The sequence below is a fragment of the Sphingobium sp. SA2 genome (assembly GCF_032227065.1).
Lineage (GTDB): Bacteria > Pseudomonadota > Alphaproteobacteria > Sphingomonadales > Sphingomonadaceae > Sphingobium.
On sequence record NZ_JAPMXX010000006.1, the window covers coordinates 279921 to 336101 of the forward strand.

The following is a 56181-nucleotide window of genomic DNA, read 5'->3' on the forward strand; positions in this document are numbered from 1 at the left end:
GAGCGCTTCGCCCACGCCAACCATCAGGATGCCGCGTTCTTCGAGCGGACCCAGCGCATAGGCATTGGCTTCGCCCGACCCGTTGGAGATGAGGACGCCATTCTTGCGGCCTTCGATCGTGCCCTTGTGAGGGCCATATTTCTCGAACAGGCGGTTCATGATGCCGGTGCCGCGCGTGTCGGACAGGAATTCGCCATGATAGCCGATCAGGCCGCGCGAAGGCGCGGAGAAGGTGATGCGGGTCTTGCCACCGCCCGACGGACGCATGTCGGTCATCTCGGCCTTGCGCAGGTTCATCTTCTCGACGACCGTGCCGGAAAATTCATCATCGACGTCGATCATGACGGTTTCATACGGCTCGGTCTTGTTGCCGTCCTCGTCCGTGCCGAACAGCACGCGCGGGCGGCTGATCGAGAGTTCGAAGCCTTCGCGGCGCATCGTTTCGATGAGCACGCCAAGCTGCAATTCGCCGCGGCCGGCGACTTCGAAACTGTCCTTGTCGGCGCTCTCCGTGACCTTGACCGCGACATTCGATTCGGCTTCGCGGGCGAGGCGATCGCGGATCATGCGGCTGGTGACCTTGGTGCCTTCGCGGCCGGCCATCGGCGAATCGTTCACGGCAAAACGCATCGAGAGCGTTGGCGGATCGATCGGCTGGGCCTGGATCGGCTCAGTGACCGAGATGTCGCAGATGGTGTTGGCGACGGTCGCGACGGAGAGGCCCGCCAGCGAGATGATGTCGCCTGCCTTGGCTTCGTCAACGGGGACGCGATCAAGGCCATGGAAAGCCATGATCTTCGACGCACGACCGGTTTCGATGACCGTGCCATCCATGTCGAGCGCGTGGATTGCCTGGTTCACCTTGACCGAACCGCTGGTCACGCGGCCGGTGAGGATACGGCCAAGGAAATTGTCGCGGTCGAGCAATGTCACCAGGAAGGTGAAGGGCACGCCATCGACTTCCACGGCGGGCGCGGGGACGTGATCGACGATCTTCTGGAACATCGGGGTCAGCGTGCCCTCACGACGGGTCGGATCTTCGCTGGCATAGCCGTTGCGGCCCGACGCGTAGAGTACGGGGAAGTCGAGCTGTTCGTCGGTCGCTTCGAGCGACACGAACAGATCGAACACTTCGTCCAGCACTTCCTGGATACGCTCGTCGGGGCGATCGACCTTGTTGACGACGACGATGGGCTTCAAACCCAGCGCCAGCGCCTTGCCGGTCACGAACTTCGTCTGCGGCATCGCGCCTTCGGACGAATCGACCAGCAGGATGACGCCATCGACCATCGAGAGGATGCGTTCGACTTCGCCGCCGAAATCGGCGTGGCCCGGTGTATCGACGATGTTGATGCGGGTGCCTTCCCACTCAACCGAGGTCGGCTTGGCGAGAATGGTGATGCCGCGCTCTTTTTCGAGATCGTTGCTGTCCATCGCACGCTCTTCGACGCGCTGATTGTCGCGGAAGGTGCCGGACTGGCGGAAAAGCTGGTCGACGAGGGTCGTTTTGCCGTGATCGACGTGCGCGATGATGGCGATATTACGCAGGGACATGTCTTGCCTTCGGGATATGTGTTGGCCCACGCCGACACAAGGTCACGCAGAGGCTTCGGCCGCGCCCCTACAGGAAATGACGCGTTGCGGCAAGAGCGGGGCGGCAGCCAAGCCGACGGGCCGGTGCCTTCGTGCTTCCCATCGCGCGACGTGGCTCCTATCATCATGGCGACGATTGCGCCTTGCAGCGCAGGTGTTCTATATCGATATGACACCCAAGGAGATAGCATGGCTACGACTGCGCCCACCGCGACCCAGACCGCAACTGCCGATATGTTGAACCTGACCGCGCCGGACCCGGTGCCGGTCGTCGCCGCCGACAAGGCGGCCGGGCTGGTGCCGATTGACGAAGCGAAAAAGTCCAAGCTGGACGAGAAGGTCGATGCCTTCATCGACGATCTGGTGGCGCAGGATGCCAACAGTCCCGAATTCGGCGTGCGGGTCGATCAGTTGACCAATATGGGGCGCAAGGAAATCGCCGAAGCGGCAGGACACAGCAACCGCTTCCTCGATCGCCCGGTGCGCGCGATGGACAGCGACACCAAGGTCGGCGCGGACCTCGCCGAACTGCGCCGCACGGTCGAGGATCTGGACCCTGGCAAGCGCGGCAACCTGCTCGCGCCCAAGAAGCTGTTCGGGATCATCCCGTTCGGCAACAAGATGCGCGACTATTTCGACGGCTATAAGAGTGCGCAGGGGCATATCAATGCGATCCTGGGATCGCTCGCCAGCGGTAAGGATACGCTGATCAAGGATAATGCCGCGATCGACGTCGAGCGGCAGAATATGTGGCAGACCATGGGTCGGCTGGAACAGATGATCCATATCAGCAAGACGATGGACGCCCGGCTGGAGGCCAAGGCGCTAGAACTGGATTCGAGCGATCCGGCCAAGGCCAAGGCGATCCGCGAAAGCGCGCTCTTCTATATCCGTCAGCGGACGCAGGATCTGCTGACGCAGATGGCGGTGACGGTGCAGGGCTATCTGGCGCTCGATCTGGTGAAGAAGAATAATATCGAACTGGTCAAGGGTGTGGACCGCGCCAGCACGACCACGGTCGCGGCGCTGCGGACGGCGGTGACGGTGGCGCAGGCGCTGGCCGGGCAGCGGCTGGTGCTGGAACAGATCAGCGCGCTCAACACCACGACCGCGAACATGATCGATCGCACCGGCGAATTGCTGAAAAGCCAGACGGCGCAGATCCACGAACAGGCCGCGTCCAGCACGATCCCGATCGAAACGCTGCAACGTGCGTTCCAGAATATCTATGACACGATGGATAACATCGACGCGTTCAAGATGAAGGCGCTGGAGAGCATGAAGACGACGGTGACCACGCTGTCGGGCGAGGTGGAAAAGTCCAAGGGCTATATCGCGCGGGCACAGGGCCAGGCCGAAGCGGCGCGCGACGTGCGCGTGGATAATTCGCTGTTGAGCGCGATCGAGGGGTGAGGATGATCCGCCCCCCTCTCGCTCCGTTCGCCCTGAGCGAAGTCGAAGGGTTCGACCGACCGATAGGGAGGTCACTTCGCTTCGCTCAGTGCAAGGCTTCGACTTCGCTCAGCCCGAACGGGGATTGGGTGCTATGAGCCGGTCCGAGCGAGTGCTGGCCGATGCCGAGGCCGTGCTGCGCCGTCATAGCGAGCGCGGGCAGAGCCTGAGCGCGCGGGCGCGGCAGCGGCGCAATGCCGGGCGGATGCGCAAGGTCAAATATGCCTTTTGGGCGGTGCTCGCGGTGCTGCTGGGCAGCGTAGTGGCCGGGTTCGTGCTGCCGCTCGGCACCACCGGCGTGATGATTGCGCTGGTTGTGATGATCGCCGCGCTATTGCTGATCGCGCTGTTGCCGACGGAGACGAAGGTTAAGTCCGAGGCGCTGGCGCAGACGCCGCTCACCGCCTTGCCACTGCAGACCGAAATCTGGCTGGAAAATCAGCGCAAGGCGCTGCCCGCGCCCGCGATCACGCTGGTCGACAGTATCGGTGTCAAGCTGGAGACGTTGGCACCGCAACTGGAACGGCTCGACCCGCAAGATCCCGCCGCGCAGGATGTGCGCCGCTTGCTGTCGGATCATTTGCCCGAACTGGTGACCGGCTATCAGTCCATCCCCCAGCCGATGCGGCGCGAAGAGCGGAACGGGCGCGTGCCCGAACAGCAGTTGATCGACGGGCTGGGCGTCATCGACGCGGAAATCGCGCGGATGAGCGAGCAATTGGCGAGCGGCGACCTGAACAAGCTAGCGACGCAGAACCGGTTTCTCGAACTGAAATATCAGGAGGCGAAGGAATTGGGGGCGTAAGGCTCCCGCCCTTCCCCCATGATCCACCTTACCCTGATCATCGTCGATTTTCTGACCGGGCTGCTGGCGGCGGGTGCCTGGGCGCTGGCGTCAGCGGGTGGCGCGATTGCAGCGCTGGTTGGCGGCGGGCTATTGGGGGTGTCGCTGTTTCGACGCTGGCGGCGCAGGCGCTAGTCGCCGCGCACCACGCGATCGACGGTCGGTTGCGGGAGCGGCAGGTCGAAATGGACGCCGAAGCGTTTGGCCCGGACCCACATGACCCGCCCCGCCACACTCAGCGCGCTCGCTTCGATCACGACATGGTCGCCGACCTGTGGTGGACTGTCGCTATGTGCCAGCGCGCCCGTCATCGACAGATCAAGCAGATGCGCGCGCACCGGCAATCCCTGCACGCGCAACAGGACCGGCTCGAACAATTTGAGCCGCGTCGCGCGACGGGCCGCGCCAAGCAAATGATGTTCCTGCAATCCTGTGCCTCCCGTTGGGAAGCATAACATGGGCGAGGACGATGCGTTCCCAACAAGAAAGTCAGGACGGCATTAACCCTCTTTATCGGTCATTGAGCGCGCAAGGAACAATGCTGGCCGGATCGGGACGTGCGGCGATGCGGCGGAACCGGGCGAAATAGCCGCCGGCGGTTGGCTTGGGGATCAATTCTTCCATGCGGAAGCCCATGGCCGCCAATTCGCAAGCGAGTAGGCGCGGCGGCGTGCCATGTTGGTCGGTCGGCCGATCGGCATCGACGACGATCAGTTCGCCATCCTTTTTCAGCGCCGGGGACAGATGCCACAGGAAGGCATAGGGTTCGGCGATCTCATGATACATGTGCACCATCATGATCCGGTCGAAGCTGTTTTCGGGAAGCCGGGGATCTTCGGGCGCGCCCAGCTTGACGCTGACATTATCCCATTTTTCGCGGGTGATGCGGCGCGAGAGCGCTTCGATCACTTCGGGCATGATGTCTTCGGCCAGCACGCGGCCCTGCGCGCCCACGCGCGCGGCGAGGCGGACAGTATAATAGCCCTCGCCTGCGCCGATATCGGCGACGGTCATGCCGGGGCGGATGCCCGCCCGGTCCATGATATCCTCCGCCTCATGCACGCGGTCGCGCGCTTCCTCACTGGACCAGCGGGTCGAGACGATCGGCGCGACCGGGCGATCGGCCTGGGGAAAAGGCTGGGCAGCGACGGCGCGCCTGGTCCCGTCGCCCGGCGACAGCATGTCGCAAGCGGCCAGCAGGACGGAGATGCCCACCAGCGCCAGGCGCATCATCAGTCGACATCCTCCACATCGACCTTTTCGCCCGTCACCTTTTGCGACAGCGCAGCGGCCATGAAGGGATCGAGCGCGCCGTCGAGAACATCGTCGGGCGCGGTCGATGTGACGCCGGTGCGCAAATCCTTCACCAGCTGATAGGGTTGCAGGACATAGGAGCGGATCTGATGGCCCCAGCCAATCTCGGTCTTGGCCGCATATTCGCCCGCCGTGACGGCTTCGCGCTTGGCCAGTTCAGCTTCGTACAGGCGGGCCTTGAGCATGTTCATCGCGGTCGCGCGGTTCTTGTGCTGCGACCGGTCATTTTGCGATGCGACGATGATGCCCGATGGGACGTGGGTGATGCGGACCGCCGAATCGGTGGTGTTGACGTGCTGACCACCTGCACCCGATGCGCGATAGGTGTCGATCTTGAGGTCGCTTTCCTTGACCTCTATATCGATATCGTCGTCGATCACCGGATAGACCCACACCGATGAGAAGCTGGTGTGGCGGCGTGCGGCGCTGTCATAGGGGCTGATGCGGACGAGGCGGTGGACGCCGCTTTCCGTCTTGGCATAGCCATAGGCATTTTCGCCCTTGATCAGGAAAGTCGCGGACTTGATGCCCGCCTGATCGCCTGCCTGATAATCGACCAGTTCGACTTTGTAGCCGCGCCGTTCCGCCCAGCGGCGATACATGCGGCTGAGGATTTCGGCCCAGTCCTGGCTTTCGGTGCCGCCAGCGCCCGCGTGAATTTCGAGATAAGTGTCGCTGGCATCGGCCTCGCCCGCCAGCAGCGCCTTGATCTTATCCTCATCGGCGCGGTCGGCCAGCGCCTTCAAGGCGGCGATGGCTTCGCTGACCATATCCTCGTCGCCCTCGGCCTCGGCCATTTCGATGAGTTCGGCATTGTCGGATTTCTCCGCAGCGATCGCGCGGGTCGCGCCGATCGCGCTGTCCAGCCGGGTGCGTTCGCGCATGACTTCCTGCGCCAGCTTCGCATTGTCCCACAGCGTCGGATCTTCGACGCGGGCGTTCAACTCGTCGAGGCGGCGCAGCGCGCGGTCCCAGTCGAGGAAGCGGCGCAAAAGGTCCAGCGCGGCGTCGATACGATCGATATATTGCTGCGCTTCGGCGCGCATAGTCTCATCTCCAAGTGACGGCGGCCCGGCCGACGCTGCACGCTCCTTAGCGCGTCGCGGCGGGCTTGTCGAAGCGCGCTTCCTTCCCGATGCCGGGCCGGTTCGTCAAGCGCTTAGCCCTGGGTCACGCTTTCCAGCACGGCGGCGCGCAGTTCGGCGATGCCCATGCCTTTTTCCGCAGACGTCGCGATGATGTCGGGATGGGCGGCGGGGCGCTTGCGGATCGCGGCGGCAGTGTCCACGAACACCTGTTCCAGTTCGCTCGCCTTGATCTTGTCCGCCTTGGTCAGGATGATGCGGTAACTGACCGCTGCACCATCGAGCATGTCGAGCATGTCGGTATCGACCTCCTTGATGCCGTGACGGCTGTCGATCAGCACCAGGGTACGCTTGAGCGCGGCGCGACCGCGCAGATAGTCGTTCACCAGGAACTTCCATTTGCGCACGACGTCCTTGGGTGCCTTGGCATAGCCATAGCCTGGCATGTCCACGAGGCGGAAGCGCAGCGGTTCGCCCACGTCGAAGAAGTTCAACTCCTGCGTGCGACCCGGCGTGTTCGACGTGCGCGCCAGCGTGTTGCGGTTGGTCAGCGCATTGAGCAGCGAGGATTTGCCGACATTGGAGCGGCCCGCAAAGGCGACTTCGTTCACCGCCATGTCGGGCAGGAATTCCAGCGCGGGCGCGGATTTGAGGAAGGCGATCGGGCCGGAAAAGACCTTGCGCGCTTCTTCGATGATGTCGGGGGAGTCCATATCGTTCACCTCAAAATCCTCCCCCGGCGGGGGAGGGGGACCGCGCCCGAAGGGCGTGGTGGAGGGGTGTCGCCCCATCGATAGGGTGACACCCCTCCGTCTGGCCTGCGGCCAGCCACCTCCCCTGCCAGGGGAGGACGGAAAGCCGCTTCGTTACTTCGTTGCCGTCGCCACGCTGAGCGCAGGATGGCGTTTGTAGAGCCACCATTGTTGCGCCATCGACAGGCAGTTGTTGGTGATCCAGTAGACCAGCAGGCCTGCCGCGAAGGGGGCCATGATGAACATCATCATCCAGGGCATGATCGAGAAGATCTGCTGCTGCATCGGGTCCATCTGGGCCGGGTTGAGTTTGAACTGCAACCACATCGAAATGCCGAGCAGCACCGCCAGCACGCCGATCGCGAGGAAGGAGGGCGGGGTGAAGGGCAACAGGCCGAACAGGTTGAGGATATGCAGCGGATCGGGCGCGGACAGATCCTTGATCCACAACACGAAGGGCTGGTGGCGCATTTCGATCGTCAGCATCAGCACCTTGTAGAGCGCGAAGAAGATCGGGATCTGAATGAAGATGGGCAGGCAGCCCGCGAGCGGGTTGACCTTCTCCGTCTTGTAGAGCGCCATCATCTCCTGCTGGAGCTTGGGCTTGTCGTCCTTATATTTCTCTTGCAGCAGCTTCATCTTGGGCTGCACCGCGCGCATCGCGGCCATGCTGGCGAACTGGCGCTGGGCGACGGGGAACATCAGCGCGCGGACCACGAAGGTCAGGCAGATGATGGCGACGCCGAAATTGCCGAGCGTTTCAAACAGCCAGTGGAGCAGCGCGAAGATCGGCTGTTCAAACCAATAGAACCAGCCCCAGTCGATCGCGCGGTCGAACAGCTTCACGCCATCGCGCTCATAAGCCTGGAGCGTTTTGACTTCCTTGGCGCCGACGAACAGGCGCTGCGTCTGCGTGACGGCCTTGCCGGGCGCGAGCATGGTCGAGCCGAGCGCGACATCGGCCTGATATTGGGTGCCCGCCCCTTTGCGGAACTGGCCCGCAAAGTCGGCATCCTTGCCCGGCACGAGCGCCGAGAGCCAATATTTGTCGGTGAAGCCGATCCAGCCACCCTTCGACTGGAACTCGCGGGTCGAGGGGCCTTCGTCGAGATCGCTATAGTTGACGTCGTAATTGGCCGCATTGTTGAACACGCCCATCGGCCCGATATGGATGGTCCAGGTGTCTGGGTCCTTGGGCACGCCGGTGCGGCTAATATAGCCATAGGGCTTCACGCCGACCGTGCCGGTGCCGCTGTTCGACACTTTCTGCGCGGCGGTGATCATGTAATTTTCATCGACCGACAGGCGAATTTCGAAAAGCTGGCCCGCGCCATTGTTCCACGTCAGCGTGACGGGGCTGGTCGGTGTGAGCGCGCTACCTTGCGCCGTCCAGACCGTGTCCTTGTTCGGGGTCTTGAGCCCCTCCCCCTGCCAGCCGAAGCCAGCAAAATAGGCATCCTGCGTCCCGGCCGGGCTGTAGAGGCGAACGTCCGCCGAATCCTTGGCGATCGTTTCCTTGTAGGTCGGCAACACGATGTCATCGATACGCGCGCCCTTGAGGTTGATCGAGCCAACGAGCTTGGGCGTGCGGATGGGGACGCGCGGCCCTTCCTTCAGCACGACCGCGCGGTCGCGAATCGCGGCGGGGCTATCGGCGGCCGGGTCCGCAGCGGGGTTGGCGACCGGCGTGGTCTTGCCCCCTTCGATCCGGGTGACCGGCGGATTGGCGGCCGGAAAGAAATAGCCCGATACATAGGGCCAGCCGAACAGGATCGCTGCGGTCAGCAAAACCGCGAGAATGATATTCTTCTTGTCGTCCACGCTATTCGGCTCCGCCGTCTCTTGTGTCTTTATCAGGGAACCGGATCATAGCCCGACCCGCCCCATGGGTGGCATCGCATTAGCCGCTTGCCCGCCAACCAGCTACCCTTGATCGCGCCATATTTGCGGATCGCGAGAATCGCATATTCCGAGCAGGAGGGCGCGAAGCGGCAGGATGGCGGCAGGATGCGCGAAGGGCCAAGCTGCCAGCCGCGCGCGATCAGGATGAGCAGGCGGCCGATCATGGGACTTTGCCCCGGTCCCCGCCCTTGCCCCGGCCATGTCCCGCCCGCGCGCCATGGCGCGGTGGGCTATCGCCTGCTTGCGGCGCGCGCGCAATCTTGCCTAGCGCCTTTTGCAATTCGGTGCGCAGCAGGGTGAAATCGCGCTCGATCCCGCCATCGCGGCCGATCAACACATGGTCTGCACCGGCAAAACCATGGAGCGGCAGCAATTCGCGCGCGAGAACGCGAAAGCGGCGCTTCATCCGGTTACGGATGACGGCGCCGCCCACTTTTTTCGTGACCGTGATGCCAAAGCGCATCGCCGGATCGCCATCGGCACGGTCGCGCACCAGCAGGACGAAGCCCGGCATGGGTGCGCGCTTGCCGCGATTGGCCGCCAGAAAATCGGCCCGCCTGCCCATGATGGCAGGCGCGGCCGAAGGCGGCCCTTCGATCAGGCGCTCAGGCTCTTGCGACCGCGCGCACGACGGGCGCGGATGATGTTGCGGCCGCCGGGGGTCGCCATGCGGGCGCGATAACCGTGACGGCGCTTCCGAACCAGATTGCTCGGCTGAAAAGTGCGCTTCATCGTTCATTCCTCAAAAAACAACTAGAGAATCGGGCGTGACAAAAAAGGGCCGCCAAAGCAGCGGCCGCAAGTCAGGGTGCGTCCGATAGGCAAAGGAGGGGTGGAAGTCAATGGTGGAGCGTGGAACCGGCTACCGTTCGGTTCGAGCCTGTCGAGAACCCTTGGCGCCAGAGTTCTCGACAGGCTCGAACCGAACGAAGACATGATTATTTCCCGCGCGCGGCTGCGACGCCGCTCTGGAGCGCCTCATAGCCGACCGCGCCGTTCAACACCTGGCCACCGATCACGAAGGTCGGCGTGCCGCTCGCCTGCAATTTCTGGGCGAGCGCGATGTTGGACTGGATTTCGGCGTCATATTTGCTCGATGCGATGGCGGCTTCGGCGTCGGCCTTGCTGATCCCCGCCTCGCCCGCTGCAGCGATGATGCTGTCGCGCGTTACCCGGCCCGCGCCATACATGGCCTTGTGATAGGCCATATATTGGCCGCGTTCGGCGGCGAGCAGCGAGACCTTGGCTGCGTCGCTGCTTTCTTCCGACAGGATGGGGAGTTCGCGATAGACGACCTTCACCTTGGCATCGGCGGCGACCAGCTTGGCGAGGTCAGGCAGCGAGGCGCGACAATAGCCGCAAGCATAGTCGAAAAATTCAACCACGGTGACGTCGGCATTGGCCGCACCTTCCCACGCCCCGGCATAGGGTTTTTCAAGCGCGGCGCGATTGTCGCTGATGGTGGTCGACATCCGGTTGGCCTGCAATTTCTCGATCGCCTGCGGGATGATCTCCGGGTGATCGAGAATATAGTCATGGACGATCTTCTCGATCGCCGCCTTATCGGTGGCGGCGACGCTGGTGGGTGCCTGCACGGCGAGCGCCGTACCAGCGGCAGCCGCGATAAAGGCGATAGCGCCAAGGGTCATCTGGATCGTCCTGTTGGAAAGGGCCGCGCGAAAGCTGGGCCGGGGCTGGTCTGTCATCTTTATCTTTTCTTCCGCTGCTGCTCGATCGCGGCGCGCGAGGTCATGGCGATATCCTGCGCCCGCAGATAGTCAACCGTGCCCTGCTGCAACCCCTGCATCGCGGCGTCGGCGCTGCGCAGCGCCATGGGATGCTGGCCCATCATCGCATAGCGTTCCGCCGTCGCGAGCGCGGCGCGGGGCGTGTCACCACGGCGGGCATAGACCACGCCCAGCTGATACCAGGCGAAGGGATTTTCCCGGTCGCGCGCTACCGCAATGCGGAGCACATCTTCAGCTTCGGCGAAATTGGCCTCATCCTCGGTCGCGATCAAGGCGTGGGCGAGCAGGACGGAAATCAGCGGCTGGTTGGTGCGCTTGACCGCTTCGCGCAAGGGCGCGACCGCATCCTTGGGGCGGCCGCTTTCGAGCAATATCTGGCCCTTGAGTTCCAGAAAATAGGGGTCGTTCGGCGCAGCCGCGAGCAGCGCGTCGGCCTCGTACAAGGCGCGCTGGGGATAGGCGCTTTTGTGCCAGGCATAGGCCCTGGCATAATGGGCCGGAATCGACTGGTCGCTTTCGGGATATTTGATCAATGTCTGCGTCGGTTCGGACACGAAGCCGACCAGCTTGGCCTTGATGCGCTCGAACCGGGCTTCAAGCTGCGGGTCGACCGGCTTTTCCCATGCCGGGTCGACGGTATAGACTTCGCGCAGCACATTGATGCGCTCGCCCGACAGCGGATGGGTGCGGCCGTAGCTATTGTCCTGTGGGATCGCGAGGCGATATTCCTGATTTTGCAGCTTCTTGAAGAATTCGAGGCTGCCCTTGCCGCTGACCCCGGCGGCGCTCAGATAGCGCGCACCCGCCAGATCCGCCGAGCTTTCCTGGCCGCGGGAAAAGGCGAGGAACCGGCTCATCGCGGCCTGCTGGCCCAGGCCCATGATGCCCAGGCCCGCTTCCGCGCCGCCCGCGGCGATCGCCGCCGCGCCCAGCACGAGGCTAAGCAGGGTGACGCCGGTCGCCTCACGCATGCCCTCGCCGAAACGGACGATATGCCCGCCCTCAATATGGCCAAGCTCATGCGCGACCACGCCCTGCACCTGGTTCACATTGTCCGCCTGCGCGATCAGCCCGCTATGCACCCAGACATATTGGCCGCCCGCAACGAAGGCGTTAATTTCAGGGTCGTTGATGACCATGATCTCGACATTGCGCGGCTGCATGCCGGCCGCTTTGACCAGCGGGGCGGACATATCCGCCATGAAGGCTTCGGTTTCAGCATCGCGCAAGATGCTTTGCGCCAGCGCGGGGCGCGCGACGCTGGTCAGCGCCAGGGCCGCGAGCGCGACGAGTTTCAACCGGCCCCGCATCAGCGGTGACCGTGGCATATAGGAGAGCAGAGCATCACCGCCGCGCGGTGCCATGGTCGCCCTGAACCGCGCGTGAAGCGGGGCGGAATGAAAAGCGCCGCTGCGCTCCGGTCGGGACCGGCAGGGCAGCGGCGCTTGTTCATGGCGGTGGCGTCTCGTCCGGCTTATTGGCCGAAGGTGCGCTGCCACCAGCCGCGACGGGGCGTGCCGTCTTCATTCTGCCCGTCGTCACTCTGGGCTTCTGGCGCATCGCCATCAGCGACGACCGATTCGGCCACCGGTGCCGGTGTCGGTTCGACCGGAGCAGTTGCCTCGATCGCGGCGTCCGGTGCGGCATCCTGGGCCACGGCGTCCGCCTTCTTGCGACGGGTGCGCTTGGGCTTGGCTGGGGCTTCCTCGGCAGTCGGTGCTTCGGCCGCCGCAGCAGCTTCCGCTTCGATCTGCGCCTTGGTGCGGCGGGTGCGCTTGGGCTTGACCGGGGCTTCGACCGGCGCTTCCTCGGCGACAACCGCTTCGGCCGGGGCTTCGACGGTCTCTACGACCGCTTCGGCTTCAGCCTTGGGCTTGCGGGCACGGGGACGGCGGCGAGTCTTGGGGGCGTCCTCTGCAGGAGCCTCCTCGGCGGGCGCTTGCTCGACCGGCGCGTCTTCCACGACCGGCTCGGCGTCGGCCGATTCGGTGGCTTCCGCGTTCACAGTCTCATCACCACCTTCGCGACGGCGACGACCACCACGACGACCGCGACGACCGCGACGACGTGCGCCGCCTTCCTCTTCGGGGCCGTCATTGGCTTCGACCGGCTCGGCTTCGGCTTCACCCTCTGCGTCGGCATCGGCTTCGCTATCGCCTTCGACAGCGCCCTCACCCTCGGCGGCGCCTTCGGTCTGGCCATCCTCACGCGGACCGCCACGACGACGACGACGGCGGCGACGACGACGACCGCCTTCGCGATCCTCGCCCCGTTCAGCGCGGTCGGCGGCTTCGGCGGGCGTTTCGGGCTCTTCAGCCTCTTCTTCCTCGACTTCCGCTTCTTCCTCTTCCTCGATGACGTCGAAATCCTCGTCGTCTTCGGGCAGCGGCGCGTAGCTTACGACGCGCTCAGGGCGCGGGCCGCTGGCCTCGACCGACATGCGCGCACCCTCGACTTCGCCATCGGGCAAGATTTCGATCCGCACGCCATAGCGCTGCTCGATCTCGTCCAGTTCGCGACGCTTGTTGTTGAGGACGTAGAAGGCCGCTTCCTGGCTGGCGCGCAGGGTGATGCAGTTGCCGCGACCACGGGCCGCTTCTTCTTCCAGCATGCGCAACGCCGACAGGCCCGCCGACGAGGCGGTGCGGACAAGGCCGGTGCCTTCGCAATGCGGGCATTGGCGGGTCGAGGCTTCCAGCACGCCGGTGCGCAGGCGCTGGCGGCTCATTTCCATGAGGCCGAAGCCCGAAATGCGGCCGACCTGGATGCGGGCGCGATCGTCGCGCAGCGCTTCCTTCATCGCCTTCTCGACCTTACGGATGTTGGAGTTATTCTCCATATCGATAAAGTCGATGACGACGAGGCCCGCCATGTCGCGCAGGCGCAACTGGCGCGCAATTTCGCGCGCGGCTTCCAGGTTGGTGGCGACGGCGGTCTGTTCGATGCCATGTTCACGGGTCGAGCGGCCGGAGTTGATGTCGATCGACACCAAGGCTTCGGTCGGGTTGATGACCAGATAGCCACCCGATTTCAGTTGCACGACCGGGTTGTACATGGCGGCCAGCTGATCTTCGACGCTGGCGCGCTGGAACAGCGATACAGGGTCTGCATATTGCTTCACGCGGCGCACATGGCTCGGCATCAGCAGGCGCATGAAGTCCTTGGCGGCGCGATAGCCTTCCTCGCCCTCGACGATGACTTCTTCGATATCCTTATTATAGATATCGCGGATCGCCCGCTTGATGAGGTCGCTGTCATTGTGGATCAGTTCGGGCGCAGCGGCCTGCAGCGTCTTTTCGCGAATCTCGTCCCACAGGCGGGCGAGATAATCGAAGTCGCGCTTGATTTCGGGCTTGGTGCGCTGAAGCCCGGCGGTGCGGACGATGCAGCCCATGGACGAAGGCAGCGCCATTTCGGCGATGATCGTCTTCAGCCGCTTGCGGTCGGCCGCGTTGCTGATCTTGCGCGAAATACCGCCGCCATGGCTGGTGTTCGGCATCAGCACGCAATAGCGACCGGCGAGCGACAAATAGGTGGTCAGGGCCGCGCCCTTATTGCCGCGCTCTTCCTTTACGACCTGGACCAGCAGCACCTGGCGGCGCTTGATGACGTCCTGAATCTTATAGCGGCGGCGCAGCGCCATGCGCTTGCGGCGCAGTTCCTCGGCGGCGTCATCACCGGGCTTGCCGCGACGACCCCGGTTCGGGCGACCGCCTTCGGACGCCTCTCCCTCGGCCGCTTCGCCTTCGGGTGCGCTGTCTTCATCATCGTCATGATGATGCGTCGCTTCGACGATCTCGACGCCCTCGCCATCCTCGTCCTCATCGTCGAAGTCTGCGCGCAACGCGGCCTCTTCTTCGGCATGCTCGCGCTCTTCGCGCAGCAGGGCTTCGCGATCTTCGCGCGGGATCTGATAATAGTCGGGGTGGATTTCGCTGAAAGCGAGGAAGCCGTGGCGGTTGCCGCCATAATCGACAAAGGCCGCCTGGAGCGAGGGTTCGACCCGCGTCACCTTGGCCAGATAGATATTGCCCTTGAGCTGCTTGTGCTCCGAGGATTCGAAGTCGAATTCTTCGATCCGGTTACCTTTGACGACCGCGACACGGGTTTCTTCCCGGTGGCGCGCGTCGATCAGCATACGCATTGTCATTTATGATTCTCCGGCGATGGCGGTCGACGGCGCTGGGCCGGGCCACCATGCGATAGTGAAGGGACGCCCGCCTGCGCGCCGGTAAGGGCGCGGATGTCGGCATCGTCCGGGTTAGATGGAAAAACTGCGCGTCTGCTGCGTCGGCAGGGCCGGACATGGCGCCGGGCCGAACCAACCACGCCGCGACGCCCGTTGCCGGGGTCAGCGTGGATGGAAATTCATGCCTCATGCAGCGTCAACCTGTTCATAACATCGGCGCGGCGGCGCGGATCGCGCCAACCTGCCGTCTTCTTGGGCCTGCGCCGCGCCGTATGGAAAAGACGGACATTGCAGGAATGTGAATGGGTAGCAGCCAAAGCGGTAGGGAGCAACGGCTGCAGGAAATATTATGTCGCGGACACCGTCTGCCACGCCCCTTCTGCCGCTTCATGCTGAAAATGCTGTTAACTCTCTCATTTTACCGAATCCAAGGCGGCGATGCTTAACCCGGCCTTTAGCGTGGGGACGCTGGACGGATGTAAACAGCATGAAATTTGGCTGGACGGCTGACTGGGCTGCGTTGCACAAGCGGTACATGTTTCTGAGCCTTGCCCTGGCAAGCACGATCGCCCTGTCGGTTCCCGGCAGCGCCGGTGGTATTTCCGGTGTCTTCGTGCAGAATGACCGGGTTGTTGTCCGCTTCGACGATCGCGTGAATGGCGCGTCGGCCTTCCTGCTGGACGCGCCGCGCCGGATCGCGCTGGATATCGATGGTGCGCAGGTCGGACGCGGCCATTTCGCCCCCGCCAGCAGCGCGGTGTCAGCCGTGCGACAGGGGCAGCTAAGCGACGACACGGCGCGGGTGGTGCTGGACCTCGTCAGCCCCGCCACGCTCGACCAGGCACAGATCGCCGCCGATGGCAAATCGCTGAGCTTCGCGCTGCAGGGCGTGACCGACAGCCGCTTTCGCAGCGAAGTGGGCAAGGGCCGCATGCGCTTCGACGCGCCGGCCGAGATGGCGGCCCGCCCGCAAAAGCGCCTCCATTCGATCACTGTGCCGATCCCGGCGGCGGCACGCGGCGTCTCGCTGCCCTCAGTCGAAGGGTCGCGCGATGGCGCACGGCCGCTGGTGGTGATCGACGCTGGCCATGGCGGCCATGATCCGGGTGCGATCAACACCGACATGGGCAAGCGCGAAAAGGATGTGACGCTGGCGATCGCGCAGGCGATCCGCGACCAGCTCGTCAAATCGGGCCGGGTGCGCGTCGCGCTGACCCGCGACGATGACAAATATCTGATTCTGCAGGAACGCTATGGCATCGCGCGCAAACTCGGCGCCGACCTGTTCATCTCCATCCATGCCGACGCGGCGGAGAATACGCAGGCGCAGGGCGCGACCGTCTATACCCTGTCGGAAACCGCGTCCGACCGCGAGGCGGCACGGCTGGCAGCGCGCGAAAACAAGGCCGACATCATCAATGGCGTCAATCTGGGCGGCCAGTCGGGCGACGTGTCCTCAATCCTGATCGACCTGACCCAGCGCGAATCGCTCAATATCTCGGCGAGCTTCGCCCGGTTGCTCCAGCGTGAAGCCGCGCCCTATGTGCCGTTCCGCAGCAGCTATCATCGTTTCGCGTCGCTGATGGTGCTCAAAGCGCCGGATACGCCCTCGATCCTGTTCGAGACCGGCTATATCAGCAATGCCGACGACGCCGCGTTTCTGTCATCGCGCGAAGGCCAGTCGAAGATCGCGCGCGGCGTGGCCCGCGCGATCGAGGTCCATTTCGCGCGGAAGCTGGCGATGCGGAGCGGCACCGCGGGCGGTTGATCTTCCCCGACACGGGGATCGTTGCGAAATGCGGATCGCATACGAATCATCGTCATTCCCGCGAAGGCGGGAACCCATCTCCCACCTTGTCATCTTGATTTTAGGTCCGGAGATGGGTCCCCGCCTTCGCGGGGATGACGTAAAACTCTGTGGGGGATGAATTTCGCGGTGATCCCTGTACCGAGGAGGGTGACCGTTTGCGCAGCAAATGATGGAGGGGCGTGCCGTGGGGCAAACCACCTCCGACGCGCTGCGCGCGCCACCTCCCCGCGAGCGGGGAGGAACATCCTTCTCGCGATCCATACTGGCATTGCCCGCAATTTGACCCTAGAGCCTCGTACCCATGGAAGAGGCCAGCCCCGATACCGCCCCGTCATCCTTTGCCTATCGCTTGCGTCGCGACGCCAGTGGCGCAGGCGGCCTGCTGCGTCGCCTGTGGCAGCGGCGGCTGGTGCGCTGGGGCACGATTGCGCTGGGCGGCTTCCTCACCGCTTTGCTCTTGTTCTGGCTGATCTTCGCGCGCGGTCTGCCCGATGCGGCGACGCTGCTGGAATATGAGCCGCCGCTGCCGACGATCGTGCGCGACATCAACGGCCAGCCAGTCCACAGCTATGCCCGCGAACGGCGCGTCCAGTTGCAATATAGCGATTATCCGCCGCTGCTGATCCGCGCCTATCTGGCGGCGGAGGACAAGACTTTCTTCGAACATCATGGCGTCGATATTCCCGGCTTTGCAGGCGCGGTGGTCGATTATGCGAGCAAGCTCGGCTCCGGCCAGCGCGCACGCGGCGGTTCGACGATCACCCAGCAGGTCGCCAAGAATCTGCTGATCGGCGATGAATATTCGCCCACGCGCAAGGTGAAGGAGATGATCCTCGCCTACCGCATGGAAAATGTGCTGAGCAAGCAGCAGATCCTCGAACTCTATCTCAACCAGATCTTCCTCGGCCGGAACGCCTATGGCGTGCAGGCGGCCTCGCGCGCCTATTTCAACAAGGATGTCGCCGACCTCGCTCTGCATGAAATGGCCTATCTGTCGATCCTGCCCAAGGGTCCGGCCAATTATCGCCCCGAAAGCGAAAGCGGCATGGCGCGCGCGCTCGACCGGCGTAACTGGGCGCTGGGCGAGATGGTGAAGAGCGGCTGGATCACGCCTGCACAACGCAATGCGGCGGCGGCGCTGCCGCTCGGCACGGTCGCCATGCACAGTTCCAGCTTCGACGCGCGCGCGGGCGGCTATTATATGGAGGAAGTGCGTCGTCGTCTGATCGGCTTGTTCGGCGAAAAGGCGGAAGACGGCCCCAACAGCGTCTATGCCGGTGGCCTGTGGGTGCGCAGCCCCTATGATCCGGTGGTGCAGGACAGCACCGCCAACGCCCTGCGCAACGGCCTGCTGCGTTTCGACGCCGGGCGTGGTTGGTCGGGTCCGGTCGCCAAGATCAAGATCGACAATGGCTGGGAACGCGAACTGGCGGCGAGCTATATCGACGTCGATTATGCCGAATGGCGCGTCGCCGTCATCATCAGCCGCACCTCTTCGGAAGCGCAGATCGGCTTTGCCGACGGCAGCACCGGGACTCTGCCCGCAAGCGCGGCGCAAATGGCCTATCGCAAGAGTGGTGGCCCGGCCTTTTCCGCGATGCAGCCCGGCGACCTGATCGTCGTGGCCCGCAATGGCAGAAACTGGGCACTGCGCAACATTCCCGAAGTGTCGGGCGGCATGGTAGTCGAAGAAGTCCATTCGGGTCGCATCCGCGCGATGCAGGGCGGGTTCGATGCGCGCCTCTCCTCCTATAACCGCGCGACGCAGGCGATGCGCCAGCCCGGATCGACGATCAAACCTTTCGTCTATGCCGCCGCGCTCGACAGCGGGATGACGCCTGCCTCGATCATCGTCGATGGCCCCTTATGCGTCTATCAGGGCGCAGGCCTGGGTCAGAAATGCTTCCGCAACTTTTCCGGCGGCAGCGCCGGGCCGCAGACGATGCGCTGGGGCGTGGAGCAATCGCGCAACCTGATGACCGTGCGCGCCGCCAGCCAGACCGGCATGGAAAAGGTCGTGCGGACCATCAAGGGATTGGGCATCGGCGATTATCAGCCCTACCTCTCCTTCGCGCTGGGCGCGGGGGAAACGACGGTCGAGAAGATGGTCAATGCCTATGCGACGCTGGCCAATCAGGGGCGGCAATTTCCGTCCAAGGTGATGGATTATGTGCAGGACCGGCGCGGCAAGGTGATCTGGCCCGAACGCTGGCGACCGTGCGACGGGTGCAACATGGCGAACTGGGACGGCAAGCCGATGCCCCGCTTCGGCATGGAGGGCAAACAGGTGATGAACCCGATGACCGCCTATCAGGTCGTCCACATCACCGAAGGCGTGGTCCAGCGCGGCACCGCGACGGTGCTGGCGGATTTGAAGCGCCCGCTGTTCGGCAAGACCGGCACCACCAACGGCCCCACCAATGTGTGGTTCGTGGGCGGATCGCCCGACCTCGTCGCGGGCGTCTATATCGGGTACGACCAGCCACGCAGCCTTGGCGGTTGGGCGCAGGGTGGCCGCATCGCTGCGCCGATCTGGAAAGCGGCGATGGCCCCGATCCTGGAGACGATGCCCAAGACGCCCTTCGTCGCCCCGGCGGGCATCCGCATGGTCCCGATCGACCGCCGTTCGGGCAAACGCGTCTATGGTGCCTGGCCGACCAGCGAGCCCAAGGCCGCGGTCATCTGGGAAGCGTTCAAGCCCGAATCGGAACCGCGCCGTACCATCCGCAAGGAAGAGGCCGAGGCGCAGGCCAAGGTCGCCGCCGCCAGGGCCGCGTCCGGCCAGCGCCGCCAGCGTACCGACAGCGACTTTTTGCAGGATCAGGGCGGGATTTACTAAGGGTGCGGCGGGACAGCCGCGCCCGGCAGATTGCGCGCGTCATTCTGGCGCTGGCCTATTTGGTCGCGGGCGTCGCGCATTTGCGGTCGCCGGGCGGGTTCATCGCCATCACGCCCGATTGGGTGCCCTTCCCCGCCACCGTCGTCTGGTTGACCGGGATAGCAGAGATTGCCGGGGCATTGGGCTTGATGCTGCCGCCGCTGCGCCGGGCGGCCGGTATCGGCTTGGCGCTCTATGCCTTGTGCGTATGGCCCGCCAATATCCACCATGCGCTGGGCGACATTCCGCTGGGCGGGCTGCATTTGAGCTGGTGGTATCATGGGCCGCGCCTAGCGCTGCAACCCGTCATCATCTGGTGGGCGCTATGGGCGGGCGGCGTGATCGACTGGCCGTTCGCGCGGCGGCGCTGATCCGACTATCGTGTGATTGTCTTTTGAGGCGAGCGGCTTACTGTGCCCGCTCCTGACCGACAATCACAAGAGAGAGCGATGACCCGGCATCTTCCCTGGATAGCGTTGGCGATTGTCGGCGCGGTGGCGCTCAGCGTCGTGGCGGTGTCGCGGGGCGAGGCGGTCAATGCGCTGTGGATCGTGGTCGCGGCGGTCAGCAGCTTCCTGGTCGCCTATCGCTATTATGCGCTGTTCATCGCGCGCCATGTGATGCGGCTCGATCCGTCGCGGCCGACGCCTGCCGTGCGCCGCGCCGATGGGCTGGACTATGTCGCGACCGAGCGGACCGTGTTGTTCGGCCATCATTTCGCGGCGATCGCGGGGGCGGGACCGCTGGTTGGGCCAGTGCTGGCGGCGCAGATGGGCTATCTGCCCGGTACGCTGTGGATCATCGTGGGCGTCGTGCTGGCGGGCGCGGTGCAGGATTTCATGGTCCTGTTCATCTCCATGCGCCGCGACGGCAAGTCGCTGGGCGAACTCATCCGCATGGAGATGGGGCAATGGGCCGGGACGATCGCCCTGATCGGCGCGTTCATGATCATGGTCATCATCCTCGCGGTGCTGGCGCTGATCGTCGTCAAGGCGCTGGCAGAAAGTCCGTGGGGCATGTTCACCGTGGCCGCGACGGTGCCGCTGGCGATGTTCATGGGCGTCTATACCCGCTGGATCCGGCCGGGGCGGATCGGCGAAGTCTCGCTGCTGGGCCTCGTCGGGCTGCTCGCCGCGATCGTCTATGGGCAGGCGATTGCCGCCTCGCCGGTCTGGGGACCGATCTTCACCTTCACCCCGGTACAACTGTGCTGGATTTTGATCGGCTATGGCGCGGTGGCGTCGGTGCTGCCGGTATGGCTGTTGCTGGCGCCGCGCGATTATCTCTCGACTTTCCTCAAGATCGGCGCGATCGCGGCGCTGGCCATCGGCATCGTCATCATGGCCCCGCCGCTCAAAATGCCCGCGCTGACGCAGTTCGTCGACGGCGGCGGGCCGGTGTGGGCGGGCGGCCTCTTCCCCTTCCTGTTCATCACCATCGCCTGCGGCGCGGTGTCCGGTTTCCATGCGCTGATTTCCAGTGGCACCACGCCCAAGCTGATCGCCAGCGAAGCCCATGCGCCGATCATCGGCTATGGCGCGATGCTGATGGAGGCGTTCGTGGCGATCATGGCGCTGGTCGGCGCATCGATCCTCGACCCCGGCATCTATTTCACGATGAACAGCCCCGGCGCGATCATCGGCACCGATGCGGCGAGCGCATCGGCCGCCGTCACCGCCATGGGCTTTCCCATCTCGGCCGACCTCATCACCCAGACGGCGAAGGATGTCGGCGAACATAGTATCATTTCACGCACCGGCGGCGCGCCGACGCTGGCGGTAGCGATGGCGGAAATCTTCAGCCATGTCGTCGGCGGCCCGGCGATGAAGGCTTTCTGGTATCATTTCGCGATCCTGTTCGAGGCGCTGTTCATCCTGACCGCAGTGGATGCGGGCACGCGCGCCGGGCGCTTCATGCTGCAGGATCTGATCGCGCTAGCCGTGCCATCCTTCAAGGAGAGCAAGAGCCATGTGCCGGGCATCGTCGCGACCGCGCTGACGGTCGCGGCCTGGGGCTTCTTCCTCTATCAAGGCGTCACCGATCCGCTGGGCGGGGTGAATACGCTGTGGCCAGTCTTCGGCATCTCGAACCAGATGCTCGCCGCGATCGCGCTGATGCTGGCGACGGCGGTGCTGTTCCGCATGAAGCGTGACCGCTTCGCCTGGGTGACGATGATCCCGACCGCCTGGCTGCTGGTCTGCACTTTGTCGGCGGGGTGGCTCAAGCTCTTCTCGCCCGATCCCAAGCTCGGCTTCCTCGCCCATGCGGCCAAGTTCGGCGCGGCGGCGGACAAGGGCGAAGTGCTGGCCCCGGCCAAGTCGATGGCGGAGATGGAGCGCATCATCTTCAACGACCGGATCGACGCGGCGCTGGTCGCGCTGTTCCTGGCCGTGGTCTTGTCGCTGCTGGTCTTCACGATCCGTACCTGCCTCGCCGCGCGTCGCAGCACAGAGCCGACCGCGCAGGAAATCCCGGCGCAACTGGTGCCGACGGCATGAGCGGGCTGCTCGACACGCTGCGCCGGACCGCACGGCTGATGGTCGGAATGCCCGACTATGACGCCTATCTGCGGCACTGCGAGGCGCATCATCCGGGGCAGCCAGTGATGGACCGCATCACTTTTTTCCGCGACCGGCAGGAAGCGCGCTATGGTGGGAAGAATGGGGGGCGGTGTTGTTAGGGGGTAATACTTAGCGAAACAAAGCGACCGCTTGATTCCATATTTGACGGGCGTTCATCGAACTTTTATGCACTTGATATAATCTGTTATGTGCGAAGTGTCGGGGGACTCCATTGGCCGTTATATTCACATTGATATTTATCGCTGCGGTCGTCGGCATTTTTAAGCCTTACATCAAAGGCTGGAAACGTTGGCATTTCGGCGCTGCTGCATTCGTTGTATTCATCCTTATTGGCGTTGCGGGGCCGCAAAGTGCCGAAAGCGATTTGAAGAGCGAATCCAAGAAGCAAGAAGCCTCAAAGGCCGCTGGCTCCCCTGACAAGCCCACAACTGCCGACAGCGACGAATTTGAGAAGCCTGCCGAACCTGAAAGTGCTTGGTCCTACAGTGCAGATAAGGATGAGATGCGCGGTCGGACGACCTATTACGCAACGCTAACCGGTACGAACACACTCAGCCTTGGCTTCCCCTACGGCGACCAGATAGGCAAAGTGCTAATACGTCAGAGTCCACAGTTCGGCTTCGATATTCTCTTGGGCGTTGATAGCGGCCAAATCCTTTGTAACAGCTTCTCGGACAGCCATGTTAATGTGAAGTTCGATGACGGGCCGATCCGTCGCTATGGCTGCACCGATGCCAGCGACGGCACGAACAACATGGTCTTCGTTCAAGGTGCAAAAGGCTTTCTGACGAATCTCAAGAAATCAAAGAAGATGGTAGTGGAAGCCCAATTCTATCAGAACGGTATGCAACAGATGACTTTTGACACTACTGGACTAAAGTGGGAGCATTAAAATTGGCATTGGTTCAAAAAGAAGTAAGCGATCGGTCTTTTTTTGGAAAGCTAGTTAAGTGGATTTTCATAGGCTTCAATGTGTTAATGCTGATTTGGATGCTTAGCGCTATGAGCATCTTGGGAGGCATGGATGCACCGAACAACTCGGCAGAACAGGCGGGGCAAGCTATTGGTGCTGGGATCGGCTTCACGTTCCTACTGTTACTCTGGGGCCTTGGTGACATTATTCTGGGTATGTTTGTTCTATTCACGAAGCGCAAAAAACTGATCACCGTCGAAGAGTGATCGAATGCAGCATGAATTTATGGTGTCAGTTTACCAATCACCCCTGACCCCATTTTCATTTCAGCAATAATCACCCCCGCATCCGGTTGAATCCCGCCACCATGCCCGCCGTGATCGACAGCGCGATTTCCGCGGCACCGATCGCGCCGATGTCCAGCCCGGCCGGGCCGTCGATCCGCGCCAGATCGTCCGCGCCAAAGCCCATGGCCGCCAACCGCTCCAGCCTTGCCGCGTGGCTTTTGCGCGAGCCGAGCGCCGCGATATAGCCGGTCGGCGCGCGCAACGCGGCGGCCAGCGCGGGGTCGTCGATCTTGATGTCGTGACTGAGCGTGACGACGGCGGTCGATTCGCCAGGGAAGCGTGCGGCGATGGCGTCGTCGGGCCAGCGGTCGTCCAGTTCGACGCCGGGGAAGCGTTCGGCGGTGAGGAAGCGGCCGCGCGGGTCAATCAGGACCGGGGTCACGCCGATCGCCTGCGCCAGCGGCACGAGCGACTGGGCGATCTGCACCGCGCCGACGATCAGCAGGCGGCGGGGCGGATCGTAGCGGTTGAGGAACAGTCTCTCGCCGCTCCCTTCGCGCGTCATACCAGTCTCCAAATCGGTCGCCAGCGTCAGCGCCCGCCCCCGCGCACTGGCTGCGTCGATCGCTTCGAACAAGTTGGAGGGGAAACCGCCTTCCCCCACCGGCTGGACCAGCACCGCGATCTCCCCGCCGCAGGGCAGACCGACCTCCCACGCATCGCCATCGGCCACGCCATAGGTTTCGACATGGGCCGCACGTCCGGCGATGACTTCAGCGGCGCGCTGCAAGACATCGGTTTCGACGCAGCCGCCCGAAATACTGCCTTCGAACCGGCCGTCTTCATGGACGATCATATGGCTGCCGCGCGGGCGCGGGGCCGATCCCCAGGTGGATACCACCGTCGCCAGCGCCAGCCGCGCGCCGCGCCATTCCAAGCCCTTGCGGATCACCGCGCCATTGTCGTTCACACCGATACTCCTTTGGCGCACAGATAGGGTGGTCTCACCACCTACACCAGACGCCGCCCGGTCCATACGACGCGGCCGACGATGTCCACCAGCGCCGGGTCGATATCGGCCCAGTCGGGATAATGGACATTGTCGCTGACCACGCTGAACCGGCCGCGCAACGGTCCCATGGCGATTCGCTTGACCATCAGCACGCCGTCGAGCCGCAACACATAGACGCCGTCGCGCAGCCGCAGCGCATCATCATCATGATCGACCATGATGTCATCGCCGTCGCTAAGCGTTGGAGCCATCGATTCGCCATCGACGCGGATGATCGACACGCGCTGCGGCCGGACGCCCAAGTGCCGCAACCAGTGCGCGTCGAACGCCATCACGCCCGCCGCGCGCTCATCCTCGTCCAGCGTGCCGCCGCCCGCCGACGCGCCCAGCGCCAGCCGGGGTACGGCGACCACGGCCGGCACGCTGCGCATCCGACCAGGCGTTGCCGACAGGGGCGCCGCCGCTGTCCCGCCCAGCATCTGTTCGGGTACGCCGAAATAGCGGGCCAGCACGCGGCGGTCATCCTCATCCAATTTGCGCGGCGTCCCGCGCTTGATGAACTGCTGGATATAAGCGGGGTTGCGGCCGATCAGCCGAGACAGATCGGCATAATTCTCCCCCCGATCGGCGATCAGCCGTTCCAGCGCGATACGAGCGTCCTGCGATTCATCCATGATCCGTCCATTACTGATAAGATTTTTCCTAGACAAGTAGGAAATTGGCTTTGAGATAGGAATATACCTAACGACTCGCGCGGGGCGAGTCGCCATGACAGGGGAGATTGAGGCCAATGCTGTTGCGCATGATCGAGACATTCCTTCGCCGCCACGAGATGCCGCCCACCACATTTGGGCGGGCGAGCGTGCGCGATCCACGGCTGGTCTTCGACCTGCGCGGCGGGCGCGAGCCGGGCGAACGGATAAAGAGACGTATAGAACATTTCATGAACACATATCGCAGGAGCAGCGGCCAATGACAAGCATCGATCCGCATGTGCGCGCGGGCAACCTGATCCGAAATCAAGCAATAGGAAAAGGCACGGCCGACCCGCTGCCCCGCCTGCTGGCCCAATTGCTCGCGCGGGCGGGCGACAATGCCCGCGTCGAACGGGCAGCGAGCCGCCCTTGGGCCAGCGCTTTGTTCGAGGGGCGACGCCATGTCGTGCGGCTGGCGATCAGCGGGGCGGAGGCGCAGGCGGGCAAGGCGCGCCTGCTCGATGGCCTGAGCGAAGCGCAATGGGTGCTGCCGCGCCATTTCGTCGCCGACATCTGCGTCGATGCAGAGGGCGACAGCGCCGACGGCCTATGGGTGGAGTTGTCGGCGCTGACGATCGAAGAATGGTAGGCGGTTTAGCGTGCGCGGCCGGTCATGCTGCGCAACGTGCCCAGCGCGGCGCGCAATGCGGCGTCGGTGTCGGTATCGGGCGTGTCGCGCACCGGCACCGGCATGGCGGGCGGCATGTCGGCCAGCACCCGGATGCCATCGTCAGATGCCGTGCGGCGACGCTGGGACAGGCCACGTTCCAGCCGCTCGGTCAACTGGCCGATCGTAAGCCCCTGGGTAGAGGGGCGCGGCGCTGGGGTTGGCAGGGGCGCAGGGGGTGCCTTGGCTTCGATGGCCGGTGCGGCCTCTTCTGCCGCCTCCGGCTCGACCATGGGCGCGGCCGGGCGCAGGAAGGCGGGCTGGGGCAAGTCCGCCTCGGCAACCGGCAGGGGCGCGGCGGGCATGGGGAAGTCCGACGTGGACCGGATGGCAGGCGCGTCCACCACGGACTGCGCCACCAGCCCGCGTCGTCCTGATTCGGGGCGCGCGAAAATATCGACGCCGTTCAGGTCGCGGCTGGCGAAGATCGGCGCGCGCGCTGGCGCATCGGGATGGGCGTCGGCCCGGCGCAGCGTCGGCAGCGCGCCTTCGACTAATTCGATGGAACGGCCCCGCGCCAGCGCGGCCCATTTGGAAAATGCGAAACCCATTTTTCGTGCTCCCTTGGCGCGTTCGACGCGCTGCTTCTTTTCACTTGGTTCCGTCGCCACAGTTGCGTCGCGCCGCATCGTCAAAATGATCCCCATCACCATTATAGCGGCGAAAAGAGCGATCAGTATTCGGGCCTTAAGGCCAAGTGGCGGCGCGGCGGCGGGCAGCGCTTCGCTCAGCCCACTGGACGCCACCAGCATTTCGATCAGCCCCACCGGGGTCAGCAGCACCGCCAGCGCGGCGACGAAGCCGCCCAGCGCTGCCATCACCATGGCCCGGTCCGGTCTTGATCCGCGTGGCGCCATATGCCGTCAGGCCGCCGCCCGCGCGCCGTCGGCTTGGGCCAGCAAATGCTGGTAGACCGGCTCGTAGCGCAGGATATTGGCTGACCAGTTGCGCTCACGCTCGACAAAGGCGCGTGCGACGGCGCGGCGTTCATCCCAGGGCGCGCGATCGGCGAACAGCCCGGCAAGCGCGGCAGCGATGCTCGCCGGATCGTCGGGCGCAAAGAGTGTGCCGGTGACGCCATCCTCGATCAGCTCGCGATGGCCACCGACGCTCGACGCAGCGACAAGCCGTCCCTGCGCCATGGCTTCCAGCGGCTTGAGCGGGGTCACCAGATCGGTCAGCCGCATCGCCTTGCGCGGATAAGCAAGAATATCGACTTGCGCATAATAATGTTCGACCTGGTCGTGTGGCACGCGGCCGACGAAGATGATATGATCGGCAAAGGGCGACGCCATCGCCTGTTCGCGCAACGCCTGTTCGCGCGGGCCACCGCCCACCATCAACAGCTTCGCTTTGGGCCGGGCACGCACGAGTCGCGGCATCGCGGCGATCAGGTCGTCCAGCCCTTCATAATCATAGAAGCTGCCGATGAAGCCGACGACATCGGCCCCCTCCAGCCCCAGCCTGGCCGTCAGCACAGGGTCGCGCGGGACGGGATCGCCAAACTGCTCCATGTCGACGCCATTGGGCGACACGATGATCTTGTCCCGATCGATGCCGCGCGCGATCAGGTCGCCGCGCAGCCCTTCGCAGATCACCGCGACCGCATCGGCGGCGCGCACGGCATGGGTTTCAAGCTGGCGGGTAAGCCAATAACGCGGGCTTCCCTGCGTCCCGGTGCCGTTGCCGACCGCCGCATCTTCCCAGAAAGCCCGGATTTCGTAGATCATCGGGATGCCATGCCGCTTGGCGACGCGCTGCGCCGCGATGGCGTTGAGAACCGGCGAATGAGCGTGGATGATGTCGGGCCGCCAGTCGCGCACCAGCGATTCGATCGCGTCGGCATGCGCCGCTATGTCGCGCCATTCGCGAATCAGCGGATTGCCGGTGGCGGGCTGCCCCGGCGTGCGGTGGAAATGGAGGCCATCGACCACCTCTTCCAGCGGGGCCGTGCCGTCCTGTGGCTGTGGCGCGACATGGCGATGGCCGGTGATGCCACGCACCGCCCAGCCCTTGGCCATCTGCGCGCGCAGGATCGCACGGGTCCGAAAGGTGTAGCCGCTGTGGAGCGGGAGGCTGTGGTCCAGCACATGAAGGATGCGAGTCATAGCCAGCCCTGTCTGCCGAAAAAGGTTTAACGCCCCGTCAACTCTGTCTCGCTAGGACGAAGAGGCGGCTACCGGGAACAAGAACGCATAATGATCGACACCTTATCCTTGCTGGTCAGCCATGGCGTGATCCTGCTGACGGCCTGGCGCTTGCTGTCGCGCCCCGACCTTGATCGCGATCCAGAGCCGGAGGTCGAGACGGGCGATGCGTGACCTTTTCTTCCTCGCCTTTCTGGGCGTCTTCTTCCTGATGGGGTTCAGGCGGCCGTTCCTGCTGGTCGCGGTCTATGCCTATATCGACATCGTCTCGCCCCAGCGCCTGTCCTATTTTCTGCTCAATTCGATCCCGATCTCCTTCATCGCCTTTGGCGCGATGGTGGGCGCCTGGCTGGTGATGGACGACAAGAAGGATTGCCGATTCTCGGCGCGGCAGGGGCTGATGCTCGTGCTGCTTGCCTGGTGCGGCTATACCACCATGACCGCCGATTTCCCGGTCGAGGCGCTGACCAAATGGAATTGGGTGTGGAAGGCGATCATCGCTGGCGTGTTCCTGCCTTTGGTGCTGCGCACGCGCTTGCGAATCGAGGCGATGACCGTCTTCATGATCCTGTGCGCCAGCACGATCATCATCAATGGCGGCATGAAAACTGCGCTGTCGGGCGGCGGCTATGGTGTGCTCAACCTGATGGTCGATAATAATAGCGGGCTATATGAAGGCTCCATCATCAGCTGCGTCGCCATCTCGCTGATCCCGCTGATCCTGTGGCTGGCCAAACATGGCACCATCTTCCCGCCCGACTGGAAGGTTAAGGCCTTCTGCTATTGCCTGTGCCTCGCCTGCCTGTTGATGCCGATCGGCACAGAGGCCCGCACGGGCCTTGTCTGCATCGTCATTCTGGCCGGGCTGATGCTGATGCGGTCGCCCCGGCGCTTCGTCTACGGGCCGCTGATGCTGCTGGCCGCATTGGTGTCGATCCCCTTCCTGCCCGCCAGCTTCACGCAGCGGATGCAGACGATCGAAAATCATCAGGGCGACGAAAGCGCCTCCACCCGCGTCGCGGTGTGGATGTGGACGCTCGATTATGTGAAGGATCATCCAGGCGGCGGCGGCTTCGACAATTATCTGCAGAACAGCTTTACCTATGTCGCGCGAAGCGTCGTGACCGACAGCGGCGGCAGTCGCCTGGAAACCCGGATCGTCACGGACAAGGGCCGCGCCTATCATAGCGCCTATTTCGAGCTGCTGGGTGAGCAGGGCTATTTCGGCTTTGCGGTCTGGGCGCTCATTCACCTCATCTGCTTCATCCGCACCGAATCGATCCGCCGCTTCTACCGCAAGCGCGATGGACCGCAGGAAGCGTGGATTTCGCCCTTCGCGCTGGCGCTGCAACAGGGGCATATCATCTATATGATCGGATCGCTGTTCGTGGGGATCGCCTATCAGCCGTTCATCTTCATGATGCTGGCGCTGCAAATCGGTCTCGACACCTATCTGACCCGCAAACGCAAGACCGCGGCACGGCAGGATCTGGCCGCCGCGCTCGTCGCGCGGCAGGGCGTTCCGGCATGAACGGAGAATTGCGGGCGCTGGGTCTGGCGCATGGGTTGTTGCTTGGGCTGCTGTTGGCCTCGCCGATGATGGCGCCGGCGCTTTTTTCGGCGGGTGTCGGCGCGCTGTTTGTCATGGGCGGCTTCCAACTGCGCCTTGCCGATCGACGCTGGGAGAGGCGCGATGGCGTGGGCGATTGGGTCAGCCATATCCGCATGGCCCCGCAACGGCTGCTCCCCTGGGGCGCAACGGCAACCGTGGCGCTGATCGCGGGTCGTCCAACCGAGGCACTGGCGATCCTGATGGCGGTGCTGGCGTGCGAGATGCTGCTCTATCCGCTGCTTGCGCCAGCCATGGGACGGCTGACGCGCGGCGGGATCATGCTGCTGCTTTTGCTGATGCTGCCGCTATGGGGGGCCGATGTCGCGGCACTGCGTTACGCCAGCGCCTATCTGGTCGGGGTGGGTGGATGCGTGTTCTGGCTGCGCGGGCCGGATGGCGATGGCCGGGCGCTGGGATGGGCGATTGCGGGATCGTGCGCCGCCGCTATGATCGCCGTCTTTGCACCGGACGTTCGAGCGCTCATGCTGGCCGGTGGCACATTATGCGCCACGCTGGCGCTTGCGCATCTGTCGGTGTTGCGCCGCCGCCCGGTGCCGTGGCATCCGGACGGCAGCCAATCGTTCAGGCGGCTACGCTGGCCCCTTCGGTCACGGCCTTCGTAAAGGCTTCGACAAAAGCAGGGATGTCGTCGGGGTTACGGCTGGTGATGATATTGCCGTCGATCGCAACGGCCCGATCGACAACCTTTCCACCGGCGTTGGTCAGGTCGGTACGCACCGAAGGCCAGGATGTGACGGTGCGGCCGTTCACTACGCCCGCCTCGATCAGCAGCCAGGGACCATGGCAGATGGCGGCGACGGGCTTGTCGGCGTCGGTAAAAGCACGGATGAGCGCGATCGCCTTTTCATTCACGCGCAGCGTATCGGGATTGGCAACACCGCCGGGCAGGATCAGCCCGTCATAATCGTCCATCGAAACGGCATCGAGCGTGATGTCGGGGGTGATGGTATCGCCCTTTTCATCATGCTTCATACCCTGGATCGGGTCGCTTTCGGGCGAAGCCAGCGTCACCTTCGCCCCGGCTTTCATCAGCATGTCGCGTGGATCGAACAGTTCGGATTGTTCGAACCCATCCGTGGCGATGATGAGAATATGGCTGTTTTCGATGGCGGACATAAGCGTCTCCTGCATGGGGGAATGGCCGTTTAACGGCCCGGAGCCCCCATGGTTGCGGAACGAAGCGACGAAAGACGGGTTTGGGGAGACGAGAAGGACGCCATGCCCCAAACCGCGATAATTCATGCCAATGACAGCGTGCCCGGCATCACGCGCCGCGCGTTGAAACGGGGTTGGGCCTATCGCGACGCCGATGGTGCGCGGATCACCGACCGGGACGAGATCGACCGGCTGAACGCGATCGCCCTGCCGCCGGCCTATCGGGACTGCTGGTTCTGCCCCTCCCCTTATGGCCACATCCAGGCGACCGGCTATGACGACAAGGGGCGCAAGCAATATCGCTATCATGCCGACTTTCGCGCCGCGCGCGAGGCAGAAAAATATGCCGGATGCCCCAATTTCGGGCGCGCTTTGCCCAAGTTACGCGCGAGGCTGGAGGCAGATCTATCGAAACGGGGGCTGCGCAAGGATCGCACCATCGCGGCGGTCATCCGCCTGCTCGACCTTGCCAAATTGCGCGTCGGCAATGAACATTATGCCACGACCAACAGGAGCTTCGGCGCGACGACGCTGCGTCGCCGTCACCTCGACCTCAACGGTCGGTCGTTGACACTGCGCTATCGCGCCAAGTCGGGCAAGGAACAACAATTGACCGTGACCGACAGTCGCCTGCTGCGCTTCGTGCGGCAGGTACAGGATCTGCCGGGCCAGCATCTGTTTCAATATCTGGACGAGGAGGGCGAAGCGCGGCCGATCACGTCAAGCGACGTCAATGCCTATATCGCCGATGCCATGGGCGGGCCGTTCACCGCCAAGCATTTCCGTACCTGGGGCGCGTCCACAATCGCCTTTGAAACATTGGTGGCCGGGCATGTTTCTTTGAAGGAGATGATCGACCCGGTGGCGGTGGCTTTGGGCAACACGCCGGCGATCAGCCGCAAATCCTATGTTCATCCCGCACTTATTGCCCTATGCAAGGAGGGACAGGATGAATGGCGCGACGAGCTTCGCTTGCCGCGTCGGACACGATATCTGTCGCGAGAGGAACGCGGATTGATCGCCTTTCTCGATACTTTGGTGGACTGCGCCCCGCTTGCAGCGGCGGCCTGATCCGCACTCAACAGACTACAGGATAGCATGGCCAATACGAAAACCCCCGCCGATCCCGTCATCACGGTGCGGCCGCCCGATCTCGGCGCGATGTGGCGCTCGACCAGCGACTGGCTTGCCGTCCATTATGTCCAGATATTGATCGCCATCGGTGTCGGCGTCCTGATCTACCTCGCGCTCACGGCGCTGCGCGGGGTTGGCAAGCGGCACAAGGGGACGCGCGGCGATCCGCTAGGCTATGCCAATGTGCTGGGGCGGGCCGCCGCGCGCACGACGCATTTCTTCATGGTCATGGTCGCGGCGCGGCTGGTGGCGGGCTATGCCGATGCACCGGCTCCACTCTACAAAACGATCGCCTTTCTCTTCACCATCGCGGCCGTGTGGCAAGCGGCCTTGTGGGCGCGGGAGATCATCCTGGGGCTGGTGGAGCGCAAGACGCTGGCGCAGGATGGCGGCGGCGAGACACTCGCGAACGCGATGGGGCTTATCCGCCTGTTGGTCAGCGTCGTCCTCTTTGCCGTCGCGACGATCGTCGTACTAGATAATCTGGGCGTCAACGTCACTGGACTTGTCGCGGGTCTTGGTATCGGCGGCATCGCCATCGGCCTTGCGGCGCAGGGCATATTTTCCGATCTGTTCGCCGCCCTGTCGATCATCTTCGACAAGCCGTTCCGCCGGGGCGAGACGATCAATTATGACATGACGACCGCCACGGTCGAAAAAATCGGTCTGAAATCCACCCGCCTGCGCGCCATTACCGGCGAGAAGAAGGTGATCTCCAACGCCAATCTGCTACAGAAGGAGATAACCAGCTATTTCACGCTCGACCATCGCCGGATCAAATTCGCGATCGGTGTCATCTACCAGACGCCGCCCGACGTCGCCGAACAGATTCCCGACATATTGAAAACGATCGTCACGGATCTCGGCGCGAATTTCGTTCGGTCCGGTTTCATCAGCTTTGGTGCGTCGAGCCTGGATTTCGAAGTCGAGTTCGACGTCTATCTGCCGGATTGGGATGCCATCTACGTCATCCGCCATAAGGTCGGCCTGGCCATCCTGCGCCAATTCAACGAACGCGGAATCGAGTTCGCCTATCCGACCCAGACCAGCTTTACCGCGGCACCGGACGGCCGGATGGTTCTACCCTATCCCGATGTGCAGGCGGTCCGCCAGGTCGAGAAGGAATGAGGCTGCCGCTGAACGGATCAGCCCATGCCCCAGAGCGCGCCGGGTTGCAGTTGCCCGTCGCGCAGCGCCAACCCACCGGCGCGATCCTCCGCCAGCAATAGCGCGCCGTCCAGGTCGATCCAGTCCGCGCCCTGCGCCAACAGCGCAGCGGGCGCGATGCCAAGCGACGTGCCGAGCATGCAGCCGACCATGAGGCGGAAGCCGCGCTCTTTCGCCGCGCGCGCCAAAGCGAGGGCTTCGGTCAGCCCGCCCGCCTTGTCGAGCTTGATATTGACCGCGTCAAAATCGCCTAGCCGGTCGAGATCGGCGCGCGTGTGGCAGCTTTCGTCGGCGCAGAGCGGCAGCGGCGCATGAACGCCCGCGAGGCGCGCCTCCTGCCCATGGATTACCGGTTGTTCGACCATCTCCACGCCCAAGGCCGCGAGTGCTGCTGCTTCTGCAGCGATGTCGCGATCATGCCAGCTTTCATTGGCATCGACGATCAGCCGCGCCGTGGGGGCACCGCGCCGCACGGCGGCGATGCGGTCCTGGTCGCCCTCCCCCGTCAACTTGCATTTGAGCAACGCAAAGCCCCGCGCCGTCGCGACCCGCGCATCGGCCTCCATCAGATCGGGATCGCCCAAACTGATCGTAAATGCCGTCGCCAGCGGTGCGGGTGGTGCCAGACCGGCCAATTGCCACACCGGCGCGCCCGCCTGCTTGGCTTCCAAATCCCATAAGGCGCAATCGAGCGCGTTGCGCGCCGCGCCGCGCGGCATGGCGGTCAGCAAGGCTTGGCGGTCCAATGGTCCGGTATAGGCGTGCAGGGCGGCGACGCAGCTTTCCGCGCTTTCGCCCTCATAATAGATGGCCGTGCCCTCGCCTTGCCCGACATGGGTGCCATCGCCCACGGTGCAGACGACGACATCGACATGCGTCTTGGCTCCCCGGCTGATGACGAAGGCACCTGCCACCGGCCAGCGTTCGACGGTCGCAGAGACTATACGGATCATCGCGCTTTCCTGCGTCATCGGTTGACCATGGTCGAGACCGTCATATGAGCGAAACATAAAGTCCGGCATAGTCCCGTGATGCAACAAGGAGCCTATTTTCCGTGACATCCCGCGACCTGACCGGCTTTTTGCCCCTCAATGAAGCCCATGCCGCGCAAAGCGACTGGCCCCGCCGCCTGTCGGACATGGCGTGGCGCATCGGTTTCGGTGCGATCGGCTGGCCGTGGTTGCTCGCCAGCTTGTCGGGCGGACGCCCGGCGGACAAGCGCGCGTTGCTCGATGAACTCGGCCTGCCGCATGATGCGCTGCCGCATCTGGGCAGTTGGAAGGCCGATGTCGGTTTTCTGCGGCATATCGTGCGGGAGATTGCGCGGGTGCGCCCTGCCCATGTGGTAGAACTGGGCGCAGGCGCTTCATCGCTGATCGCGGCGCGAGCCTTGCAATTGCACGGCGGCGGGCGGTTGCACAGTTTCGACCAGCATGGCGGCTTTGTCGATGCGACCCGCCAATGGCTGAGCGACCATGCGATTGATGCCGACATCCGTCATGCGCCGCTGACGCATGAAAGCGCGGATTGGCCCGGCCGCTGGTATGCGCTGGAGGGTGTGCCGGAGCGCATCGACCTGATCATCATCGACGGCCCACCCTGGAGCGTCCATCCACTGGTGCGGGGCGCAGCCGACAGCCTGTTCGCGCGATTGTCGCCTAATGGCGTCGTGCTGCTGGACGATGCCGCGCGGCCGGGCGAACGTATCGTCGCACGGCGCTGGCGCGAGCGGTGGCCGCATATCGATTTTCGCCTGATGCGCGATGGGACCAAGGGCACGCTGGTCGGCCGTCGCCGCGACCTGACCGCGCCTGTCGCCAACGACAATGAGGATGGGCGCACATGGCGGCATATGCGCCGCGCGGCAGCGGTTGCCGCGCTGCTGGGCATCGGCTGGATCGCGCGCGGCGAATTGGGCGAATTTCCCCAAAGCGCGCAGGCGAGCAGCTTTCTGGACGAAGCGGCCGCCTCGCGCCGCACCGGACTGCTGCGGCAGGGCATGGCATCGCAGATCGAAAGCGCGACATTCGACGCGCAGGAAATCCGGCGGTCGACCGGCATCATCCTGCCTGCATTGCCGGGCGATTGGCGGGTGACCGACGTTCAACTATTTCCAACGACCGACAGCCCCGCCATCGCGATGACCATCGTGACGCCGGAACAGGAGACGCTGTCCCTGTTCGCCGACAAGGCCGAAACCCCCGCCGAGGCCACGCCGCTGGTCGCCCGGCGCGCGGGCGACGTGGTGGCCTATTGGGAAGTCGGCACCATGGCCTATGCCTTGACCGGCGAGGGCGACACGCGCCGCATCCTGCACCTCGCTGGCACGATCGCCCCTATGGGCAGGACGCCCCATTGAGGCTTTAGGGGCGGCCTGCTAAGCGCCGCGCATGGAGGACAGCCCGCAACCCACCGCCCGCGCCGACGCGCGACCCGCCCTTGGCAGCCTGGCGATGTTGTGGCGGTTCGCCCGGCGCTATCCGGCGCGCATTGCAGGGGCATTGGCTGCGTTGATCGTCTCGTCGGCGGCGACGCTAGGCATCCCCAGCGGCTTTCGCTTGGTGATCGACAAGGGGTTCATGGGCGGCGGCGACATCAGCCGCTGGTTCGAATATCTGCTGCTGATCGTCATCATCCTGGCGTTGGCCAGCGCGCTGCGTTTTTACTTCGTGTCCTGGCTTGGTGAACGGGTCGTCGCCGATATTCGCAGCGCGACCCAGGCCAATTTGTTGCGGCAGGCACCGCGCTTCTTTGAAGAAAACCGCCCGTCCGAAATCGCGTCGCGCATGACCGCCGACACGGCTATCGTCGAGCAGGTGGTCGGATCGACCGTGTCCGTGGCGCTCCGCAATCTGGTGACTGGGCTTGGCGGGCTGATCTATCTCTTCGCGCTGGCCCCCAAGCTGGCGGCGCTTCTGTTGCTGGGCATTCCCGTCATCCTGCTGGTGCTGATCAGCCTGGGCCGCAAGGTGCGCGGCCTGTCGCGCGCCAGTCAAGATCGGCTGGCCGATGTCGGCAGCGTCACCAGCGAAGTGTTGGGCGCGATGAAGATCGTGCAGGCCTTTGGGCAGGAGGCCCGCGAGGCGATGCGGTTCAACACCACCGTCGAGGCGGGTTTTGCGACCGCACGCCGCCGCATCGGGTTGCGCGCGATCATGACCGCCGTAGTGATCGCTTTGGTGTTCGGATCGATCACCGCCGTCATGTGGCAAGGGGCGCTGGACGTTGCCGCGGGGCGATTGTCGGGCGGCAGCATCGCCGCGTTCGTGCTGACCGGCGGATTGGTCGCAGGGGCGTTCGGTTCGCTGTCCGAAAGCTGGGGCGACCTGTTGCGCGGCGCGGGTGCGGCCAGCCGCCTGCACGAATTGATGAGCGCGACGCCTGACATCCTGCCGCCGGCCGTGCCTGTACCGATCCCGGTCACCACCAATGGCGCACGGCTGACCTTTGCCGACGTCTATTTTCATTATCCCACCCGCCCCGATCAAGCCGCACTGAACGGCGTGTCACTGGACATCGCACCGGGCGAGACAGTGGCGGTCGTCGGGCCGTCGGGCGCAGGCAAGACGACCTTGATCCAGTTGGCGCAACGCTTCTACGATCCCGACCAAGGCGTCGTGCGTCTGAACGACGTGGCCCTGCCCGATGCCGATCCAGCCGCTGCGCGCGCTATGATGGCGATGGTGCCGCAGGATAGCGTGATCTTCGCCGCGTCGGCGCGCGACAATCTGCGCTACGGCTGCTGGGACGCCAGCGATGACGAGATTTGGGAAGCGGCGCGTGCCGCCAACGCCGAAAGTTTCCTGCGCGCGCTGCCACAGGGTCTCGACACATTCATGGGCGAAGGCGGGGCGCGTCTGTCGGGCGGCCAGCGCCAGCGGCTCTCGATCGCGCGCGCCCTGCTGCGCGACGCGCCGATCCTGCTGCTGGACGAGGCAACATCAGCGCTGGATGCGGAGTCCGAGCGATTGGTGCAGGATGCGTTGGGGCGGCTGATTCAGGGACGGACGACCATCGTCATCGCCCATCGGCTGGCGACCATCAGGGCGGCCGATCGGATCATCGTGATGGATGAGGGCCGGATCGTCGAACAGGGCGACCATGCGTCGCTGGTCGCCCAAGGCGGGCTCTATGCCCGGCTCGCCAGCCTGCAATTTCAGGATATGCCCGCCGCCTGACCCGTGCCCTTGCCCCGCCCGTCAGGCGCGGTTGGCGGCCTCATGCAGTTTCACGACATGGTCGAGGATCGCCGGATGGAGCGGGTTTTCAAAGGCGCAACCCGCCTCATGCCCGCGCGTCCAGAGGACTCGCGCACGACGCCCCTCGAAGCCGGGCAACATGATCCATAATTCGCCACCAGGCAGCAGTTTCATGAAACTTTGCAACCGAAAGCCCGACACCGACAGGTCGGCGATCGCGCTCTTGACCCAGGTTTCGCCGGGCCGCCGAATCTTGACGCTGATCCGCACATGACGGCGTTCGGCAGCGCGCGCCTTATGGCTGGCTTGATGATGTCGATCGGCGCCCATGGCTTGTACTTCATTCCATTCACCGGTCAGTGTCGGGGATTGAGGTAAGGAATTGGTTAAACCCGCACATTTCCGATCGGTTTTGCGGTCCTAGAGATAGGTCAAAACCAAAAAAAAGGGCCGCCCGAAGGCGACCCCTGATGGTCCGGCATTATCATGAGGTCCGTCTGCTATCCACTGCCCGCCAAACTGGGAAGTCCTGGCGCGGGCAGAGAGAGGCAGATCAGGCCTTAGAAATTGCCATATTGTTCGTTGCCGACGAAACCCAATTTGGTGACGCCTGCCCGCTTGATCTCGGCGAGCACTTCATCAACGGTCACATAACGGGTCTGCGCGTTCGGCTGGAACTGAAGTTCCGGCTCGACGGGCAGGCGCAGCGACTGTTGCAGATACTGGCGCAGCGTCAGCAGATCGATCGCCGAACCGTTCCAGGTGATGATCCCGGCTGCGTCGATCGCAACCTTGTTCTTCACTGGATCGACCATGGGGGCGTCGTTCGTCGAGGACTGCGGCAGATCGATCTTCACCGCGTGGGTTTGGATCGGGATGGTGATGATGAACATGATGAGGAGCACGAGCATGACGTCGATCAACGGCGTCGTGTTCATTTCCATCATCGGTTCGCCATCGTCGCTACCGGCGCTCATTGCCATGGGGCGTACTCCTAGAAATTCACAATAATCAGCACGTATCGGACGTTACATACGGGTGGTTTTCATACCTGGTTCCGGCTCGGAAATGAAGCCGACCTTCGGAAAACCTGCGCGCTGCATCGTGTAGATCGTGCCACCGATGCACCGATAGGGGGTATTGATGTCACCGCGGATATGCACTTCGGGCAGATCCTCCGGCGTCATATTCTCGATGCCGCCAACCTTCTTGATGTCCGCTTCCAGCTTGGCAACGGCGCGGTTGAGCAGGTCTTCGGAATTGACCTTGGTCATGTTCCAGTAAACCGCACAGCTACCGTCTTCTGCTGGCATGATGGACAGCGAGACGTTCTCCGGCTTGGTCGTCGTCGGTTCGAATTCGACCTTGGGAAGCTCTAGATCGACCGTCTGAAGCACGACAGGGACGGCGATCAGGAAGATGATGAGAAGCACCAGCATGACGTCGACGAGCGGCGTCGTGTTGATATCTGTGATCGGCTTTTCTTCGCCGGAGCCACCAACGCTCATTGCCATTGATCAGTATCCTAACATGTCTGTCATTTTAGACCGCACGCCAGGAGCGGCGATCTTGGGAGCCGAAGATGCGCGATGCATTCCGGCTCCCATATTTGATCAGGCCTTGGTGGCGGCTGCAGGAACCGGCTTGCCCACCTGGGCAGGAGCAGGCGTGCCGACAACCGGCTTCACTGCACCGTTCGAAACCATGTAGCCCAGCAGGTCGGTCGAGAAGGACGAGAGGTCCTCGGCGATCGCCTTGTTACGGCGCTGCAGGAAGTTGTAGGCAAGCACGGCGGGAACCGCGACGACCAGACCCAGAGCGGTCATGATCAGCGCTTCACCGACCGGACCGGCAACGGCGTCGATCGATGCCTGACCCGAAGCACCGATCTTGATCAGCGCGCGGTAGATACCGATAACCGTACCGAACAGACCGACGAACGGCGAGGTCGAACCAACGGTCGCGAGGAAAGCGAGACCGCCGCCCAGCTTCCAGTTGATGGCGTTTTCCGAACGGGCCAGCGAACCGTGCAGCCAGTCATGCGCTTCGACCGGATCGGTCAGCTTGCTGTGCTGTTCCTGAGCGGCAATGCCGTCATCGACCAGCTGCTTGTAGGCGCTGTTCTTTTCCAGCTTGGCGACGCCTTCCTTCAGGCTGTTCGAACGCCAGAAGGTCGTGCGGACCTTCTTATACTGGTTGATGACCTTCTGCTGTTCGATCAGCTTGGTGAACAGCACATAGAAGGTGCCGACCGACATGCCGACCAGGATGATGAACACGGTCCAGGCAATTACGCCGCCCTGTTCCAGAGCTTCCATGAGGCCGTAGGGGTTGGCGGCTTCCGCGGCAGGTGCGGCAGCGGCCGCGATGATGGAGTTCAACATGATCAAGACTTCCCTCTCAATGAGATCAAGCGAAGGAAAGGCGGCGCGGTGCGCCCGCCCTTCCGTTCTGAATTATTCCGGCAAACGCCAAGTGATACGACCGTTGTACGTGTCGGACATATCCCTGCCATCGGAACCCTTGGCCGGCTTGAAGCGTGCGCGACGCGGCAGCAGGCGGCAGGTCGCTTCATCCAGATCGGAATGACCGGTTGATGAAGTGATGGTGCAGTTGGTCACGCGACCATCCGGGCCAATTTCCAGACGGAAACCAGCCGTACCCGAACGTTCTTCGCGCTGTGCGCGGCTCGGATAGTCGGCATCGCTGAGCCAGCTGCCTGGCGACCCACGCGGCGAAGCGCGCGTTGCGGCCTGAGGCGGCGGCGGCGGTGCAGCCGGTGGTGGGGGCGGTGCTGCGACCGGGACGGGGTTGAACACCGGAGGCGGTGTCCGAACCGTCTGAATCGGCGGCGCCGGGGTCGGAGTCTGCACGATCGGCGGCGGAGCAACTACCGGCGGCGGCTCGATCGGCTGATCTGGCGGCGGCGGTGGCGGCTCTTCGTCCGGTGGTGGCGGTTCCTCTTTCACGTCGATCACGTTCAGCTGTTCTGCCGCTTGTTTGACATATTTCATGCCAAGGCCGGAGACGAAGGCATAGCCAAGAACAGCGTGAATCAGGGCGACGATGATGATCGATATCGTGCGACTCGATCCTTCCGAGTGGTCAGCATAGGCCATTCAGCAACGACACTCCTTAACTCATCTTACCAATGGGTTCTACAAATCAGCCAAAAACGACCCCAACCGTCCGGGCTCCCCCCGGTCAGCTTTGGCCCCTGTCCTTCTATTTGCTACCGCGCAAACTCCTATCGCGGTGCATCGCGGCACGCAAACGCTTTATCGATATGTTCATTTGCGGTTACCACTTCATATAGGAATGACTTGCCTGTGACATCCTTGCCACTGGCCAATAACACAGGACGAAGCTGACCATGAAACCCGCCACCCTGATCCGCCGCCTCCTGCCGCCATGCCTCATTTTGGCCGCAAACATCCCCGTTTTTCCAGCTTTAGCGCTACAACAGCCGATGGTAGCGCAACCGGCAGAAACCGGTACGGGCCTGTCCTACGCAGACCTTGCCGACCTCGCCGATACCGCCCCGATGGTCGCGGTTGTGCGAATCCGCAACATCATCACTTTGAAGCCCGATCAGGCGCAAGGCGTCCCGCCGGGGCATAAACGGCTCTATATCGAGGCGGATGTGACGAGCTTGATTCGCGGCGAGGCGGGAATCAGCCCCCTTGTAACCTACCTGTACGACGCACGATTGGATGCGCGCGGCAAGCTACCCAAGCTCAAAAAGGCGTCGTTCATCCTGTTCGCCCGTCCCGCGACCCGCCCCGGCGAAGTGCAGTTGGTCGCCCCCGACGCGCAGATCGCAGCGCCGCCAGTGATGGTGGACAGGGTCAAGTCCCTCCTGTCGTCTATGGTCGCGCGCGATGCGGCGCCGCGCATATTAGGCCTGGGCGATGCCTTCCATGTGGCGGGCACGGTGGCGGGCGAAGGCGAGACTCAGATTTTCCTGCGGACCGAAAATGGTGACCCGGTATCGCTGTCGGTGCTGCGTCGTCCGGGGCAGCCGCCGCGCTGGGCCGTCGCGCTCGGCGAAATCGTCGATGAAGCGGCGCGCGCGCCAGTGCCCGGCACGCTGCTCTGGTATCGACTGGCGTGCAGCCTGCCCCCTGTCCTCCCCGCCCGCGCGGTCCGCACATTGGCCGTGGCTGACGCAGAGGCAGCGCGCGCCGACTATCGCCTGGTGATCGAAGCGCTGGGACCATGCGGACGGACGCGCATAGCGCCGTGATCGAGGAGGGCAGCTTTTGCTTGGACCGTCGGGCGCGGGCGGCTATCAGCCCGGCTTTCATCATCTTCGCCAAGAAAGTGACGCCGCCATGACCAATCTGCACCGCCATGCCCCGTTGCGCGTCGCGCTCGTCGGTCTCGGTACGGTGGGCGGCGGGGTCATTCGGCTGCTCAACACCAATGGCGACCTGATTGCCCGGCGTGCGGGCTGTCCGATCCAGATCGTCGCCATTTCCGCGCGCGACCGGAACAAGGATCGCGGCGTCGATCTGTCGCCCTATGAATGGGTGGACGATATGAACAGCCTCGCCACCCGCGACGATGTCGATGTGGTGGTGGAACTGATTGGCGGGTCGGACGGCCCTGCGCTGACGCTGGCGCGCCAGTGCCTGACTGCGGGCAAGCCGTTCGTCACCGCGAACAAGGCGATGCTGGCCCATCATGGACTGGACCTCGCCCGCCTTGCCGAAAAGGGTGGCATTGCGCTTAAATATGAAGCGGCGGTCGCGGGCGGCATCCCGGTCATCAAGGGGATGCGCGAAGGGGCCGCCGCCAACGAGATTGCCCGTGTTTACGGTATCCTCAACGGCACCTGCAATTACATCCTGACGACGATGGAGAAGGAAGGCCGGGGCTTCGACGAGGTGCTGAAGGAAGCACAGGAGCTAGGCTATGCCGAAGCCGATCCCAGCTTCGACATTGATGGGGTGGATGCGGCGCACAAGCTGACCATCCTTGCGAGCCTGGCGTTCGGTACGGAGTTGGATTTCGACGCGGTCGCCACCACCGGCATCCGCGACGTCATCGCCGCCGACATTGCCGAGGCCGCCGCGCTGGGCTTCCGCATCCGTCTGGTCGGCATGGCGCAGAATGGCGCGGACGGGCTGTTCCAGCGGGTGCATCCGATGCTGGTGCCGCTCGACCACCCGCTCGCGCATGTGGACGGATCGCTGAACGCCGTCGTGGCCGAGGGCAATTTCGTCGGCCGCCTCTTCTTCCAGGGGCGTGGCGCGGGAGAAGGTCCGACCGCGTCGGCGGTGGTGGCCGACCTGATCGACGTGGCGCGCGACGAATATGGCGACGCCTTCGCCATGCCAGTCGCCGCCCTGACGCCGCAGAATACGGCCGACGCCGGTGCCCGCATCGGCCGCACCTATCTGCGCTTCATGGTGCAGGATCGTCCCGGCGTGCTGGCGGAAATCGCCGCCGCCACGCGTGATGCGGGCGTGTCGATCGAAAGCATGATCCAGCGCGGCGCGCATCAGGAAGACGGCGTGCTGGTCGCTATCGTCACCCATGCGGGCGAGGAACGCTGCATCCGCGACACGCTCGAACGGCTCGCCGGGTCGGACAGTCTGCTCGGCACCCCGATGGTGATGCATATTCTCGACTGAGTGCCGCTCACCGTTGCCCCGTGCCCTTGAAGCGATCGGGCAGTGGGGGCGGTGGGGCAAGGTCGGCATCGGGGTCGACGATCGCCGTGATGCTTTTGCCGATCATATCGGCCGCCTTCAAGACGGACAGGCCACCGACGCAGCCCGCCCCCTGCCCGCCCGATACGCCACAACTGCCCTGCTTGACCGGCGCGGCCGAGGCGCGGGGCGTGTCGCCGCGCATGGGTGCGCCGCTGTCCGTCTCTTCACGCGGAAGCGGCAGCCGCTCGCGCACATTACGCTCTGCCTGGCTCTCGCCGCAAACGACGATGGCGTCGCCGCTACGGTCGCATCGCCGGATCACCTGCGTCTTGGTGCGATAGGCCGCCATCAGCGATTCGGTGTCGCGCGCCAGCGCCGTGCCGGGGTGGCTTGCGAGAAGGACGGTTGCAAAGAGGGCCGAGCGAACCATGCGCGCACAAGAGCAAGCGATCATGGCGGCATCATGGCCATGCTGCTCGACAAGGTTGGGGCGACCGCCTATCGCCTGCCCCAATAAGAAAAGGCAGAGGAATGACGATGGTACAGGCAAGTTCGCCCCTTGATCGGGTATTGGTGCTGGAAATGGTCCGCGTCACCGAAGCGGCCGCGATCGCCGCGTCGAAACTGATCGGCCGGGGCGATGAAAAGGCCGCTGATGCCGCCGCCGTCGAAGCCATGCGCTTGGCCTTCAATGACCTCTATATGGACGGCACCGTCGTCATCGGCGAGGGTGAGCGCGACGAAGCGCCGATGCTCTATATCGGCGAGAAGGTCGGCAATGCGATCGGCACTGGTCCGCGAATCGACATCGCGCTCGATCCGTTGGAAGGCACGACCATCACCGCCAAGGCCGGACCGAACGCACTGGCTGTCCTCGCCATTTCCGAAGAAGGCGGGCTGCTCAATGCACCCGACGTCTATATGGACAAGCTGGCGGTCGGCCCCGGCTATCCCGACGGCGTCATCGACCTCAACCGGTCGGCCAAGGAGAATGTCGAGGCCGTGGCCGCCGCCAAGGGTGTGGAGCCGAGCGACATCATCGTGTGCGTCCTTGATCGGCCGCGCCACGAGCGACTGATCGCAGAGTTGCGCGCCATTGGGTGCGGCATCATGCTGATACCCGATGGCGACGTGGCAGGCGTGATCGCCACCACTGACCCGGAAACGACGATCGACCTCTATATGGGATCAGGCGGCGCACCCGAAGGCGTGCTGGCCTGCGCGGCGCTGCGCTGCGTCGGGGGTCAGTTCAAGGGTCGGCTGCTGTTCCGCAACGAGGATGAAAAGCAGCGCGCGCGCAAATGGGGCATCACCGACCTAGACAAGATTTATGACCTGAAGGAATTGGCCAAGGGCGATTGCATCTTCGCGGCGACCGGCGTCACCGACGGATCACTGCTCGACGGAGTGAAGCGCCTGCCCGGCGGCAAGCTGACCACCGAAAGCGTGGTGATGCGCGCCAGCACCGGCACGGTGCGTTGGGTGAAGGGCGAGCATCGCAACAACCAGAAGCCGCTCTGACGAGCGACGATGGCCGGGCCTAGCGCCCGGCGCGGTGATTGAGGTCGTGGCCCAGCGCGAGGATGGCAACGCCAATCAGCGTATAGATGCTTTCCTGCCAGCCATGATCCATCGTCATAGCGCCCGCCATGACGCCAAGGCCAAGCGAACCGATCGCGGCGGGCATCATGAACCGGTGGACCATCGCGCCATGGCCGAGCGCGATCGCGCCCAGCAGGATCGCCAGCACCAGGCCGACCTCATGGAACAGCGGGCTTTCGAAAATGCCCCCGGCGCTGGCCAATACGCCCAGCACGACGGCAGTAACGAAGCAATGCGCGACGCAGAGCCCCGATAGCGCCATCGCAATGCGATCGACGCGACCGGTCAACAGGGATTGGCGAAGGGTCGAAGACATGGACACCACATAGGCCAAGCCAGCGTAGGTTACAACATTACATCGACATTTTTTGTGAAAGCTCACCGGGTGGTTCAGGCGGCGAGGCGCAGGCAGTTCCGGCCGCTATGTTTTGCGCGGTAGAGTGCCTTATCCGCCGCTTCGAGCATCGCCGATCGCGTGGACGTGTCATCCAGTTCGACCAGACCTGCGCTGAAGGTGATGCCGATATGTTTGCCACAGGACACCGGGATCGGATCGAGCAATAGCGCGCGCAGGCGTTCGCAGAGCAGGCTTGCCCGATCGATATCGCTGTCCGGCAGCAATATCGCGAACTCCTCGCCGCCCAACCGGCCTATACTGTCCTGGGCAGAAAGCCCCGGCGTCAACCGATCGACAAAGGCGGTCAGCACTTCGTCGCCGACACCATGACCATGAACGTCGTTGACCGCCTTGAAATGGTCGATGTCGATCAGCAGCAGGCTGGACCGGACGCCATGCCGGGTACGCAATATCTCGGCTTCCAGCTTTTCGAGGAAGGCGCGGCGACTATCCGCCCCCGTCAGCGAATCGCGGGCTGCGACCTGTTGCAGCGCGCGCTGCCGCGCTTTGTGGCGGGACATGTCGCGGATCGTGCTGATGACGCCGCTGGGCTGCCCCCGTTCGTCGACCACCGCGCGCGTGACCATTTCGCACCATTCCATGGCGCCGATCGACAGGAGCGGCCGGAATTCGACTGTGTGGATCGATCCAGGGCGCATCAAGGCGCGACGATGGGCGGCGATCGCCCGGTAACGTGCTTCGCTTTCCCGCAACAGTTGGAACAAGCGCCGGCGTCCGTTCAATTCGGCGGCGACCGGCATCGACAGCAGGAAACTGAGCGCCAGATAGAATTGGAACGCCTGGATGCGCGCGCCCATATCGGCGGACACGATCGTCAACGGCCCCCCGCCCGACAGCGTGGCCGTGCCACCGACCAGCGCCAGGATCACGATCGAGGCCGCGGCACCCATATGTCCGACGCGAAAGGCGATCAGGACGAGCGGCAGGAGCGGCGCGAACAGCATCGGATACCGCGCCCAGTAAAAGATATGGACGATGATCAGGGTGAACAGCGCCAAGATGAGGACGGCCTCGATCTTTTCCGCCCTCGACTTGTCCCGCCGCCAGCGGCGCAACTCGCCTTGCATCAGCATCACCAATATCGGCGCGCAGATCAGCCCGCCCAGCGCATGGCCGGTATACCATTGGACCCACGACGCGCCGAACGACACCGGCGTCAACAACGACGCGACCGCCGCCGCCGGGATGCCCGTGATGACGTCGGCCACTGCGCACAAAGCCAGGATGAAGATCATCAACGGCCGGGTGGCGCCGATCGTCGGCCGATCCGACAGGAAATGACGGCAGATCAACGCCACGATCAACGCTTCGGCCATGTTGATGACCGCCATTGGGATCGCCGCCAGCGGCCCCATGCCGAACAGGCTGGTAGAAAGGGCGCTCGCTATGGCGCAGGTCAGAATGATGGGGGGCCAGCGCCGGACCCGCGTGGTCAGCAGCTTGGCCATCACATAGGCGTTCGCACCCCAGATGAACGCCAGACCGCCCTCGAAGCGCGACAATAGCAAAGCAAAAGTCGCCGCGACAAAGTAAAGGCTGCCGGTCAGAACCAGCGAAAGCAAGGCGCGGGATAGTCGAGAAGTGGAACGTTGCATGTTCCAACCTGGGATAGAGCGATATCGTTAAAATTTGCTCACGGCTCCTTTTGTCCAACAAAAGTCAAAGAAAACCCCCGGCGCGCAAACACCGGGGGAAGACTGGACGGGCGCTATCAGACCGGCTGTCAGGCGGATGCGTCGGCCAGGGTCTGATCGGTGGGAGCGGAGATGGACGGGTTGCGGTCCTTGATCGCCGCACGTGCCGATCGCACGCCTGCGCCATAGTCGGGGTGGACTTGATCGAACAGCTTGCACTGACGCTCTTCGATGAAGTCGGGGATGTCGCCCATGGCCGCGGCGATATTGGCAAACAGGCGGGCCTTTTGCCCTTCGTCGAACAAGTTGAACAGCGCGCGGGGCTGGACGAAATCATCATTGCCCTCGCGGTGGTTCCACCGATCCGCGTCGCCCGATATTTTGAGCAGCGGCTCGTCGAAGCGATGATCCTCGACTGGCCCGCCAAAGCTGTTCGGCTCATAATAGGCTGCCGGATTGGGATTGTTGGGGAAGAAACGCATCGCCCCATCCTTGTGATAATGGTTCACCGGACAGTGCGGCGCATTGATCGGCAACGCTTCATAATGGGTGCCGATGCGATGGCGATGCGCGTCGGCATAGGCGAAGATACGCGCCTGGAGCATCTTGTCGGGCGAAAAGCCGATACCCGGCACGATGTTGGACGGGCTGAACGCCGCCTGTTCGATTTCCGCGAAATAATTGTCCGGGTTGCGGTTCAACTCCATCACGCCGATGTCGATCGGCGGATAGTCCGCATGGGGCCAAACCTTCGTCAGGTCGAACGGGTTGTAGGACGTCTTGTCGGCATCCGCTTCCGGCATGATCTGGACCTGCATCTTCCATTTGGGGAAATTGCCGGTCTCGATCGCCTCGAACAGATCCTCCTGCGTGGATTCGCGGGTGCGGCCGACGACTTGTGCCGCTTCCTCATTGGTCCAGTGCCGGTGACCCTGCATCGTCTTGAAATGGAATTTCACCCAGAAGCGCTCGCCCGCATCGTTGATCAGCGCAAAGGTGTGGCTGCCATAGCCGTTGATGTGCCGTATGTCGGTGGGCAGGCCACGGTCGGACATCAGGATTGTGACCTGGTGCAGCGATTCGGGCGACAAAGACCAGAAATCCCACATCGCGGTGGGTGACCGCAAATTGGTGCGGGGATGACGCTTTTGCGTGTGGATGAAGTCGGGGAATTTGAGCGGATCGCGCACGAAGAAGACCGGCGTATTGTTACCGACCAGATCCCAATTGCCTTCGGGCGTATAGAATTTCAGCGCAAAGCCGCGCACGTCGCGTTCAGCATCGGCGGCGCCCGCTTCGCCCGCCACGGTGGAGCAGCGCAGGATCATCGGCGTCTGCGCGCCGGGTTGTAGCACCTTGGCCTTGGTATATTGGGAAATGTCACCGGTGATCGTCAGCACGCCATGCGCGCCCCACCCCTTGGCATGCACGACTCGCTCCGGCACCCGTTCGCGATTCTGGTGGGCCAGCTTCTCGATCAGTTGATAGTCCTGCAGCAGCAAGGGGCCGCGCGGCCCTGCAGACAGGCTATTTTGATTGTCGGCGATCGGCGCACCCGCGCTGGTGGTCATGGTCGGTTTGTCGGCCATCATCATTCTCCTCATCTTGGATGAGGGGAGAATAGGCCCGAATGGCATTTCGACAAAACAGTATATACCGCGCTCGATGATCGATTTTACCGATCAATAAATGCCCTATGCGCTTTTAGCCATGCACCCGAATGGTCAGGCTTTCTCCAGCGTGCATTGCAACGGATGCTGGTTCTGCCGGGCGAAATCCATCACCTGGTTAACCTTGGTCTCTGCAACTTCGTAGCTGAAAATGCCGCATACGCCGACGCCCCGCTGATGGACGTGCAGCATGACGCGGGTCGCCTGCTCCATGTCCATGCGGAAGAAATGCTGGAGAACGTGGACGACGAATTCCATCGGCGTGTAATCGTCGTTGAGCATCAACACCTTGTAAAGCGAAGGCTTTTTGGTGCGGGTACGGGTGCGGGTCGCGATGCCGACGCTGGGGCCGCCAGGGCCTTCGCCTTGGTCGTCCTGATCCTGACCCGCCATTGTCGCAGGGTCGGCATAGGCTGAGGTGATGCTGTTCATGATGATCGAGAATATGGCGATTTGTCCGGCCATGGCAAGGGGCCGATGGGGCAGGACGGTGCAGCAAACCGGATTTCAGCGTTAACGCGAAAGGGCGCCCTTCCCATCGGGGAAGAGCGCCCTTTCAACTACAGACAGGAAAGCGCGGGCGCTTAAGCGGCCAGCGACTTCACCTTGTCGGTGACGAGCGTCACGCGCGCGGTCAGCGGCTGGGCGATGTCGCCAGCAACCTTCATCATCGCTTCGCTGTTCTTCGCGGCTTCCTTGGTGAATTCGTCGAAGCTGCTGGAGAACATCTGGCTCTGCAACTGGAAGAATTCGGTCGGCGTCTTGACGGTCGCGAAGCTCTTGAGGGCGGCGGTCGCCTTCTCGAAATTCTTGCGGCTGTAGTCGACGGCTTCCTGGCTCATCGTTTCCATCGCCTTGGCAGCGATCTTGCCCGATTCGACCATGGCTTCGACATTGCCCTTGGCGATGTCGCTCATTTCTTCGATCGCCTTGGTCGACTTCTCGACGCTGGCCTTCGCCTTCTCATTCATGTCGGCATAGGCGGTTTCGAGCTTGGCCTTGGTGTCCTCGGCGAACTTCTTTCCGGTTTCCATCACGTCGTTCATGATCTTCGTTCCTTCTGTTGCCGGCAGCGGCAGGGTTGCGTTCGTCTTGGCCTTTTCGTCGAGGCTCTTTGGTGTCTCAGCGTCGGGGGCCGCCTCAGCGGCCGCTTCCGTATCGGGTTCCGGCATGGCATCGACGGCCGTCGTTGCAGCGACGATCGCTGCGGGACTGGCATCTGTTGCCTTCACCGATTTGGCGGACGGATTGGCATCCATCGCAGGCACGGACTTCGCGGACGGATTGGCGTCCATTGCGGGAACCGATTTAGCCGATGGATTGGCGTCCATCGCTGGAACGCTCGATGCCGCCTTGCGCGGGGCAGGTTTCCGAACGGCCGGCGCTGGCTCGATCGCCGCCTCAGCCGCTTTCAATGCTTCGCTTGCCGATAATGTCGCCGAGTCGGTTTTACCGGGCTGGGCAGCGCGTCCGGTCTTTGGGGTAACAGCCATGACCATCCTCCGTTTGTTGCACTGCACAATAAGCCTGCGAATAAGGAATTGCAAGAATTATTGTGCAGTGCAACAAAAGTGCCATCTGCGCCCTGTCGCATGCCCCGAACGGTTCGCCGCAACTTATCTAATTACGTGTTTATTCGCCTTTCACATAGCGCCCTGGCGCATCCTCGATCGCCTTGAGCCGCCCCTTGCCGGGCTGGCGCGCGCCCTTGACCGCGACGGTGCGCGAATCGATCGTTTCGAGCCAGCCGCGCCAGTCCGGCCACCAGCTTCCCTTGGTTTCCTTAGCCTGCGCGACGAAGGCGTCGAGCGTCGGCTGGGCTTCGTCGCAGACCCAATATTGATATTTATGGGCGGCGGGCGGATTGATGACGCCCGCGATATGCCCCGATCCCGCCAGCACGAAGCGGATCGGACCGGACAGATTTTCGGTCAGCTTCCAGACGCTTTCCAGCGGCGCGATATGATCTTCCTTGCCAGCCTGAACATAAGCGGGCGTCTGCACCGTCTTGAGGTCGATTGGCGTGCCATCGACACTGATTGCGCCGGGGGTCACCAGCAGATTGTCGCGATACAGCTGGGTCAGATAGTCGCGATGCCAGCGTGCGGGCAGGTTGGTGGTGTCGCCATTCCAGTAGAGCAGGTCGAACGGCGGATAATCCTGCCCCAACAGATAATTGTTGACGACATAGTTCCAGATCAGGTCGCGCCCGCGCAGCAGGTTGAAGGTCAGCGCCATGTAGCGCCCGTCGAGGAAGCCGCCGGTCGACAATTTGTCCACCAGCTTCATCTGTTCATCGTCCACGAACAGGGTGAGGTCGCCTGCCTTGCTGAAATCGACCTGGGCGGTGAAGAAGGTCGCGCTCGCCACCTTCTCCGCCTCGCCCCGTGCCGTCAGCAGCGCCAGCGTCGCCGCCAACGTGGTGCCCGCCACGCAATAGCCGATCGTATGGACGCTCTTGACCTTGAGCAGGCCTCGCACCGTGTCGATCGCATCGACTTGGCCGCGCAGGATATAATCGTCCCAGGTCAGATCCTTCATCGAGGCATCGGCGGATTTCCACGAAACCAGAAAGACGCTGATCCCCTGATCCACGGCCCATTTGACGAAACTTTTTTGTGGGGACAGGTCGAGAATATAAAAGCGGTTGATCCACGGCGGGAAAATGATGAGCGGAGTTTCCAGCACCGTATCCGTTGACGGCGCATAATGGATCAATTGGTAGAGCGGAGTTTCATGGATGACCTTGCCGGGCGTCGCGGCGATATTACGGCCCAGTTCGAACTGAGTGCCGTCGGTGTGGGTCAGTTGCCCCTTTTCCATGTCGGCCAGCATATGCTGCAAGCCCTTGACCAGATTCTCGCCGCCGCTTTCGATCGTCTTCTGGACCACCGCCGGATTGGTCAGCGGGAAATTCGAAGGCGACAGCGCATCAAGCATGCCACCGGTGGCAAAGCGCAGCTTGGCCTTCTGCTTGGGGTCCACGCCATCCACCGCATCGGCCAATTGGGTCATATAGTCCGACACCAGCAGATAGCTCTGCCGGATGATGTCGTAGAAGGGGTTTTGCGTCCAGGCCGGGTCGGCGAAGCGGCGGTCCTTGCGCGCGGCGGGGCTGTCGGCCGGAACGGGGGCTGGTTCGTCCCGCCACATGCCGCCCGAATCGATGAAGCGCTGCCACATTGCCAGCCCTTCATCGGCAAAGCTCGATTGAATGCGCGCCACGGTTTGCGGATCGAAAGGCAGCGTCATGCCCGACGCGCCCGCCGCCTGTTCCAGCATCAATTGCTGGGCGCGACCGATCGCATGCGTCCATTGCTGCATCTGGTCCAGCGTCGGCAGATGCGGCTCCATGACATCAGCTTTATCCATGGCCACTCTCCTCTTCCTGGCATCAATTCATCGCGCCGCTTTTTCTGGCGTGGCGCAGGCTGGCCGGTTATAGCCAGATTGTGACGCGACAACGGCGTGCGCCGCACTATTCCCTACCGAGAGCTTTCAGGAAAGCCCCTATAATGTCCGAAGAATTCTACCGCATGAAGCGCCTGCCCCCTTATGTCATCGCCGAAGTCAATGCGATGCGGGCGGCGGCACGCGCGGCGGGGGAGGATATTATCGACCTTGGCATGGGCAATCCCGACCTGCCGCCGCCGCCGCATGTCATCGACAAGCTGATCGAGGTGGTGCGCAAGCCCGACGCCCATGGCTATTCCCAGTCCAAGGGCATTCCCGGCCTTCGCAAGGCACAGGCCAATTATTATGGTCGCCGCTTCGGCGTCGATGTCGACCCGGAAACCGAAGTCGTCGTCACCATGGGGTCGAAGGAAGGGCTGGCGAGCCTCGCCACCGCGATCACCGCGCCGGGCGATGTCGTACTGGCCCCAAACCCCAGCTACCCGATCCATATGTTCGGCTTCATCCTGGCCGGTGCGACGATCCGGTCGGTGCCGACCACGCCGGATGAGAATTATTTTCGCTCGCTCGACCGGGCGATGGCCTTCACCGTGCCGCGCCCGTCGATCCTGGTCGTCAATTATCCGTCGAACCCGACCGCCGAGACGGTAGACTTGGCCTTTTACGAGCGGCTCGTCGCCTGGGCGAAGGAGAATAAGGTGTGGGTCTTGTCCGACCTTGCCTATTCCGAGCTTTATTATGATGGCAAGCCGACGCCCTCGATCCTCCAGGTGCCGGGCGCGAAGGACATCGCGGTCGAGTTCACCTCGCTCAGCAAGACCTATTCGATGGCCGGCTGGCGGATCGGTTTCGCGGTCGGCAACAAACAGTTGATCGCGGCGATGAGCCGGGTGAAATCCTATCTGGATTATGGCGCGTTCACGCCGATCCAGGCGGCTGCCTGCGCCGCCCTCAACGGGCCGCAGGATATCGTCGCGAAGAACCGCGAATTGTATCACAAGCGCCGCGACGTGCTGGTGGAAAGTTTCGGCCGCGCCGGATGGGACATCCCTGCCCCGCCCGCCTCCATGTTCGCCTGGGCACCGCTGCCCCCTGCGCTCAAAGAGATGGGGAGCCTCGAATTTTCCAAGCAATTGCTTACCCATGCCAAGGTCGCGGTCGCGCCAGGCGTGGGTTATGGCGAGGATGGCGAAGGCTATGTCCGCATCGCCCTGGTGGAGAATGAGCAGCGGTTGCGGCAGGCCGCGCGCAACGTGAAGAAGTATCTCCAGTCGATGGGTATCAACACGCCCGCCAAGGGCGCAGCCTGACGTTGGGGCGCCTGCCATGATCGCGCTGCCGCAAGTCTCGCTGGTCGCGCAGACGATCCAACTCGCGCTTGCGCCGGTCTTCCTCCTCGCGGGGATCGGTGCGTTCCTGAACGTCTGCGTCAGCCGATTGGCGCGGATCATTGATCGGGCGCGTTCGGTAGAAGCACTGATCCTGACCACACGGGGCAAGGAGCATGATCGACTGGTGGGCGAGATTCGCGTACTCGACCGGCGGATGAGCGTAGTCAACAGCGCGATCTTCCTCTCGGTCGCATCGGCTTGCGCGGTATGTCTGGTCGTCATCCTGTTGTTCGCGGGCAATCTATTCGACGCGCATCTGGGAACGCCCATCGCTGTATTGTTTAGCCTGTCCATGCTGCTGCAAGCGGGCGGGTTTGCCACTTTCATCTTGGAAATCCGGCTGGGGTCAAAGATCATCCATGTCCGCAACGAAGTGTTGTATCACAAGGCGGAGATGGAGGACGGATCGGAGTGACCCGCTTCACCGTCAATGACCGGCCCGTACAATATCGCATGGACCCGGAAACGCCGCTGCTTTGGGCATTGCGCGATGCGTCGAACCTGACCGGCACCAAATATGGCTGCGGCACCGGCGACTGCGGCGCCTGCACCGTGGATATCGACGGCGAAGCGGTCCGGTCCTGCCAGGTCACGATCGGCAAGACCGAAGGGCGGTTCGTCACGACGATCGAGGCGCTGTCGCCCGATCGCGGCCATCCGCTGCAACAAGCGTTCGCCGCCGACAATGTCTCGCAATGCGGCTATTGCATCCCCGGCATTATCATGGCTGCGTCGGTCCTGCTCCGCCGGAGCAATGACCCAAGCGACGAGGATATCGACGCCGCGATCACCAATATCTGCCGATGCGGCATCTATCCCCGGTTGCGTGGCGCGATCAAAAGGGCGGGACGGATCATGCGCGGGGAAGAACGGGTTGCCGCCGCGCCGCCGCCTGGCATCACCCCCGAAAATGCTTCGAAGACGGTGCCAGCGCTCGGAAAACCCTGAATTTTTAGTCGGACGCCGCGATCATCGGTCCCAAGGCCTGAGCGAGCGTCGTGCCCGAATAGGGTTTCTTGACCAGCACGATATGCGCGAAGCGTTCGGGCAGTTCCAGTCCATCGCCATAGCCGGTGGCGAAGAGGAAGGGGATGCCCTTCTGTGTCAGCAGATCCGCCACCGGCAGGCTGGTTTCATGGCCAAGGTTGAAGTCCAACACCGCCAGGTCGATCGACTGGACCATGATCGCTTCCTGGGCACGACCGACGCTGGCGACGGTCGAGACGTCGGCCCCCAGATCGCGCAAGGCATCCTCGCCATCCATGGCGATGATCATATTATCCTCGACCAGCAGGACGTTGCGACCGCGCAACAGGCCGGGCGTCGCGGCTGGCACCGGCTTGGCCCGATCCCGCGACACGACTTCGGGCAGGACCGAGACGATATGGCGTGAGGGAATGCAGAAATGCGCTTCGATCCCAGCCAGCCGGTAGTTGATTTCGGCATGTCCCTCCAGATCATAGGGGATCGAGCGTTCGATAACGGTCGAACCGAACCCCCGGCGCGTCGGCGCGACCACGGCGGGGCCACCGCTTTCGGTCCAATCCAGCAGCAGGCTGCCATCCTCGTCCACGCGCCAGTCGATCGTCACGGTGCCGCTGTCCGACAGCGCCCCATATTTGGCGGCGTTGGTCAGCATTTCATGGATGACCAGCGCCATGACGGTGAAACAGCCGGGCGTCAGCAGCACATTGGGACCGGACAATTGCACCCGGTCGCGGCGCTCGCCCAGATAGGCACCCGCTTCCACCTCTATCAGGTCGTATAGGCGCGCCGGACTCCAGCGATCGGCGGTGATCTGATCATGCGCGCGCGCCAGCGCATGGACGCGGCTTTCGAGCGTACCGATAAATTCCTCGACCGTCGCCGCACTATCACGGGTCTGCGACAACAGGCCGCGGATCAGCGAAAGGATGTTGCGAACGCGATGGTTCAATTCCGCGATCAGCAATTCCTGCTTCTCGTTCGCGCGCTGCCGTTCCTGGTCCGCCGAGTCGGACAGGCGCAGCACGACTTCGAGCAGGGCCGTGCGCAGCGCTTCGGCCACGCGCAGTTCGGCGGGGGCAAAGGGCAGCGCTACGCCCTTGACCAGCTGCGACCAGCTTTCGAAGCTCTTGCGCGGGGTCAGGCGCGGGCCGTTGGGGCCATATTCGATATACTTGTCCTGCTGCCCTGCCCAGCGCACCGAGCGCAATTGTTCGGCCCGGAACAGCACGACATAATCGCGCGGACGACGCGACAGCGGGATCGCCAGCAGTCCGGCTGCGCGGTCGGCATAATCGGCCGCACCCGGCAGCACCGCAGAAAGATTGTCGGTCGTATAGATTTGGCTGGCCGCCACGCAATTGAGCATCGTGACGATGGCCGAAAAGGCCGCAGGATCGGGCGTCAGGCCGGAAAAGGTCATCTGCCCGTCGATATAGATGCCCACGCCATCGGCCGGAATCGTGTCGAAAATGATGTCGCCAAGCCAGCGGGAATTGGACAGCAGGTCATGATCCTGCGCGACAGCCGCCATCAACCGGTCGGCCACCTGCCGCGCTTTGCCCTCATAGGTGGCCGTTTCGGCGCGCTCGCGACTTTCGAGCATCATCGAGAAGATCTGGCCGAACAATTCGGCCGCGCTGCGCTGCGCGAAAGTCGGCAGGCGGGGCGCATAATGGTGGCAGGCAAACAGCCCCCATAATTTGCCTTCGACGATGATCGAGATGGAGAGCGATGCCCCCACCCCCATATTGCCGAGATATTCGATATGGATCGGCGACACGGCGCGGGTGAGGCACAGCGACATGTCGAGCGCCGCTCCGGTGGGATCGAGCGCAGGCACCACCGGAACCGGCACGGCCTTCACATCGGCGATCACGCGGAAGATATTGCGCAGATAGAGGGCGCGGGCCTGCACCGGGATGTCCGATGCGGGATAATGGAGGCCATAGAAACTGTCGACACCAGAGCGCAGCGCTTCGGCGACCACCTCGCCGTCGCCGCCCTCCGCAAAGCGATAGACCATGACCCGGTCGAAGCCGGTCAGCGCCCGCACCTGCCGCGCGCCATCGCGCAGGAACGGGGCCATGCCCTCCACCTGCGCCAGCCGGGAGACCATCGAGCGAACGATGCTGCTTGCCTCCATCTCGTCATGGGAAGCGGGTTCGCCCTCGATCACGACCAACTGCC

At 63.4% G+C, this 56181-nt stretch carries 56 protein-coding genes (2 of these 56 running past the window's edge); 25 read left to right on the forward strand and 31 right to left on the reverse strand.

Features of this window, described 5'->3' with window-relative positions; all coding sequences use genetic code 11:
• Nucleotides 1-1554, reverse strand: partial view of a translational GTPase TypA gene (gene typA, locus OVY48_RS08810; RefSeq protein ID WP_069065948.1) — the 5' portion only. 267 nt of this gene lie to the left of the window's left edge; 1554 of the gene's 1821 nt are visible here — the first part of the coding sequence; the start codon lies at nt 1552-1554; its stop codon lies off the left edge, out of view.
• Between the two features lie 228 nt (nt 1555-1782).
• Between typA and OVY48_RS08815 the strand changes: the two genes are divergently transcribed.
• From OVY48_RS08815 to OVY48_RS08825, 3 genes are all read left to right on the forward strand, one after another.
• A complete protein-coding gene (locus OVY48_RS08815; RefSeq protein ID WP_313922550.1) occupies nt 1783-3006 on the forward strand; it encodes a toxic anion resistance protein in 1224 nt (407 codons plus the stop codon).
• Nucleotides 3007-3139: 133 nt separating this feature from the next.
• On the forward strand, nt 3140-3850 hold the full coding sequence (locus tag OVY48_RS08820) for a hypothetical protein (RefSeq protein WP_313922551.1): 711 nt from the start codon (nt 3140-3142) through the stop codon (nt 3848-3850).
• An 18-nt stretch (nt 3851-3868) separates the two neighbouring features.
• A complete protein-coding gene (locus OVY48_RS08825; RefSeq protein WP_171899245.1) occupies nt 3869-4024 on the forward strand; it encodes a hypothetical protein in 156 nt (51 codons plus the stop codon).
• On the opposite strand, the gene OVY48_RS08830 is transcribed toward OVY48_RS08825, so the two are convergent.
• The 11 genes from OVY48_RS08830 to OVY48_RS08880 all read right to left on the reverse strand — a co-directional run bounded on the left by OVY48_RS08830 (nt 4021) and on the right by OVY48_RS08880 (nt 14840).
• Nucleotides 4021-4317, reverse strand: coding sequence for a PilZ domain-containing protein (locus OVY48_RS08830; RefSeq protein ID WP_313922552.1), 297 nt, complete (start codon nt 4315-4317; stop codon nt 4021-4023). The genes OVY48_RS08825 and OVY48_RS08830 overlap by 4 nt on opposite strands.
• 82 nt (nt 4318-4399) lie before the next feature.
• Nucleotides 4400-5122, reverse strand: a complete 723-nt coding sequence (locus OVY48_RS08835; RefSeq protein WP_096060831.1) for a class I SAM-dependent methyltransferase — start codon at nt 5120-5122, stop codon at nt 4400-4402.
• Nucleotides 5122-6249, reverse strand: coding sequence for a peptide chain release factor 2 (prfB, locus tag OVY48_RS08840; RefSeq protein ID WP_069065944.1), 1128 nt, complete (start codon nt 6247-6249; stop codon nt 5122-5124). Before prfB ends, OVY48_RS08835 begins: the two co-directional genes overlap by 1 nt.
• A 113-nt stretch (nt 6250-6362) precedes the next feature.
• A complete protein-coding gene (gene yihA / locus OVY48_RS08845) occupies nt 6363-7001 on the reverse strand; it encodes a ribosome biogenesis GTP-binding protein YihA/YsxC (RefSeq protein ID WP_313924729.1) in 639 nt (212 codons plus the stop codon).
• Nucleotides 7002-7154: 153 nt separating this feature from the next.
• Complete coding sequence (gene yidC / locus OVY48_RS08850; RefSeq protein WP_313922553.1) at nt 7155-8861, reverse strand: membrane protein insertase YidC; 1707 nt, start codon at nt 8859-8861, stop codon at nt 7155-7157.
• A 32-nt stretch (nt 8862-8893) separates the two neighbouring features.
• Complete coding sequence (yidD, locus tag OVY48_RS08855; protein ID WP_037473506.1) at nt 8894-9106, reverse strand: membrane protein insertion efficiency factor YidD; 213 nt, start codon at nt 9104-9106, stop codon at nt 8894-8896.
• Nucleotides 9103-9507: a ribonuclease P protein component gene (gene rnpA, locus OVY48_RS08860; RefSeq protein WP_313922554.1), complete on the reverse strand. Its 405-nt coding sequence runs from the start codon at nt 9505-9507 to the stop codon at nt 9103-9105. Before rnpA ends, yidD begins: the two co-directional genes overlap by 4 nt.
• 32 nt (nt 9508-9539) lie before the next feature.
• Nucleotides 9540-9674 carry a 50S ribosomal protein L34 gene (gene rpmH, locus OVY48_RS08865; RefSeq protein WP_006959075.1) on the reverse strand — a complete coding sequence of 45 codons (135 nt, stop codon included), beginning with the start codon at nt 9672-9674 and terminating at the stop codon, nt 9540-9542.
• A gap of 206 nt (nt 9675-9880) precedes the next feature.
• A complete protein-coding gene (locus OVY48_RS08870; protein ID WP_313922555.1) occupies nt 9881-10648 on the reverse strand; it encodes a DsbA family protein in 768 nt (255 codons plus the stop codon).
• Between the two features lie 2 nt (nt 10649-10650).
• A complete protein-coding gene (locus OVY48_RS08875; protein ID WP_037473505.1) occupies nt 10651-12000 on the reverse strand; it encodes a M48 family metalloprotease in 1350 nt (449 codons plus the stop codon).
• Nucleotides 12001-12164: 164 nt separating this feature from the next.
• Complete coding sequence (locus tag OVY48_RS08880) at nt 12165-14840, reverse strand: Rne/Rng family ribonuclease (protein WP_313922556.1); 2676 nt, start codon at nt 14838-14840, stop codon at nt 12165-12167.
• A 526-nt stretch (nt 14841-15366) separates the two neighbouring features.
• Between OVY48_RS08880 and OVY48_RS08885 the strand changes: the two genes are divergently transcribed.
• From OVY48_RS08885 to OVY48_RS08915, 7 genes are all read left to right on the forward strand, one after another.
• A complete protein-coding gene (locus OVY48_RS08885) occupies nt 15367-16647 on the forward strand; it encodes an N-acetylmuramoyl-L-alanine amidase (RefSeq protein WP_096060838.1) in 1281 nt (426 codons plus the stop codon).
• Nucleotides 16648-16990: 343 nt separating this feature from the next.
• Entirely contained in the window at nt 16991-19528 is a 2538-nt protein-coding gene (locus OVY48_RS08890; RefSeq protein ID WP_313922557.1) for a transglycosylase domain-containing protein, read from the forward strand.
• 2 nt (nt 19529-19530) lie between these two features.
• Nucleotides 19531-19938 (forward strand): DoxX family protein, encoded by a 408-nt coding sequence (locus OVY48_RS08895; RefSeq protein ID WP_313922558.1) that lies wholly within the window; start codon nt 19531-19533, stop codon nt 19936-19938.
• Nucleotides 19939-20016: 78 nt separating this feature from the next.
• Nucleotides 20017-22065 (forward strand): carbon starvation CstA family protein, encoded by a 2049-nt coding sequence (locus OVY48_RS08900; RefSeq protein WP_313922559.1) that lies wholly within the window; start codon nt 20017-20019, stop codon nt 22063-22065.
• Nucleotides 22062-22247: a YbdD/YjiX family protein gene (locus tag OVY48_RS08905; protein ID WP_313922560.1), complete on the forward strand. Its 186-nt coding sequence runs from the start codon at nt 22062-22064 to the stop codon at nt 22245-22247. The genes OVY48_RS08900 and OVY48_RS08905 overlap by 4 nt, the downstream gene beginning before the upstream one ends.
• Before the next feature lie 113 nt (nt 22248-22360).
• The gene (locus tag OVY48_RS08910; protein ID WP_313922561.1) at nt 22361-23041 is read left to right on the forward strand and encodes a hypothetical protein; all 681 of its coding nucleotides are present in this window, start codon (nt 22361-22363) and stop codon (nt 23039-23041) included.
• A 2-nt stretch (nt 23042-23043) separates the two neighbouring features.
• Nucleotides 23044-23328: a hypothetical protein gene (locus tag OVY48_RS08915; RefSeq protein WP_313922562.1), complete on the forward strand. Its 285-nt coding sequence runs from the start codon at nt 23044-23046 to the stop codon at nt 23326-23328.
• 70 nt (nt 23329-23398) lie between these two features.
• Here the strand turns inward: OVY48_RS08915 and OVY48_RS08920 are convergent, their stop codons facing one another.
• Together OVY48_RS08920 and OVY48_RS08925 are read right to left on the reverse strand one after the other, a co-directional pair.
• The gene (locus OVY48_RS08920) at nt 23399-24319 is read right to left on the reverse strand and encodes an XdhC family protein (RefSeq protein ID WP_313922563.1); all 921 of its coding nucleotides are present in this window, start codon (nt 24317-24319) and stop codon (nt 23399-23401) included.
• A 41-nt stretch (nt 24320-24360) separates the two neighbouring features.
• Entirely contained in the window at nt 24361-25035 is a 675-nt protein-coding gene (locus OVY48_RS08925; protein WP_313922564.1) for a helix-turn-helix transcriptional regulator, read from the reverse strand.
• Nucleotides 25036-25151: 116 nt separating this feature from the next.
• On the opposite strand from OVY48_RS08925, the gene OVY48_RS08930 reads away from it, so the two are divergent.
• On the forward strand, nt 25152-25337 hold the full coding sequence (locus tag OVY48_RS08930) for a hypothetical protein (protein WP_313922565.1): 186 nt from the start codon (nt 25152-25154) through the stop codon (nt 25335-25337).
• Entirely contained in the window at nt 25334-25705 is a 372-nt protein-coding gene (locus OVY48_RS08935; RefSeq protein WP_313922566.1) for a hypothetical protein, read from the forward strand. Before OVY48_RS08930 ends, OVY48_RS08935 begins: the two co-directional genes overlap by 4 nt.
• 5 nt (nt 25706-25710) lie before the next feature.
• Here OVY48_RS08935 and OVY48_RS08940 read toward each other — a convergent pair whose 3' ends face one another.
• Nucleotides 25711-26607, reverse strand: coding sequence for a hypothetical protein (locus OVY48_RS08940; protein ID WP_313922567.1), 897 nt, complete (start codon nt 26605-26607; stop codon nt 25711-25713).
• A 39-nt stretch (nt 26608-26646) separates the two neighbouring features.
• Complete coding sequence (locus OVY48_RS08945; RefSeq protein WP_313922568.1) at nt 26647-27891, reverse strand: TIGR04063 family PEP-CTERM/XrtA system glycosyltransferase; 1245 nt, start codon at nt 27889-27891, stop codon at nt 26647-26649.
• Nucleotides 27892-27981: 90 nt separating this feature from the next.
• Here OVY48_RS08945 and OVY48_RS08950 point away from each other — a divergent pair, with 90 nt between their 5' ends.
• Genes OVY48_RS08950 through OVY48_RS08960 form a run of 3 tightly spaced genes read left to right on the forward strand, consistent with a single transcriptional unit; the run spans nt 27982 to nt 30165 of the window.
• Nucleotides 27982-28104 (forward strand): hypothetical protein, encoded by a 123-nt coding sequence (locus OVY48_RS08950; protein WP_313922570.1) that lies wholly within the window; start codon nt 27982-27984, stop codon nt 28102-28104.
• Entirely contained in the window at nt 28097-29461 is a 1365-nt protein-coding gene (locus tag OVY48_RS08955; protein ID WP_313922571.1) for a putative O-glycosylation ligase, exosortase A system-associated, read from the forward strand. The genes OVY48_RS08950 and OVY48_RS08955 overlap by 8 nt, the downstream gene beginning before the upstream one ends.
• Complete coding sequence (locus tag OVY48_RS08960) at nt 29458-30165, forward strand: hypothetical protein (RefSeq protein ID WP_313922573.1); 708 nt, start codon at nt 29458-29460, stop codon at nt 30163-30165. The genes OVY48_RS08955 and OVY48_RS08960 overlap by 4 nt, the downstream gene beginning before the upstream one ends.
• Here the strand turns inward: OVY48_RS08960 and OVY48_RS08965 are convergent.
• Entirely contained in the window at nt 30125-30679 is a 555-nt protein-coding gene (locus tag OVY48_RS08965) for a type 1 glutamine amidotransferase domain-containing protein (RefSeq protein WP_313922574.1), read from the reverse strand. The two genes, OVY48_RS08960 and OVY48_RS08965, sit on opposite strands and share 41 nt — an antisense overlap.
• A gap of 102 nt (nt 30680-30781) precedes the next feature.
• On the opposite strand from OVY48_RS08965, the gene OVY48_RS08970 reads away from it, so the two are divergent.
• Together OVY48_RS08970 and OVY48_RS08975 are read left to right on the forward strand one after the other, a co-directional pair.
• On the forward strand, nt 30782-31789 hold the full coding sequence (locus OVY48_RS08970) for a DNA topoisomerase IB (RefSeq protein WP_313922576.1): 1008 nt from the start codon (nt 30782-30784) through the stop codon (nt 31787-31789).
• 27 nt (nt 31790-31816) lie between these two features.
• Nucleotides 31817-32980, forward strand: coding sequence for a mechanosensitive ion channel family protein (locus tag OVY48_RS08975; protein ID WP_069065929.1), 1164 nt, complete (start codon nt 31817-31819; stop codon nt 32978-32980).
• 17 nt (nt 32981-32997) lie between these two features.
• On the opposite strand, the gene dgcA is transcribed toward OVY48_RS08975, so the two are convergent.
• Complete coding sequence (dgcA, locus tag OVY48_RS08980) at nt 32998-33972, reverse strand: N-acetyl-D-Glu racemase DgcA (protein ID WP_313924730.1); 975 nt, start codon at nt 33970-33972, stop codon at nt 32998-33000.
• 101 nt (nt 33973-34073) lie between these two features.
• Here dgcA and OVY48_RS08985 point away from each other — a divergent pair, with 101 nt between their 5' ends.
• Both OVY48_RS08985 and OVY48_RS08990 read left to right on the forward strand, forming a co-directional pair.
• On the forward strand, nt 34074-35378 hold the full coding sequence (locus tag OVY48_RS08985) for a class I SAM-dependent methyltransferase (RefSeq protein WP_313922577.1): 1305 nt from the start codon (nt 34074-34076) through the stop codon (nt 35376-35378).
• A gap of 31 nt (nt 35379-35409) precedes the next feature.
• Nucleotides 35410-37197, forward strand: a complete 1788-nt coding sequence (locus OVY48_RS08990) for an ABC transporter transmembrane domain-containing protein (RefSeq protein WP_313922578.1) — start codon at nt 35410-35412, stop codon at nt 37195-37197.
• A gap of 21 nt (nt 37198-37218) precedes the next feature.
• On the opposite strand, the gene OVY48_RS08995 is transcribed toward OVY48_RS08990, so the two are convergent.
• The 5 genes from OVY48_RS08995 to OVY48_RS09015 all read right to left on the reverse strand — a co-directional run bounded on the left by OVY48_RS08995 (nt 37219) and on the right by OVY48_RS09015 (nt 40337).
• Nucleotides 37219-37548: a PilZ domain-containing protein gene (locus OVY48_RS08995; protein ID WP_313922579.1), complete on the reverse strand. Its 330-nt coding sequence runs from the start codon at nt 37546-37548 to the stop codon at nt 37219-37221.
• A 230-nt stretch (nt 37549-37778) separates the two neighbouring features.
• Nucleotides 37779-38201 (reverse strand): ExbD/TolR family protein, encoded by a 423-nt coding sequence (locus tag OVY48_RS09000; RefSeq protein WP_037473523.1) that lies wholly within the window; start codon nt 38199-38201, stop codon nt 37779-37781.
• Between the two features lie 45 nt (nt 38202-38246).
• Nucleotides 38247-38732, reverse strand: a complete 486-nt coding sequence (locus OVY48_RS09005; protein WP_037473522.1) for an ExbD/TolR family protein — start codon at nt 38730-38732, stop codon at nt 38247-38249.
• A gap of 99 nt (nt 38733-38831) precedes the next feature.
• Entirely contained in the window at nt 38832-39602 is a 771-nt protein-coding gene (locus OVY48_RS09010) for a MotA/TolQ/ExbB proton channel family protein (protein ID WP_313922580.1), read from the reverse strand.
• Nucleotides 39603-39674: 72 nt separating this feature from the next.
• Nucleotides 39675-40337, reverse strand: coding sequence for an energy transducer TonB (locus OVY48_RS09015; RefSeq protein ID WP_069065925.1), 663 nt, complete (start codon nt 40335-40337; stop codon nt 39675-39677).
• A gap of 254 nt (nt 40338-40591) precedes the next feature.
• On the opposite strand from OVY48_RS09015, the gene OVY48_RS09020 reads away from it, so the two are divergent.
• Both OVY48_RS09020 and OVY48_RS09025 read left to right on the forward strand, forming a co-directional pair.
• Nucleotides 40592-41464 carry a hypothetical protein gene (locus OVY48_RS09020; RefSeq protein WP_409593087.1) on the forward strand — a complete coding sequence of 291 codons (873 nt, stop codon included), beginning with the start codon at nt 40592-40594 and terminating at the stop codon, nt 41462-41464.
• Nucleotides 41465-41552: 88 nt separating this feature from the next.
• Nucleotides 41553-42857: a homoserine dehydrogenase gene (locus OVY48_RS09025; RefSeq protein WP_313922581.1), complete on the forward strand. Its 1305-nt coding sequence runs from the start codon at nt 41553-41555 to the stop codon at nt 42855-42857.
• A gap of 7 nt (nt 42858-42864) precedes the next feature.
• On the opposite strand, the gene OVY48_RS09030 is transcribed toward OVY48_RS09025, so the two are convergent.
• Nucleotides 42865-43308, reverse strand: coding sequence for a hypothetical protein (locus tag OVY48_RS09030; RefSeq protein ID WP_313922582.1), 444 nt, complete (start codon nt 43306-43308; stop codon nt 42865-42867).
• A gap of 107 nt (nt 43309-43415) precedes the next feature.
• Between OVY48_RS09030 and glpX the strand changes: the two genes are divergently transcribed.
• Nucleotides 43416-44399, forward strand: coding sequence for a class II fructose-bisphosphatase (gene glpX, locus OVY48_RS09035; RefSeq protein ID WP_313924732.1), 984 nt, complete (start codon nt 43416-43418; stop codon nt 44397-44399).
• 19 nt (nt 44400-44418) lie between these two features.
• On the opposite strand, the gene OVY48_RS09040 is transcribed toward glpX, so the two are convergent.
• The 6 genes from OVY48_RS09040 to OVY48_RS09065 all read right to left on the reverse strand — a co-directional run bounded on the left by OVY48_RS09040 (nt 44419) and on the right by OVY48_RS09065 (nt 51574).
• On the reverse strand, nt 44419-44796 hold the full coding sequence (locus OVY48_RS09040) for a MerC domain-containing protein (RefSeq protein WP_037478159.1): 378 nt from the start codon (nt 44794-44796) through the stop codon (nt 44419-44421).
• A gap of 74 nt (nt 44797-44870) precedes the next feature.
• The gene (locus tag OVY48_RS09045) at nt 44871-46493 is read right to left on the reverse strand and encodes a diguanylate cyclase (RefSeq protein WP_313922583.1); all 1623 of its coding nucleotides are present in this window, start codon (nt 46491-46493) and stop codon (nt 44871-44873) included.
• Nucleotides 46494-46621: 128 nt separating this feature from the next.
• Nucleotides 46622-48121, reverse strand: a complete 1500-nt coding sequence (locus tag OVY48_RS09050; protein ID WP_313924733.1) for a catalase — start codon at nt 48119-48121, stop codon at nt 46622-46624.
• A 135-nt stretch (nt 48122-48256) separates the two neighbouring features.
• Nucleotides 48257-48667: an ATP-dependent Clp protease adapter ClpS gene (gene clpS, locus OVY48_RS09055; protein ID WP_313922584.1), complete on the reverse strand. Its 411-nt coding sequence runs from the start codon at nt 48665-48667 to the stop codon at nt 48257-48259.
• Nucleotides 48668-48786: 119 nt separating this feature from the next.
• On the reverse strand, nt 48787-49695 hold the full coding sequence (locus OVY48_RS09060; RefSeq protein WP_313922585.1) for a phasin family protein: 909 nt from the start codon (nt 49693-49695) through the stop codon (nt 48787-48789).
• Between the two features lie 139 nt (nt 49696-49834).
• Nucleotides 49835-51574 (reverse strand): class I poly(R)-hydroxyalkanoic acid synthase, encoded by a 1740-nt coding sequence (locus OVY48_RS09065; protein WP_313922586.1) that lies wholly within the window; start codon nt 51572-51574, stop codon nt 49835-49837.
• 143 nt (nt 51575-51717) lie between these two features.
• Between OVY48_RS09065 and OVY48_RS09070 the strand changes: the two genes are divergently transcribed.
• From OVY48_RS09070 to OVY48_RS09080, 3 genes are read left to right on the forward strand one after another with little or no spacing between them, the layout of a single operon-like run.
• On the forward strand, nt 51718-52926 hold the full coding sequence (locus OVY48_RS09070; RefSeq protein ID WP_313922587.1) for an LL-diaminopimelate aminotransferase: 1209 nt from the start codon (nt 51718-51720) through the stop codon (nt 52924-52926).
• Nucleotides 52927-52942: 16 nt separating this feature from the next.
• Nucleotides 52943-53422, forward strand: a complete 480-nt coding sequence (locus tag OVY48_RS09075) for a DUF2721 domain-containing protein (protein WP_313922588.1) — start codon at nt 52943-52945, stop codon at nt 53420-53422.
• On the forward strand, nt 53419-53955 hold the full coding sequence (locus OVY48_RS09080) for a 2Fe-2S iron-sulfur cluster-binding protein (protein ID WP_313922589.1): 537 nt from the start codon (nt 53419-53421) through the stop codon (nt 53953-53955). The genes OVY48_RS09075 and OVY48_RS09080 overlap by 4 nt, the downstream gene beginning before the upstream one ends.
• Before the next feature lie 4 nt (nt 53956-53959).
• Here the strand turns inward: OVY48_RS09080 and OVY48_RS09085 are convergent, their stop codons facing one another.
• Nucleotides 53960-56181, reverse strand: partial view of an HWE histidine kinase domain-containing protein gene (locus tag OVY48_RS09085; RefSeq protein ID WP_313922591.1) — the 3' portion only. 340 nt of this gene lie beyond the right edge of the window; only the last 2222 of its 2562 coding nucleotides appear in the window; the start codon falls outside the window, past its right edge; the stop codon is at nt 53960-53962.

Bases quoted from the DNA above. Each gene is read 5' to 3' on its own strand.
- OVY48_RS08815 (WP_313922550.1), top strand. From the start codon at position 1,783: ATGGCTACGACTGCGCCCACCGCGACCCAGACCGCAACTGCCGATATG.
- OVY48_RS08820 (WP_313922551.1), top strand. From the start codon at position 3,140: ATGAGCCGGTCCGAGCGAGTGCTGGCCGATGCCGAGGCCGTGCTGCGC.
- OVY48_RS08825 (WP_171899245.1), top strand. From the start codon at position 3,869: ATGATCCACCTTACCCTGATCATCGTCGATTTTCTGACCGGGCTGCTG.
- OVY48_RS08835 (WP_096060831.1), bottom strand. From the start codon at position 5,122: ATGATGCGCCTGGCGCTGGTGGGCATCTCCGTCCTGCTGGCCGCTTGC.
- prfB (WP_069065944.1), bottom strand. From the start codon at position 6,249: ATGCGCGCCGAAGCGCAGCAATATATCGATCGTATCGACGCCGCGCTG.
- yihA (WP_313924729.1), bottom strand. From the start codon at position 7,001: ATGGACTCCCCCGACATCATCGAAGAAGCGCGCAAGGTCTTTTCCGGC.
- yidD (WP_037473506.1), bottom strand. From the start codon at position 9,106: ATGATCGGCCGCCTGCTCATCCTGATCGCGCGCGGCTGGCAGCTTGGC.
- rnpA (WP_313922554.1), bottom strand. From the start codon at position 9,507: ATGGGCAGGCGGGCCGATTTTCTGGCGGCCAATCGCGGCAAGCGCGCA.
- rpmH (WP_006959075.1), bottom strand. From the start codon at position 9,674: ATGAAGCGCACTTTTCAGCCGAGCAATCTGGTTCGGAAGCGCCGTCAC.
- OVY48_RS08870 (WP_313922555.1), bottom strand. From the start codon at position 10,648: ATGACAGACCAGCCCCGGCCCAGCTTTCGCGCGGCCCTTTCCAACAGG.
- OVY48_RS08875 (WP_037473505.1), bottom strand. From the start codon at position 12,000: ATGCGGGGCCGGTTGAAACTCGTCGCGCTCGCGGCCCTGGCGCTGACC.
- OVY48_RS08880 (WP_313922556.1), bottom strand. From the start codon at position 14,840: ATGACAATGCGTATGCTGATCGACGCGCGCCACCGGGAAGAAACCCGT.
- OVY48_RS08885 (WP_096060838.1), top strand. From the start codon at position 15,367: ATGAAATTTGGCTGGACGGCTGACTGGGCTGCGTTGCACAAGCGGTAC.
- OVY48_RS08890 (WP_313922557.1), top strand. From the start codon at position 16,991: ATGGAAGAGGCCAGCCCCGATACCGCCCCGTCATCCTTTGCCTATCGC.
- OVY48_RS08900 (WP_313922559.1), top strand. From the start codon at position 20,017: ATGACCCGGCATCTTCCCTGGATAGCGTTGGCGATTGTCGGCGCGGTG.
- OVY48_RS08905 (WP_313922560.1), top strand. From the start codon at position 22,062: ATGAGCGGGCTGCTCGACACGCTGCGCCGGACCGCACGGCTGATGGTC.
- OVY48_RS08925 (WP_313922564.1), bottom strand. From the start codon at position 25,035: ATGGATGAATCGCAGGACGCTCGTATCGCGCTGGAACGGCTGATCGCC.
- OVY48_RS08930 (WP_313922565.1), top strand. From the start codon at position 25,152: ATGCTGTTGCGCATGATCGAGACATTCCTTCGCCGCCACGAGATGCCG.
- OVY48_RS08935 (WP_313922566.1), top strand. From the start codon at position 25,334: ATGACAAGCATCGATCCGCATGTGCGCGCGGGCAACCTGATCCGAAAT.
- OVY48_RS08940 (WP_313922567.1), bottom strand. From the start codon at position 26,607: ATGGTGATGGCAGCGCTGGGCGGCTTCGTCGCCGCGCTGGCGGTGCTG.
- OVY48_RS08945 (WP_313922568.1), bottom strand. From the start codon at position 27,891: ATGACTCGCATCCTTCATGTGCTGGACCACAGCCTCCCGCTCCACAGC.
- OVY48_RS08950 (WP_313922570.1), top strand. From the start codon at position 27,982: ATGATCGACACCTTATCCTTGCTGGTCAGCCATGGCGTGATCCTGCTG.
- OVY48_RS08955 (WP_313922571.1), top strand. From the start codon at position 28,097: ATGCGTGACCTTTTCTTCCTCGCCTTTCTGGGCGTCTTCTTCCTGATG.
- OVY48_RS08960 (WP_313922573.1), top strand. From the start codon at position 29,458: ATGAACGGAGAATTGCGGGCGCTGGGTCTGGCGCATGGGTTGTTGCTT.
- OVY48_RS08965 (WP_313922574.1), bottom strand. From the start codon at position 30,679: ATGTCCGCCATCGAAAACAGCCATATTCTCATCATCGCCACGGATGGG.
- OVY48_RS08970 (WP_313922576.1), top strand. From the start codon at position 30,782: ATGCCCCAAACCGCGATAATTCATGCCAATGACAGCGTGCCCGGCATC.
- OVY48_RS08975 (WP_069065929.1), top strand. From the start codon at position 31,817: ATGGCCAATACGAAAACCCCCGCCGATCCCGTCATCACGGTGCGGCCG.
- dgcA (WP_313924730.1), bottom strand. From the start codon at position 33,972: ATGATCCGTATAGTCTCTGCGACCGTCGAACGCTGGCCGGTGGCAGGT.
- OVY48_RS08990 (WP_313922578.1), top strand. From the start codon at position 35,410: ATGGAGGACAGCCCGCAACCCACCGCCCGCGCCGACGCGCGACCCGCC.
- OVY48_RS08995 (WP_313922579.1), bottom strand. From the start codon at position 37,548: ATGGGCGCCGATCGACATCATCAAGCCAGCCATAAGGCGCGCGCTGCC.
- OVY48_RS09000 (WP_037473523.1), bottom strand. From the start codon at position 38,201: ATGGCAATGAGCGCCGGTAGCGACGATGGCGAACCGATGATGGAAATG.
- OVY48_RS09005 (WP_037473522.1), bottom strand. From the start codon at position 38,732: ATGGCAATGAGCGTTGGTGGCTCCGGCGAAGAAAAGCCGATCACAGAT.
- OVY48_RS09010 (WP_313922580.1), bottom strand. From the start codon at position 39,602: ATGTTGAACTCCATCATCGCGGCCGCTGCCGCACCTGCCGCGGAAGCC.
- OVY48_RS09015 (WP_069065925.1), bottom strand. From the start codon at position 40,337: ATGGCCTATGCTGACCACTCGGAAGGATCGAGTCGCACGATATCGATC.
- OVY48_RS09020 (WP_409593087.1), top strand. From the start codon at position 40,592: ATGAAACCCGCCACCCTGATCCGCCGCCTCCTGCCGCCATGCCTCATT.
- OVY48_RS09025 (WP_313922581.1), top strand. From the start codon at position 41,553: ATGACCAATCTGCACCGCCATGCCCCGTTGCGCGTCGCGCTCGTCGGT.
- OVY48_RS09030 (WP_313922582.1), bottom strand. From the start codon at position 43,308: ATGGTTCGCTCGGCCCTCTTTGCAACCGTCCTTCTCGCAAGCCACCCC.
- glpX (WP_313924732.1), top strand. From the start codon at position 43,416: ATGGTACAGGCAAGTTCGCCCCTTGATCGGGTATTGGTGCTGGAAATG.
- OVY48_RS09040 (WP_037478159.1), bottom strand. From the start codon at position 44,796: ATGTCTTCGACCCTTCGCCAATCCCTGTTGACCGGTCGCGTCGATCGC.
- OVY48_RS09045 (WP_313922583.1), bottom strand. From the start codon at position 46,493: ATGCAACGTTCCACTTCTCGACTATCCCGCGCCTTGCTTTCGCTGGTT.
- OVY48_RS09050 (WP_313924733.1), bottom strand. From the start codon at position 48,121: ATGGCCGACAAACCGACCATGACCACCAGCGCGGGTGCGCCGATCGCC.
- clpS (WP_313922584.1), bottom strand. From the start codon at position 48,667: ATGGCCGGACAAATCGCCATATTCTCGATCATCATGAACAGCATCACC.
- OVY48_RS09060 (WP_313922585.1), bottom strand. From the start codon at position 49,695: ATGGCTGTTACCCCAAAGACCGGACGCGCTGCCCAGCCCGGTAAAACC.
- OVY48_RS09065 (WP_313922586.1), bottom strand. From the start codon at position 51,574: ATGGATAAAGCTGATGTCATGGAGCCGCATCTGCCGACGCTGGACCAG.
- OVY48_RS09070 (WP_313922587.1), top strand. From the start codon at position 51,718: ATGTCCGAAGAATTCTACCGCATGAAGCGCCTGCCCCCTTATGTCATC.
- OVY48_RS09075 (WP_313922588.1), top strand. From the start codon at position 52,943: ATGATCGCGCTGCCGCAAGTCTCGCTGGTCGCGCAGACGATCCAACTC.